The organism is Leptospira congkakensis (assembly GCF_004770265.1).
Taxonomy (GTDB): Bacteria; Spirochaetota; Leptospiria; order Leptospirales; family Leptospiraceae; genus Leptospira_A; species Leptospira_A congkakensis.
On sequence record NZ_RQGQ01000016.1, the window covers coordinates 173,014 to 230,684 of the forward strand.

Below are 57,671 nucleotides of genomic sequence, written 5' to 3' on the forward strand. Positions count from 1 at the left end.
TGATATCTCCACCACTTGTGATAGCGGTTTCGAATTCTTTCAAATTTCCTTTGGTCAAAATTTGAACCATATCGGGAGGAGTCGTTTCTGTGGTTGTTTCCGCTGAGTCGTTTTGAGAAAAAACACTGCTGAAAGATAAGAGAAAAAGGAAGATACTAAAAGTAATCAGTTTATGTTTCATTTGGGTAAATAGGCATCTGGATCCAAAGCTTGTTGGTCTGGGCCTTTCCTAACTTCAAAATGTAAATGTGGGCCGGTTGATTTTCCGGTATTTCCAACCTGACCAATGATATCGCCAGAACGGACACTGTCACCTTCTTTTACTTGGCGTTCATTTTGGTGAGCATAGTAGGTGAAAATATTGTTTTTATGGCTTAAAATTGTTAACATCCCATAACCACCGCTAGTTGTTATGGTTCTCCAAACCTTCCCGTCACTAACGGCTTTGATAGGAGTGCCTATGGATGCGGGCAAATCAATTCCTGAATGGAAAGCTCCCACTTTTCCAGTAACAGGGTCTACCCTGGTTCCAAAGTTGGAAGATACATAACGATCATTATCAACAGGAATTTGAAAGTATTTTGAAATGTCATCGTTATCCACAAGAGGGCCTCGCTCTTTAGATAGAAACCCACCAAATACCCAACCTTCCCATTCATCATTCCAAGATACATATAACCATTTGGATCTAACGCCACCAATGGTTTCTATTTCCTTTTTTGAATCAATGATTTTGATTTTTTCATCCCCAGGGATTGTTGTGACAACCGAACCATAATCGTTTGGTTCGTCTCGCATTCTTAGACTTGTGGAGCGAACATATCGTTTCTCTCCCGTTTTTAAATCATCGGGATTTTCTTGTGGGAAAGAGATTTCTCCTGGTTGGACTTCATAGGATACAACTTCTGATGTACTGAGATAACCTCCGAAGACCCATCCATTTCCATAGGCAGAAGATATTTGGTGCCACTGCGATGTGATTCCATCAATGGTTTCTTCACTGACACTTGAGGTTTCAATTTTGACTTTGAGGCCTTTGGGTAATTTTGCTACAACGTAAGCATTGACATCGGGTTCACCTCTCATATTCAGGGAACTTGCCTCTACCCACATATTTTTTCCTTTTATTGAATCCGAATATTGATTGTTAGGTGTCTCCGAAATCCTTCCTGTCAGAGATGATAAATCTAAAGACAATCCATCTGTGTTTCTTGATTTGACGGCAGGTTTGTTTGAGGAAAGTAAGTCTTGGGTGATGTATCCTTCTTGTTTGGATTTGGTTCGCAAAAGAACCCAATGTGGTTTTTCTGTTTTAGCGGTTACGTCTTGTTTTAAAACCATAACCACTTCAACGGATTCTCCTTTTTTTACCTTCACTTGCGAACGTGAAGTTGGACTTTGGGATGGTTCTAATTGTAGATAAAAACTTTCGGCTGCAGTCGCAGATAATGATTTTGATTTTTTATCTTTGGCACCAGGGGCCGCATTGTGATCGGCAATTCCTTCCGCTAATTTTAAGTCGATGGGAGAAGAGGAGATTTTGAGACCAGGAAATTTGTTTTGCACACGACTGACAAAATCATTGTATTTTTGTAAAATTTCTTCCTGTTTCTTTTGGTTTATCGTAACAAGACCTGACTGTCTTTGTTTGTCTTTTTCCTCGAGAGTGTTTTGGGAAAAAATGGGTAAGGAACCAAAGAGTAGAAAAATAGACGTGATGAGGATTCTCTGATTTTTCATAAAACAATCTAAAAAAAACCAAAGAAATCGCGAATGGTCAAGGTTTTTTGTTTAGTCTTCCTCGGGTAGTAGGGGTGTTAGAAAGTAAGAGATAAATTCCAGTTTCCCTCTCATGGAAGATTTTTCATAGATAGATGCTGTTTGGTTTTCTATAGTGCGGAGGCTTTTTTTTCGAACTGCTGCAATTTGTTTTTGAGAGAATCCACGGAGGAGTAAAATGGCGATTTCAGTTTCCGCCTCGGACAATTTCCATTCTTCCATTTGGGCTTTTGCTTCTGCCCAAAATCCTAGTTCCGGATTTTTTAAGATTCTGTTGGTACGTTTTAAATCATGGATTTGAGATTTCGCATGTATATTTTCCACAGCCTCTGCTTTCAATTCTTTGTAGAGAATGAAAACGACAAGAAAGGATGAGATCGCAATGAAAGATTCAACCGTGGCAATGATGATTCGAAAGCGATCAAAGTATGCTGGGTTTGTTAAGGTGAAAACTTCTTCGGCAATCCAAACAATGAGAGATAAAACATAAAATGCTAAAAAAAGAATTCTTACCTTGCGAGTGTCCATGTTTCTATCTAAACTTTGTTACTAGTCCCTGGATACGCAAGTCAGTTTCTTAGGTAATACCCACATTTGCGGTTTTCCTCCATTGGAGAACCATGAATGTTGTGCGATTCTTTTGGTATGAACCGCTGCATGTTAAAAGTCTGGTTACTTTGTTTCGGATTTGCCTTGGGATTTTATGGATGCACTAATTTAAAAAACTCTGGTACCCGATCTGAGTGTTTGGATCGATGTGGTCGCGAACAGATGGTCTGTGCCTTGGCACTTGCTCCTCAATGGGACAATGCGATAGCCACTACATTTACTTGTGCGGCTATCAATAAAATGTGTTCGGATAAATGTCCTCTCCCTTCCACCACCCGTAACACTTCTACATCCAGGTCGAGTAGTTCTTCTTCTGGTTCAGGTAATAAAGGAAGTGGAAACTCTAGTTCTGGATCCGGATCTGGAAGTGGTTCAGGATCTTCAGGAGGAGGGGATTGAATTAGGAGCCCGTTTGTCTGTAGATGATTTTGGCACCAATCTGCAGATTTTTATAGAGATCCAAAAAGATTTGGTTGGGAACCATACCTTCCGCATCTCTCGAAAATTCAGGACGCAATCGTTTTAAAAAATACATCCCCAGTTCCCCTTTGTTTTTGGCTTTTACTTTGCCTCTGTATTCACATTCAAAGAATCGTTTTACCTTATCGTATGTTGTTTCGGAAAGATTGATTTCTCCGGCATCACCTGAACTTTCCATTCGACTGGCAGTGTTGACAGCGTCCCCCCAAACATCGTAAGCAAATTTTGTTTTTCCCACAACTCCTGCAACCACAGGCCCTGTATGGATTCCAATACGGATTTCCCAGAAATCTTGACCTAACATTTGTTTGAAGGAGCGGATTTGTGTCATAAAGGATTTGATCTCCATGGCAAAAAGGCAAGCATCCACTGGGTGAGTGAAATTTCCTTGAGGAATCCCACCTGCTGCCATATACGAATCACCAATGGTTTTTAATTTTTCGAAATTATGACGAACGGCAATATCATCAAACTGAGAAAAACATCCATCCAGTTGTTCGATAAGATCCTCAGGTGATAAAGATTCTGCAGCTAACGTAAAGTTTTTAAAATCAGTAAAAAGAATACTCACTGACTCGTATTCCATTGGAACTACTTCACCTCGTTCGATGAGTTCATCTGCTAAATCACCTGGTAAAATATTTCGAATGAAGTGAAGGGTTTTTTCCCTTTCTTTTTCTAAATCTCGCCTAAGGTTTGCATTGTGAATGGCACCGGCAACTTGTTCGCAAAAGGATGTGATTTCTGCAAATTCATCCTTTGTCCAGTCTTGTTCTCTTGTGAGTCTAGTGACACAGATGATCCCGATGGTTTGTCCTTGGACGACTAATGGAATTTGTCCAAATAGTTCTAATTTAAAACTATCTACAATGGATGTATCAATGGTAGATAGTTGTTTCCATTTGATAGATTTTTTTAAGTAAACAGGTTTTTGTTTTTGATAAGTTCTGAAAAGAGAACCGATGTTTGGTGATAGAACCGGTCGAAAAGTCCTTAGGAAATTACTGACAAGAAGTCCTTTGTTGAAAACTTCTGCACCCTCCATTAATGGGACTAACGAATTGGTTTTAGGATCCACAAGTAGAATGAATCCTAATTCCACGCGGTGATTGGTTTTCAGGTAAGTAAATACTTCTTTGGTTATATCTTCAATTTGAGAATAGGAATTAATCTTTCGATTGAACCTGTGTAGGTTTTCTAATTTTAACCGATTGGTTTCAATGTTTTCCTTTTCTTTTTGGATGGCGATATTTCCTTGTTTGAGTTCATCCAATAAATATCCGGTTTCGATGGTTCCGGCAATATAATCTGCAATGATTTTGATTTGATTGAGTTGTTGTTCGGAAAGTTCAAATATTCCTGAATAGTCTAATAAGTCTAATGTTCCAATAAACTTATTACGTAAATAAAGTGGAACAATCAAAAGGGATTTTAAATTGGCGGATTGTTTATTGGCAAGTTCCACACCTTCTGTTTTATATGATTCAAAATCTTGAATATAAAAACTTCGTTTGCGTTTTCGAACGTAAGCATGTGCATACATTGTAACATAGGGATCGGAAACGGGAATTTTCCTGCTCATAATTTCTTCTTTTACTTTATCTGTGAGTTCTTCAGGAAAGTTACTATGGAAAAATTCTATGGATTCCAATTCTTCTTTGTAAACATACAAAAGATAATTGGGGACTTTGAATTTTTCTTTTATATAACGGCTTAAAATTTTTAAGATTTCTTTTAAGTCTGAAGCAGAATTGATTTCCCGAAGGAGACCATCCAAATCGGAAAGTTGGCTATAGGAATCTACTAGTTTGTCAGAAAAATCTTCCGAGATCGATTTTATATCGACTAGTTCTTTGTTTTTCTCGGTTAGTTCTTCTTTTAAGAGACTGACTTCTTCTTGTAGTCGGAAGATATTGGTTTCTTTTTCTTCTTTTTGTTTGTATAAGGAATACATTCCATAAAGAACCCCTACAAAAAGAATGGCAATAGCAAAAAGTCCGTAAATCATTTGATTAGAATTTTTGCTCCACGTTTTTGTTGGGTGTACAACCTTCCAAATTTTTCATTCGGCGTCGATCCTGTATCATCTGACAAATCCGGTTTTAAGGACAACAATTCATAAATAGGGAACTGATCTCCTTCATAGGTATTGATATGTCTTTGGTTATCGATGTGGAAAAGTCGTTTCACTTTTTCCATTGTTTCTTGTGAGATATTGATAGGAACTCCCACACCACCTCGTCGTATCGCCTGGGTTTGGGTTACCGTTTTTCCCCATACGTCATAGTTGAACTTTGATTTCCCGATCACACCGGCAACAACTGGTCCTGAATGGATCGCAATTGTGATTCCATTGGGGCGAAAAGGAATGTCTTTGAAATCTTCTATCATTCTGTTGACTTCGTCTTTGATTTGTAAGGCGGCGAGGCAGGCATCTACCGCGTGGGTAAAATTTCCTAGAGGAAGTCCACCGGCTGCCAAATACATATCACCTGTCATACGAAGTTTTTCCATTCCTTGTGCTTTGATGATTTCATCAAAACGAGAGAAATATAAATCCAAACCTTCGATTAGTTCTTCTGGAGTGAGCTGCCCCGTGAGTTGTGAAAACCCTGGAAAACTAGTCATAAGAAGGGTTACATTTTCAAACTCAACAGGGTTCACCCGACCTTTTTTCTGTAATTCTTCAGCTACGTTTTTAGGAAGGATGTTGAGTAAAAGAGAATCCGATCTTTGTTTTTCTTCTTCAATTTTTTTGAGTAAAAAATGATTGTTGATCGCACTGGCAATATGTTCGGAAACACCAACAATAGAATTTACTTCCTCTAAATTCAGTTGGATATTTTTATCATTGATCCCGTAAACTGCCATGGCTACGACTTCGTCATTGTTCACAAGAGGGGAGATTAGAAATCCTTTCATACCGGACTTGTCTGTGATTTGTTTGTCGATAGCATAAGGCATGGATTTAGGAACATGTTTCATATAAAAATGTCGTTTTCTTTGGTAACATTTGTATACAAATCCGCTTTCTTCTCTGAGTGGAAAACGTAGAGATTTAAAATAGTTTATATTATCATCAACTAATAGATCAAATCCGGAGTGGTTTAAATACCTGAATTCATTGTATTCTTTGTCCAGAAAGTAGAGAACACAATGTTCGATTTTATAATTTTTACGAATGAACCCAAAAATTTCTGCGAGGATGTTTTCTAAGTTGTTTTGTGAGTTTACTGTTTTTGCAAACTCATTCATTTTTTGAATTTCTGCTTTTGCTTGTTCTGATTTTTTACGTTCTGCTTCTGTTATTTGTAATAACAGAGAGTTTTGGATGGCACCTGCAATTTGGTCACAAAATCCAGCGATCCTTCTTAGAACTTCACGAGTGACTTCCATTGGTTTTTGGTAAGAAGTAAAATATGCCATACCAATCACTTCATTTTGGACAACAAGAGGAACAGCCACAAAGGAAGTAAGGCTTAGTTTAGTGAAAATCTGTTCGTCTAACTCGGATTCGTATTTTTTGGGTGGTTTGGGAACAAACAAAGCTCTTTTTCTTGCATAAGTTTTGTAAATGATACCTCCCTTTTCATTTAAGGGAACTTTGAAGGATTTTGCAAATAACAGTTGTTCTTCTGTTGCATAAGTAGGAATGGTAGTGTTGTAAGTATATAATTCTTTGTTTTTTGTATCTATCAATTGGAGGAGGGTGGCTTCAATTTCAAATGTTTTTAAAATGTAATTGAACATCTCTTCGATGATTTGGGAAAGACTTGATTCCGAATTAATTTTTTTGGTGAATTCGTTTAGTTTGACTACTTCATTTTTTGCATTCTCCATCTGCATCCTTGCATTTTCCGCTATGAACTTTTCGCGGTTCATTTCTTCGACAAGGATGGAGTTGGTTACGGCAGTGGCTATGTTTTCGGCCGTGTTTTCCACTAACTGGAGTTGCGATCTGGAAAAACTAGTATTCTTTTGAGTGCTAAAAAGAGTTAACATGGCAATGACTTTCCCTTGTGAACTGAGAGGGATGATCATACCTGGATGTTTGCCAATCAGTTGCACAAACTTTTGGTTGGATTCGTTGAGACGTGATTCCCAAACTTTTGCAAATCGGAAAGGTCGGTTCCTTTTGTAGACATGATAAAAAAGTCCGGCACTTGGATCGAGAGGGAAACTCATACCATGTAATTTCGATTCTAATGTAAGTCCAGAGTTAGGTGATACAACTGATTTGTGATAAATGAGTTTTGAATTATCAGAATCGACGAGTAACAAAATCATCGAATCACAATAAACTTCTTCGTTTAAATAATCGAATGCTTTGGTAAGAATGCTGTCTAGTTCGAGTGAAGTGTTGAGAGTTTTTGCAAATTCGTTCAATCGTTCAATATTAGCTTTGGAACTTTCTAATTCTTGTGTTCTTTCGACAACAATGTCTTCCAACCCTTCTTTCAGGATGTTTAATTCTTTGTTGGAAACTTCCAAACGTTCTTTTAATTTTTCAATCGAAAGATAGGCTCTCGTGAATCCATAAGAAAGGATATACCCTTGGAACAAAATAAAACCTAAAAATCCAAATGGAGTTAGGTTTGTAGTGTTGATCACATTGTTTTGGTAGAGTATATCATGAACCACTGTTCCAAAAACAAAACTAAATCCAATCAGTGATAATCCAGCCCCCACGGTATCCGAACGATACGCCATAATGATGGCTATTGTGATGCGAACGCAGACTGAAATTAAAAAGATTTGGAAAAAATGAATTTTAGCACTGAAGACTGCGACTGGTAAAAATAAGGAAATAAGAAAAGGTGTGATGAGGATGTACAATACCCACATAGTTCTTGGCCCGACTGTGTTTGGAAACACCAGCCGGTAAAAGTAAGCAAATACAATTGTAGCAATGTAGATTGTACCAAATTCCAAACGAATGAGAAAATCCATCGGCATATCAGGGAAGATACTGAGTATATTTCTTTCGCCGATCGTAAGAAGACGCATCACAATGAGTAAACTAAACAAAGAGATGAAAAGGCTGGCTTTGTCTTGTCTACGCATGACAAATAGTCCCAAGTGGTAGAGCGCCCACAAAAAGATACTACCTGCGAGAAAGGAAGTTGTTAGATAACTGCGATTGACTTTGTCGTATAACGCACGTCTTTCGCCAATTTCCATACTTTCCCAAAGTCCACCTTTAGAATAATGGAAGTTGGAGATTTCATAAACAATTTCAGTGTCACCAGATACCGGTTCTAAATCCATAAGAACTGATTTGTAGGATGGTTCAAAGTAGTTGGGATTGATCCCAAAACTTCCTTGTTCCACAACTAGTTTGCCATTGATGTACAATCGATAGGCAGAAGACAGGTCAAGATTGTGAAAGGCCAGAGTCGGCGTGTTTGGTGGAAAAAATACTTTTAACTTATATGTCGCATAACCAAACCCATCTAAGGTTTCGCCAAACCAATCGACACCCTTCCAATTCGAAGGAACGGTTTGGTAGATGTATTTTGGTTCTTTTCCAAACTCAGAGTCAATTTGAGTTCCATTATTTGTTTGTTTCCAATAAAATTCCCATTCTCCATCGAGGGTGATGTTTCCATCTTTATTGAAGTCCCATGAGGACAAGTCCATCTTTCCTTCTTTCGCGATTGGTTTGTTGCGATTGACTTCCTTACAATGAGACAATCCAAAGAACAGGCCGAATAGGAATAACAAAAAGACTCTTTTCTTCATAGGTAGGCTACTAAGATTAAGAACTAGTAATAGAAAAGAAAAGGAAAAATTCAGGAATAACTGACTTTTATTTGAGAAGGAGAAAAATGTTTTTCCAATGCTCCTGACATAAGATTTAAAATTTCTTCTGTTTCTAATTTTGAATAAGAAACTATTTTATCTTTTTTTTCAAAATCATGAAATAAAATAGAAGAGTCCTTTCTCACATCAGCCATTCGCTTTAGAAAATCAATATTCATTCGAAATCCACCAATACTAATGTCAAGAATGCCTTCTATATTTAGTTCTTTCCCTAATGTGTCGGCTAACGATTGGTAATGGGTTTTCCATTCGGGCACTCGTAGGATGGGATCGATACAAATCCGAACCTGCCATCCATCTTTTATGGCCTGGCCTATCGCTTTTAATCTTGCTAACAATGATGGGGTACCATGTTCAATCGATTCGATGATGGACTGCGGGCTGATCGTCCAGGCAAGGATGACATTGGGATTGGGTGGGTATTTGGCAATTTGACCGTAGTTAGTTGACTTGGTTCGGATTTCCAAACTCAAATTTGGTTCGTTTGTCGCAAATTCCAACCATGCCTTGGTGGCAGGAAAGAAGGATTCTAGAGCCAAAAGGTCTGTATCGTAGGATAAAGCGAGATATAAGGATTTGTTTTTGTCCAAAAACTCTTTGGTGGCAGAAAAAAAATCTTCCCAATTGACAAATAACACGAGATTGGCGGAAGGAAACATCCCTTGTAAATAACAATATTCGCAATCATAAATACAGTTGAGGGCGAGTGTGTTGTAGTAAAAATGCGGATAAGAGAAGTTAGGTGAAAAATCGCTTCCTTTGTATAAAAATTGGTCTTTTTTTTCGGCCAAAATCAGCTTGGGAGATTCTTTTTGGATTCTAAAGTTTTGGGAATTCCGATTGAAACTATCTTTGTAATGTCGAATTGGGATAGGAACGGCATTGGGAAATCTGTTTAGAATTTCTTTTGTACGAAAATGATCTAAAATACTTTCTTCAATGTAAATATGAGAAAATGCCTTAAACATGGAGAGTTTCTCTCCACTGGTCAAAGTAGTTTTTGAGATCGGTTTTGGATTTTAAATTGATTTTGTCTGATTCCAGTGGAAAAGGAAGTTGGGATTGGGGATGGCGCAATCGGAAAAAACGAATGGATTTTTTTAAGTCATGCTTCATTGTCTCTGTTAGGCGTAGGTTTTGGATGAAAGATTCAACCAAAGGCCAATCCACAGTTTCGATGGAATCGGCATTCACCCATGGAAGAGGTCTTGTCCATTCTTCAAAAAGTCCCCCCATTGTTTTTGTCATCATGGTTTCCACATCTTCTGCTTGGCAAAATTTTCCTTCTAAATGGTCAGACACCAATTTCCCTACAGCAATGTTCTCCAAAGGAAAATAAAGAGAAGTCGCTTCAAAAAATCCTGACCCTTCCATATCCACAAGGTTTAGATTTTCTAACTCTTCCGCGTTTAAAGATATAAAACGATCTCTTTCTTTTTCTTTGGTGACTGGTCTATCAAAAGTTTTGAGACTTGTTTCTTTCTTAAATTGTGAATTTAAAATGCGATCGGGATAAAAATCTTTGAAAGAACTCACATCAGATATTTTATTGATCCAAAAAAAATCACCTAATTTGTGTTCGGATCTTCCTGAACCGGCAATTCCTAAATTCCAAACTTTCATTTGGTTGCGTTCTTCTTTGGATAATAGATGGGCAAATTCGGAAACTGCCAAAGCCATAGAGAGTTTGCCTGTTCCCGAGATAATGATATAATGATTATCTTTTTGGAAAATCCTAAATTTTCCAGAATGGGAAATGGGTTTCGCTTCTAATTTGGTCAGCCAGGGTTTGGCCTCAGAAAGAACAGCGAAAAACAATGCAGACATAGTCTAAACATGAAACAGGGGGGTTCCATGCAAAGAAAAGTTTTGTTTGCTATTTTTCTCTTTATCGGTTCTCATATCTATGCTGGAGGAAAAAAAATGTCATTCCATGATTTTAAATCCGTATCCATCCAAGGGAAGGAAGTTTCTCTTTCCGAATACAAAGGACATCCCGTCCTTGTTGTGAACGTTGCATCTAAATGTGGTTATACGCCGCAATACGATGGTTTAGAAAAAGTCCATCAAACATATAAGGATAAAGGTTTGAAAGTGGTTGGATTTCCTTCCAATGATTTTGGTGGCCAAGAACCAGGAACTGAATCCCAAATTGCTGAGTTTTGCAAACTCAACTTTGGAGTGAGTTTTGATCTCATGAAAAAAACAAAAGTTCTTGGAAACGATAAAGATCCCATCTATCAGTTTTTAACTGAAAATGCAAAAGAAAAAGGCGATGTGAAGTGGAACTTCGAAAAATTCCTCATCGATAAAAATGGGAATGTTGTTGGGAGATTTCCATCAGGAACCAAACCGGAATCTGCGGAGCTTAAACAAGCCATTGAAAATCTTCTTTAATCGATTTGTTTTATCGTTTCTTTTTGTATTTTTAAGTATTGGAATCTCTGCTGAGGAATTTACATCGTCCGTACAAATTGTTCGGACATCCACGGCAGAAACGGTTTCGATTTCTGATATTGTCAAAGAATCTTCTAAATACAATGTCATTGTTCTTGGTGAAGAACATGACAATCAGGATCTCCATCGTTTTTATGAAACTTTATTTAAAAGGATTTCGGATCTAGAGCCGACTTCCTTGTCTTTGGAGATGTTGGAACAAGATGGGCAAAATATAACCAACGAATTCTTAAATGGAAGCATCACCGAGTCTCACTTTCTTTCTTCTACTTCCCATTGGAAATCCTTCAAAACCGATTATTTACCGTTAGTTCTACTTGCGAAAGATAAAAAATTGAATGTGGTTGCTGCCAATCCACCAAGACGGTATGTAAATTTAATTTCTAGAAAGGGTTTGGCCGCCTACCGCGAGTTTTCTGATTCGGCACTTACTTTCCTTCCTCCTGCTTATAGTTTAGAAAAATATCTAACAGAAGATTACAAACAGAGGTTAATTGATTTGTTTGCCGGAGGGCACGGCGCAGGTCACGGTTCTGGAAATCCCCATTTGGTTCTCGGCCAAGCAACTTGGGACCAAGGGATGGCGGAATCAATTTCCCGCGAATTTTACAAAACCGGAAAAAAGGTAATCCATCTCAATGGTCGATTTCATTCCGATCGGAAGGGTGGTGTAGTGCATAGACTACGCGAAATGGGGCTTTCTGTGTTAGTCATCTCCGGGTTTGTCAAAGATCGGGAAGAAAGCCACGATTTTGTGAAAATCGCTGATTTTGTAATTTTAACAAACGTCCGATAAGAATAGGGAGAACCTATGTCGGAACCTTCTCCTAAATATCTCTGTCCCCATTGCCAAAAAGCATCACGTTTACCGGAACCAATTCCGAGAGAAGGTAAATTTCAGCTAACGTGCGCTCACTGCAAAGAGAAGGTAATCCTTAATTTTTCAGACTATCGATTCGAAATTTTACAAGTGGTTCCTAAAGAACCTGTCGTTTCTGACACGGCGCAGTCGTTTCAACCTTTTAAAATCCCAACGGAATCTATTGGAAAATCAAACTCCTTTAAAGAAAAACCTGAATCAAAATCCAAACCGTTTTGGGAGAGAAAGGTAGTCTTTGAAAGAGAACCGGAAGTTCGAACCTTCAAACCAAAACCACTCAAACAACGACTTCGCGATGTTAATAGTGGACGAAGTAAGTCTCCAAAATTTTCTTATGTGAAACTTGCGTTTACCGTCATTTCCATTTGTTTATTTTTATTCATTCTTGGGTTCTCTTACTTTGTTGCGGGAGTGCTGGCAACGAAAAAAGAAGTGCCTCTGTATTTGGAATCTCTATCAAAAAACATTCCAACTAAAATTTTAGATCGAAACGGACAGATGGTAAGTGAAATCTTTCAAAAAAGAACTTCCACCTTACGTTTGCAAGATTATCCAGAAGATATGATTTCCATTCTTTTGAATATTGAAGATCAAAAGTTTTTCTTTCATGGTGGGATTGATTATTCTGCCATCCTTAGAGCCTTTTTTAAAAATATTGTTAATTTAAGTTATAAACAAGGTGCCTCCACCATTACGCAACAGTTAGCAAGAATTATCTTAGATGATCGTCGCAAAAGTTTAAATCGTAAATGGCGAGAAGCACAACTGGCCTTTGCTTTAGAATCTGTTCTCACAAAAGAACAAATTTTAGAAACCTATATGAATCATGTTTATTTAGGTCATGGTGCTTTTGGATTTGGAGAGGGAGTTAAGTTTTATTTCCAGAAGAATCCAATGGAGTTAAACAAAGAAGAAATGGTGCTCCTTGCCTCTCTTCCTTCCGCACCCAACAAATACTCTCCATTAAAAAATCCAGAAGATTCCTACACTCGTGTTCGCGCCATTTTACAGATGTTTCGCAATCGTGGCATTTATCCTAACTTAGACCGAGATAAGTTTATTAGTTTTTATCATAACCTATCCACTCGTTCTCCGAACGAAACTGTTTTTGGATCTAGACAAGACATTGCACCGTATGTAACAGAACATGTTCGTGGAATTCTTTCTTCTTTGGAAGGAGACAAAAATATTTACGAAAGTGGTGGTTATACGGTGGAAACTACTTTGGATCGTGGGGCGCAAGAACTCATTGGTCCAATGGTTCGTGAATACTTGAATCGCAATCGTAAATCTGGAAAAATCCAAAAAAAACGAGTTCGAGTAAAACCGGAATCTCCTATGGATTTAGCATTCCGTCAAAAAATGGAAGAAGTATCTATTCTAAATGAAATGGTTTGGAATCCAGATAGTTTGGAATCGGAAAAAGATACAAGTTCTGTCCAAGCGGCCGTTGTGGGCATCCAACCAAACACGGGACAGGTGTTGTTTTTGCATGGTGGGGAAGAGTTTAATTCGCAAAACCAATTCAACCGCGCCACTCAAATGCGTAGACAAACGGGAAGTTCCATCAAGGCAGTGTTATATGCTTCAGCCATTGACGCCGGTGTCATCCAATCAGGAACAAGAATTTTGGATGCCCCACTTTATTACAGAGGTGGTGGTGGAAAAGAATGGGCACCTGAAAATTTGGGAGGAAGTTTTGATGGAGAAATTTCACTACGCACAGCCCTTGTAAAATCCAAAAACACAGCAGCCGTCCAAGTGGCAGAACGATTGGGTAGTGCAGGCATTGAACGTTATTTTACAAAATACTTTTTTCCAAACGATGCAGAGAAAAAAAATAGATATAGAGGAGATTTGTCTTTGGCTCTGGGAACCCTAGAGATTTCTCCCTTAGAGATGGCATCTGCTTTTACTGGTTTTGTCAACCAAGGAACAGTCAAACGTCCTTACCTCATCCAAAGAATTAAAAATGCAAAAGGTGTTGTTTTGTATGAAGTGGGCGGCACCGATGAGTTTAAATTAAAACTTCCGCCAGAACGTCAAGTGATTCGTCCCGACACAGCAGAAGTGATGGTATCTTTGCTCAGGGACAGTGGCCGTGCGAGTGGAGTTCGGAACGGTGGTTATGCGGGAGATCTAGTCGGAAAAACCGGAACCACAAACGATTATAAAGATGCTTGGTTTGTGGGCGCGAGACCCGATTTATCATTAGCCATCTGGATTGGTTATGACAATCCAAAATTTGGAATGGGCCCCAGTGGACTAGGTGGGGCAGTGGCAGCGCCACTTTGGGGAGAAATTGTATCTTCCATTGATAAAAAAAATATAATTCCTAAAATTCAATTCAGCCAACCAGTCTATGCGAAACCATATAAAATTTGTTCTTTAACAGGGAAACAAGCAGGTGTCAATTGTCCAGTGGCAAATGAATTGTATCTTTCTGATTATCCTCCAGAAGGAATTTGTACAGAAGACCATAAGGCAACACATTCAGAGAACAAAGATTTGATGAAAGGATTGTATTAGATGAAATTGATAAACCAAACTTTCATTTGTTTCATTCTAATATCCTTTTTGTCTGGGTTCTCTTCATCTCTATTTGCCAATTCATTTTATGAAGAAGGGTATGAGATGGAACAGTTGAATACTCTTTTCGCTATCCCTTTGTATGAAAAAGCATTAACACAAAAACCATCCGGAAAATTACAAAAGGCAGTAGTCTCCAGGCTTTTCTTTTTATATAAAAAACATGGAAAGTTACTGGATGCGTTATTTTTAGGAAGTAAACATCCTTCTCTCATCCCTTCCAAGGAAAGGAGTTGGATTTGGACTCATTTAAGCGAAATATATAAACCAATCTCTATCTCTGAACTTTCTGCAACCTATGTACAAGCAGCCAAAGCATCACCCGAAAAATTCTCTGAATTATCCGAGTATCTAAAAAATACCAACTCACAAAAGTTATATGAATTTGCCTCGATCATTCTTTTGAAACGCAAACAATACAAAGTGATTTTGTCGATTTATGCAGAGAACCCTTCTATGGCAAAAACTCCATTGTTTATTGGGATTTCCGAATTTAAAATAGGAGCCGATTCCGGTAAGGAATTTTTAAAAACCATTTTGGGTGAATCAGAATCAGAAAGATCTGACCAAGAAAAATCGGATGTATTGTATCTGATGGGTGTATACTATCGCCAAACAATGGAATATGATCTCTCTGCAAGATACTTTCGAATGAGTGGAAGTTTTGGTTCCAAACCGAGAGCCGATTTAGAAACAACGAAATCCCTTGTTCTAAAAGGAAATACGAAAGAAATGTGTTCCACTTATAAATTTGGTTCTTCCTCTACAGATGAAATCGAAACTCTTTTGCATTTTTATTGTTCTCCAAGTGCCAACAATTCTTGGAAACCTTATGAACCAAGCATTCGTATCTTAGCCGAAAGAGAAGGGAATGAATTTTTAACATTACTCTTTCCGGGGACTAATTAATGAAGTCATTCTCTCTTTCCTTTATCTTTCTTGTTTGTTTGATTTTATCTTCCACCAATCCCGTGTTTTCTAATTTTTTAGTCACGCCAGAACAGAATCTTCGATTGGAACTTGTGGGATCTGCCAGGGATCAAATTCGTTTTTGCAAACAGAAACCGTTACAGGTATTTGGACGTAATCAAATCGCTCCGTCGGTGACCTGTCAATTTTTACCAGAAGTAGAAGTGAGTTTGGATCATTTTTTTACGGAAGAATTGGCTGACACGGAAGAAACACAATGGGCCTTTTATGACGGAACCGGCAAACAGCTGTTTCCTGCCATATCTTGGGAAGGGCAAGAGACATTATTTTTGGTATCCGTCGTTCGTTCCAAACGAGGCCAGTTCGGAGTCCAATTGCAAAGAAAAAAAGATGGGGCTTATTTTTTCTACAGAACGAAGATTCAGAACTGGGTGATATAGATTTTCTGTTATTTAGAATCCATTTCCTTTTGTCTTAGAAACTGTAGGATCCATATGATTACGGGCAAACCCAATTCTAAACCAACATAAACATAGAGTCTGGATTCTGCTGGCATTCCGACAGTCATCATGGAAATCACTCGACCCATTCCAGACAAAAATATAGCTGCACCCATGATATAAACAAGATCGCCTTGTTTGCGGATGGTAATTGCTATCCATAAAGCGATGAAGCCGGCTCCGAGAAGAATCCCTGCTAAATAACGATATACATTATCTGCATAAGGGGTAACGGCTGTTCCATCAGGCAAGATGATGGATACACCTCGTATCAAATTGGTACTTCCACCGGAAAGGCCAATCAGAAACACGAGGACAAATAGGAACTGTAGGATTCTTTCTTTTTTGCTCATTTGAACCTTTTGTGACATTATCTGTTTTAGAGGACAATCGATAATTAGGTGGGAATGAAGTCGCTAAGGGCTTCTATTCGAATTTTTCAGACATTTTATCCATATACTCATTCGAACAAATGATCAGATAAAAAAGTTTTCAAATACAGTTCTTTCTGTTCTAAAAACCTTTGAATTCCGTTCAAAATGGTTTGAAGGGAAGTTTGAATGGTGTTAATTGTAATCCTAACAAACTGTTCCGTTGGTAAAAAGGAAAAGGAATGTGAAAGGGAAGAAAATCAATACCACCTCCCAGGTTTTTATGGAATGAATTTATTTTTTGAAATATCTGAAATTGACATAATCTATGTCAATTGATATGGCAAACTGTTTGATTATACTGAATCAATTAAGATGAAAAGAATCACTGATTCCTACTTGATTTTTTATTAAATCGTTGTATCCTTTGGCTATGGAAGATGAGTTAGAAATTCTAAAAAGCCAAATCATTTCACTCGTAAATCCATTAAAGATTATCCTTTTTGGATCAAGAGCAACTAACACTGCCGGAAAGAATAGTGATTACGATCTTTTAATCATTATGCCTGATGGTACAAATAAAAGAGAAATCGCACAATATATTTATAAGAAGGTAGATCATATCAAAATCTCATTTGATATTGTAGTGGCAACACCAGAAACTCTCAAAAAATTTGCAAATCACCGTCATTTAATATATTTTCATGCTCTTCAAGATGGTTTAGAACTTTATGCAGCATGATGACCCAGGTTCTCCAGAGGCTTGGTTAGTTCATGCAAAAAGCGACTTACTTCTGGCAAAACTTGGCGATAGAAACGATATTTTACTGAACCAACTTTGCTTTCATGCTCAACAAACTGCTGAAAAATCTTTAAAAGCTGTTTTGATAAAAGAGAATGCCGTATTTCTATTTACGCACAATATTAAAACTCTAATACTTTCTTTACCTGATCGAATTGAAAAACCTAGTTTCTTCGATGAGCTTGCCATTTTAACTGACTACGCCGTCTCTACTCGATATCCGGGTGATTATGAAGAAATTCTTGAAGCTGAATATGTAAAGGCAATTGAATTAGCTGAACTTGTTTTTAAATGGGCTAATCATTTAATTAAAAATTGATTTTTATAAATGGACGACCACGCATAACAGGTAATTGTTTGGGCAGGGAACGGACAAGTATGGAAGCGTCCTGATTCGCCCACCACAACGCTATCGCCATCCTGGCTACGCTTGCTCGGGCCCGTCACCACCCGCTTTTCCGCATCGTGCGGAAACTGCTCCTATTGTCGCAGTCGCTCGGGTTCTATTCGAATCCTTCAATTAGTTGTTAGTTGGGGTTTTCTTTGTGGTTAAAGGACTTCTTAGTTTGGGCAGGGAAGGATTCGAACCTTCGAAGGTAAAACCAGCAGATTTACAGTCTGCCCTCGTTGGCCACTTGAGTACCTACCCGAAGAAGTTGCATGGAGCCGCCTGAGGGATTTGAACCTCCGACCGGCTGTTTACAAAACAGCTGCTCTACCACTGAGCTAAGGCGGCATGCATATCCAATTTTTTGGAAAAGCGGTTAAGGTCAAATAAAAATTCTTTGAGCGGAGATGGATTCTTTCAGAATGACAGGAGATGGCATTGTTTTGGGTCAATTCTTTGATGACGATCTCCATAATTGGATTTTATTTGGGGTATTTTTTTCGAAAGAGAGACCTAAAATGGCATAGGTTCTTCAATTCACTTGGAATTTTGGCAAATCTTTCCGCGGCTGTTTATCTTTTGGGCATGAAGTATTTGTTAGGTGGTGTGGCCGAACACCAAATTTTTCCAACTGCCCCGGAAATTGTCATTCACATTCACAGATTTTTTGCAGCCATCGCACTCGTTCTTATGTTGTGTGTGGGTTATTTGGGATGGAAAAGAAAACGTAACCTGCATGTAAAATTGCATTACATCTTTTTGCCATTGTACACGATTGTTTATATCTCCGGTCTGTTATTATTTCAATCAAAACCGCTTTAAGGAATGTTCATGGAAAAAATTGAAGTCGCAAAGAAATTTGCAAAAGATATCCGAATCCAAGTAATCAAAATGGTTACGGCTGCCAACTCTGGTCACCCAGGTGGTCCACTTGGTCTTGCTGATATCTATGCGGCACTCTACACTTCCATTTTGAACCATGATCCCAAAAATCCAGAATGGCCTGAAAGGGATCGCCTCATTCTTTCTAATGGTCACGTTTGTGCCGTTCGTTATGCATCCATGGGACTTTCTGGTTATTTTCCTGTAGAAGATTTGCTTACATTTCGTAACATCAATTCATATCTCCAAGGACATCCATCCACTCGTTATATGAAAGGAATTGAATCTAGTTCGGGATCTCTTGGACAAGGTCTTTCTGTTTCTGTTGGTTTGGCTCTTGGTGCAAAATTAAAAAAAGAGACATATAAAATTTATACATGCATATCTGACGGTGAATGTGGAGAAGGAATGACTTGGGAAGCAGCACAATCTGCTGTTCACTTCAAAACTGACAACCTCATTGCTTTTATGGATCGTAACTACATTCAAATTGATGGTAATACTGAAGAAGTAATGAAGTTAGAACCATTGGATAAGAAGTTCGAGATGTTTGGTTGGAACGTAATCAATGCAGACGGACATAATATGGAAGATATCTTTGCTGCATTTGCAAAAGCAAAACAACATACTGGTGGACCAACACTCATCGTTTTTAGAACTATCTTAGGTAAAGGTGTTTCTTATATGGAAAACAATCCTAAGTGGCATGGAACTCCTCCGAACAAAGAACAAGAAGCACAAGCACTTGCGGAATTAGTATAATCTTTCAGATTCGATTGACAATTTTGTTTTTATATAGATAGTTTTTCTATGGGACAAACTTCCTTTCCTGATTTTTATCCAGACGATATCACTCGTCTATTGTATGATTGGGAAATTGCTCCTCCTGAAAAAAAACGTTTTTTATTAAAACTCATCGCTTCTCGAGTTCCTTGGCAGATCCAATTAGAATCTGCTTTGGAAGAAGTAAAAGATCCTTACTTACGAGTACAAGCTCGTAGTTTAAAATCAGAAATCACTCGTCACAGACTTCGTCATTCCTTCTTCAAGCTCACGTTACGTGGAAATACAAATCACTATAAAGATTTAGAAGAGATGTGTGTCCAACTTTCTAGTATTGGTTTTCCTGATCAAAACTATGCAGAAATCAAACATGAATTGGATCGAATCGCTCTTCGTGTGTCAGAGTTGTATGATGATCATTCTGGTTATCTGACAGATGAATTAAAAGTCCAAATCCTTTGCCAAGTTTTGTTCCAAGAAGAAGGATTTGTTGGAAACATCCAAAACTACAATGATCCAGGTAATTCTTATTTATTTCAGGTAATCAAAAGTAGGTTGGGAATCCCAATTTCCCTCTCCGTAGTGTATTTGTTAGTTGGTCAGAGATTGGGACTTCCTCTTTATGGAACCAATTTACCGCTTCATTTCCTTTTGCAATATGAATCAGAAGGTTATTTTACTTATATAGATCCATTTCATGGTGGTGTTTTGTTAGATAAATTCACTTGTGAAAAGTTTTTAGAAGCAAATGGATATACCAATTCACCTAAATATTTTACAAAAGCATCCACACTTTCTATGATCAAACGTATGTGTCGAAATTTAATTCATATCTATCGGGACAACCAAACCAAAGAAATGGAAAATACCATCAAAGATCATTTGCAGATTTTAGAAAGCCGATCCACCCATGTGGAATAATGAATGAAATCAAATCTTCGTATCCAATCCATATTATCTAAGTTTGATAAAAATTTAGATGGAATCATTAAAGAAGACATTCCTGTTCTTAAAAAAATCAAAAAACATGTCATCACCTCTGGTGGAAAACGGATTCGGCCTTTTTCTCATTATCTATTTTGCCAATTTTTAAATGTAAAACAAGCTAGTTGGCTTGATGTCGGAAGTGTTGCCGAACTCATTCATGCCGCCAGTTTACTTCACGATGATGTAGTAGACAACGCACCTATTCGGCGTGGGAAACCAACCATTGGATCATTGTTTGGAAACAAAACCGCCATCCTTGCCGGCGACTATCTGTTAGCTTGTGGAATCAGTAGACTCAACTCTCTAGGAAATCCGGAACTTATGGAAATTTTTTCCCAAGTTTTGAAAGATCTTTCTGTGAGCGAACTTTTGCAAATGGAATGGGAAAAAAATCCCAAAATTTCTTTGAAAGTTTATGATTCCATTATTTACGGAAAAACTGCTTCGCTTTTTGGGGTTTGTACAGAATCTGCAGCCATCCTCGCAAATAAATCGAAAAAGGAAAGAGCGCTTGTTCGTGATTTTGGTGTTAGGTTGGGAAAACTTTTCCAAAAGAAAGATGATTGTTTGGATTATTTTGTTGATTCGAGCGCGAGTGGTAAGGAATTTTTAAAAGATTTTAAAAATGGACTCTATACCTATCCCGTTCTTGTTCTGAGAGATCATTTGGGTCTTATCGAAAAAAGAAAGTTGGAATCTGTATTTAAAAAAGAAGAAAGAAGTGCAGGCGATGAAACCTACATTCTTGGCCTTATGGAATCTAAAAAGATTTCTGAAAAACTTCATAAAGAATTAAGTGCTGAAAAAAACTATCTACTTGGTTTTCTAAATCAGTTTCCAGGAAGCGCAGAACGTCAGTTATTTGTCGAACAATTGGATCGATTGACTTAGGTTTCTTCTACGAATGGTTCGTCTGGATCGATGAACTCGATGACAGGTAATAAAACCGAAAAACAAGTTCTACCCGGTTCTGATTCTATTTGAATATTTCCTTTGTGTTTTTCTATAATTGATTTTGTAATTCCAAGACCCATTCCTGTTCCTTCTCCATGGTCCTTGGTAGTAAAAAAGGGATCAAAAATTTTATTCTGAATTTCTAGTGGAATTCCTGGGCCATTATCAATCACCTTGATCTCCACTTTATTTCCCTTTTGTTCGGTAGTGATCATCAGATTTCCTTTTTGATCCATTGCCTCTAAACCGTTTAAAATCAAATTGGTCCATACTCGTATTAAATCTTCTGGCCAACCAAGGATGGTTGCATCTGTAATAAAAGTTTTTTTCAGAGAAACTTTTCCGCGCATTCTATATTGGTAAATGGTAAGAACTGTTTCTATATTATCTAGTAATGTGAAAATACGTCTCTCTTCTGCTTTTGTTACGCGAGAAAAGTTTTTTAGAGCCAAAATCGTTTTGGAAGATCGATCTACTGCAATTTGAATGATAGATAAGTGAAGCCTAAAGTTTTTTTCTTCTAAGATTAAGTTAGAGAGTTTTTCCTGTCCTTTTTTTAATAACTTAATTTCTTCATCATATAAATTTGTAATTCCAACATCTAAAAATCTTTCGATTATGGGTTCTTCGTATTCAAGATCATGGTCGTTAAAGATTTTTTTAAGACCTGCTTTTTTGTCTTTCCTTTCTGTATAACTTGCCACAAGTCCAAAATCGGATTGGAAACTGAGAATTTGTTTCATGGTTTTGATTTCAGAAGGTGTGAGAGAAGAATAAATATTTTCTTTGTTTCCTAAGTTCTTTATCTCATTTTCTTTTGATTCAATGAGTGTTTCTATAGAGGCTTTGATCGCACTTAACGGATTATTGATTTCATGGGCAACACCCGCAATTAATTTTCCTAGTTCCGACATCTTTTCTGAAAACACAAGTTTACTTTCTGTATGACTAATTTGTAATAATGCTTTTTCTAATTCTTCTTTTTGTGTTTGGATTTCTTTGGTACGTTCGATCACCATGGTTTCTAATTCAGCATTTTCTTTGGTGACAGTTTCTTCTTTTTTGATACGGGTTTGGATTTGAAATTTTGAAATGGCAATGGTGAAGATTGTCATTTGTAGGGCAGCACCAATTTCATTGGCAGAACTTAAAAAAGGATAGGATGGTAATAATCCAAGGTTTGTCAAAATGAGCAGGCTTGCGCTCACTTGCCTCACGAAGAAGGCATAAAATAATACATTCGCGTTTTCCTTTTTTTTGATTAAACTATAAATGGCATAACTAAAAGTAACAGTAGTAAGAATCAAACTATTAGAATAAATAAACCGAAAGTACATTTGTAAATCGATGAATACAATCAGAATGGAAACCAACATAAATATCGCATAAACAACGAAATATCTATCAGCATTTGGATACTTTTCTTTGGTGTGTAAAAACTCACGTAAAAAAATGACAAGACCAAATGGTGTTAGTGAAATAAGGCCAGGCACATATCGATAAAACCATTCAAAATTACTGGCACCATATTCATACAATAGGCCGGATCTTAAAGTGTTTGTGAATAAAATGGTTAGGGTAGCAAAGGTGAGTAGTAGATAAACTTTTTCTCTTAACAAAACAAACTGCGTTGCTGATAACAAACAAACTAAAATACAAAGTCCTAAATGGAAGCCCTGCCATAACGATATCGATTTGGTATATTGAAGTAAACTGGATTCGTTTCGAATTTGAAAATTAATTCGATGAGCATCATCTGAACGAATTTTAAATAAATAAGTACCTTTTTCTTTTGCTGGTAAAACAAACCCACCTGTAAACAAAACATCAGGATGTTTTTTTCTTAAAAGCCCTGTTTGGATCTCAGAAATTATTTTATCATTTTGGGACAACGTAACATCCAATTCGGAGATCATTCCATTTTCAAAATGAAAATATCTAGAGGCATTATCTTCGAACTGGATTCGGTAGTAGTGGTAGTCCTCGGTAAATCCGAAATAAAAATGATGATTATAATCTTTTGGATGTAATTCCGAAAGTTTTGTGTTGGGGTTTGTTCCTAGATGCCAAAGCCCCAAACTTCCTTCTGCTCCAAGAGCGAAAGGAAGTAGAAGAAGGCAAAAAAGAATTCGATACAATCTCTTTAAGGTTGGTAAATTGATTTATTGTGGAACGATATTCGGTGCGTTACATTTGATAGTGCCGCGAATGATCACAGATTTTGCATCTGTTGTTGTATTTTGCACTAAACAAGTTTTGTTGTCGGATGTGAAACATTGTGTTGTGGAAGTTCCCGATGTACAATTCACACTATCCAATGTATTACAAGAAAGAAGGACATTTGTAGAAGACGATGCGGTATTACTGTATGTTCCATTTAGAGTGATTTCTAAATTAAAAAAGGAAATTTGTTGGGCACTTTGTAGAGCCGTATCAATATTGATCCCTTGGTTAAACCACTCTACGGTTCCTTGAGTCCCTTGGACAGTTTTACCAAATGCACCACCAGCCAAAACAAATCCTTGTTGTGGATCTATCTTTCCTTGGATCTGTGTGCTATCGTAAGTAAAACGAAGGTTGAGTGTTTCTTTCGTTTTGAAGATCAACTGTGAAATGACCGTGAAACGAGTGTTATTGGTTGTACTGGTGGATCCAGTGGTTCCTGTAGTGGTCCCCGTCCCCGTGGTGCTTGTGGTTGCCGGAGTGGCTTGTCCGCAGCTGGTCGTGATATCGCTATCGACCTCTCCTAAGAAGTAGAGCCCCGGTTCTCCATCTGCAAGCATAGATAACTCTGCTTTATTTTCATTTTTGAGACCACAAGCGGCAAAAACGGAAGAAAATACCAAAAGAATAGCTATAGATCGGAACATACCATCCAATCGTCACAGGAATTCGTTCTTGGGTCAAGAGGATTCAGAATTTCCTTGGGAATTTTAAACGAAATTAGAATCTTGTCCAATGGGCTCTATTTTCGGTCTAAGAGGAGTGTTTTCTATCCAGGGACCGAGATCGATTTATGTCTATTCCCTAGTCATTGGACTCCTTTCTGGATTTGGTGCCTATGGATTCAATTGGGTTCTAACTTGGACAGAATCCTTTACCTTTGGTAGCCTTATGGGTTATAATCCCGGTATCCCTTCTGGTGATATGCATTTCCATTCCATTGGAACGGTTGGGCCCATCTCTCCTCTTTGGATTGTTTTTTTGCCAGCGATTGGTGGCCTTCTTGTTGGTATCATCACAAATTTCTTTTGTATGGAAGCACAAGGGGGAGGAACCGATTCTCTTATTTATGCCTTTCACTTTAAAGAAGGAAAAATCCAGGCCAAAGTTCCATTTTTCAAAGCGATTGCCACAATACTCACGTTAGGTTCTGGTGGGTCAGGTGGAAAGGAAGGACCAACGGCACAAATTGGTGCAGGGTTTGGCTCTAGTCTTGCTGGGTATTTAGGGGCTGGGGCTCGTGCCCGCAGAACCTTGATGTTGGCCGGAACCGCAGGAGGACTGGGAGCAATTTTTCGTGCACCACTTGGTGGAGCCATTACTGCCGTAGAGATGGTGTACCAAGAAGATATCGAAAGTGATTCACTGGTACCTTGCATTCTTTCATCTGTCACAGCTTATTTAACTTATACAAGTATCGCGGGAAGTGGATCAATATTTTCTGCACAAGAATATAGCCTTAACGACTACAGGCATATTCCTTTATACATTGTGCTTGGACTCCTTTGTTATGTGGTTGGTTTTTTCTTTGTAAAGGTATATCATTTTGTGCAGGATGTTTTTTCGAAACTTCCTTTGCCAAACTTTTTAAAACCAGCGTTTGGTGGTCTCATTGTTGGTTGTATCGCTTTATTATTTCCGGAAGTATTGGGTTCTGGATTTGGCCTGATCCAAAGAATGATCAACGGTGAAGTATTAGAATCCACCAGTTTTGGATTTTCTGGTCCGTTTTTTCTTTTAGCAGTGGCTCTATTTAAAGTGTTTTCCACTTCTCTCACTGTTGGTTCCGGAAGTTCCGGAGGATTACTTGGCCCTTCTTTTGCCATCGGTGGTATGTTAGGTGCCTTTGTTGGTTCGATGGCTCAAACTTTATTCCCAGAATTGAATATTATTATCTTTCCTTTCCTTCTCGTGGGTATGGGTTCTTTTTTTGCTGGTGTGGCGAGAGCTCCTATTGCTGGAATGATTATGGTTTGTGATATGATTGGAAGTTATGAACTTTTACCTCCACTCATGATTGTGTCTGTGATTGCTGTGGTTTTATCCCATAAGTTCTCTATCTACAGAAACCAAATCAAAAACAGATTTTTGTCACCCTCTCACCATTGGGATATGAACCAAGACATTATGGATCGAATTCGTATCACCGATCATTTTACTGAATTTCGAAAGTATGCAATGGTCTCCGAACATGTATCTTTAACAGAATTACAAACCAATGCACCTGGGATCCAAGCCAGTGATTTCATTCTCATTGGAGTAGGGGAAGAGTATAAAGGAATTGTATCACTTCGAAAAAATAGAATCCTTCCAGAATTTGAAGAGGATTTAAAAAATCTCATCACTTGCGGAGAAATTGTGCAAGATGTTCCTTCTGTTGACAGAAATGACACATTAGGCAAGGCTCTTCAAATTCTTTTAGAATATGATGTCGACAAACTTGCGATTGTTGAAGATGGTAAATGTATGGGTTATTTGCGTTACATTGATTTGTTCAATGCATACCAAAATGAAGTGAAAAATAAACAACGTAAGTCAGTATGAGATTCTCTAGTCATTTTATGAAATTTTTACCCGTTTCACTTAGCAAAATTTTCCCACGATTTTTCTTCTTCATTTTATTTGGGTTTATGGCTCTACTTTTCAATTGTTTTGGAGCAAGGCAAGTGGTGGAGAAAAAACCTGATTCCCATATCAAACCCATTGTCATCCCTCCTCAATATTTAAAACCCATTGTGGGCCGTGTGGAATGGGTCGAATTTCCCAATTGGAAACTCAAACTACGAGCGAGAGTGGATACTGGTGCAAAATCTTGTTCCATTCATGCAGTGAATATAGAAAGGATCACCGAAAATGGTGAGGTTTTTGTTTTTTTTGATACCTTTGTGGATGAAAAACCAGTTCGATTGAAAAGTAAGTTTGTTAAGGAAGCAAAAGTAACGAGCACCAGTGGTGTTTCGGAAACTAGAATCATTATCAGTGAAGTCATGAAGATGGGAAAGTATAAAGAGGAAGTCATTATCAATTTGAATGATAGAACCAATTTAACTTATCCCATTTTGATTGGGCGAAATTTTCTTATGGGAAAATTTCTCGTAGATGTTTCTTTATCCCACGCGTTAGGAGATTAGTTTGGATCGTAAAACATTAATTACAGTATCCATACTGATCATTTTACCTATAGTTTCGATTCTTTATAAGTTAAATGTCGCTGAACTTTCATTACTTCCTGTCGAAGTGGATGATACTGTTAATTTGCAGGTTGTGATCCAACCAAAAGAAAACGTTGCCATTTCCGAAGTCACTTTTCCTATTCCAAAACAATTCATCCAATCCAGAGTTTTAAAATCCAATACCAAAATTGAAGATTTAGATTTTAGGCTTCAAAAAAAACAATACGGACATTTAGGAATCTGGGAAGGAGAGGATTGGAATTCATCCATCGGATATTATGCAAAAATAAAAATCCTTCCTTATTCGCATACCCAACCGGAACCGGAAATTCCACAAACGACTGGAAAACAAAACACAAAAGAACCTTATTATCTTTCTTTGAAAAACTTTTCTCCCGAAGAAATTCGGTTAGCAAAAAAATTGTTTGAACAGATCCATCCTTATGACAAAGACAATGTGGCCGCTGCCAAACAAATTTATTACTTTATTTCTGAAGAAGTTTTAAACACAACTAGAGAGATTACTCTTTCTGATACCGTTCGTTTGAACAACGGTAGTGCCTATACGCAGGCAATTTTGTTTTCGTTACTTTGTAGGATGAAAGGAATTCAAACAAGGACAGTTGCTGGTTTTGATTTATCCAAACAAAACGGAAAAGATAATAAAACAAAACTTAGTTTTTGGAATGAAATTCGAATCCATGGAAAATGGTATTTTGTTTCCACTTACAAAAATATATTTGCCGGCCATGTAAATGGTTATTTACCACTTTGGAAATCTGTAGAAGAAAGAAGGTCTCTCGGCGAAGATCCGGCTACCTTTCGTTATACAGCTTACATTACAAAATCAAATGTAAATCGTTATAATTTTAAAGAGTATAGTGAGGAAGTTGCGTCAAGTAATAGTTTCCTCCGATATTATTCTTTGTATAGTTTACCAACACCGTTACAAAATTTGTTTCGATTGGTAATTTTGATTCCTATTGGGGCTTTGGTTTTGTCTGTTGCTCGGAATATGATTGGGATTCCCACCTTTGGAATTTTTACTCCTATTTTACTTGCGATGTTTTTTTATGAAACAAACCTACTTTTTGGAATTGGTTTTTTTCTTTTGATGATTGGGCTTGGATTTTTTGAAAGATATGCTTTGGATAAATACTATCTACTTGCAGTTCCAAGACTTTCTATCCTTCTCACAATTACCGTGATTACCTTGATTTTATTTTCAGTTCTCAATGAAGAAATTTCGTTTTTCAATCAAATGAGTGTTACTTTATTTCCTATTGTGATCACTACTATTTTTGTAGAACGATTTTCCATTATGATTATTGAAGAAGGTGTATTACATACCTTTGTGACTTTGCTCGGAACTTTGTTTATCGCACTGATCAGTTATATGATTTTCTTTTTTGGTTCCCTACAAATTCTCTTTTTTACACATCCTGAATTGTTATTTGTCGTAATTGCAATCCAGATCCTACTCGGTCAGTACAAAGGGTATCGAATATCAGAGTTATTCCGATTTAAGGAAATTTTTAAGTCGTGATTTCTCTTTTTAAGAAATTTGAGGAAAACGGAATCCTTGGAATCAATCGGAGGGTTGGTGAATACATTCTTCCCTATAATCCAAGGGAATATTATCCCTTAGTGGATGATAAATGGAAAACGGCAGAACTTGCTAGACAGTTCCATGTTCCGATGCCTCATCATTATGGTGTTGTGGATGCATTTGGTGGGATACGGAATACTCGTGAGTTAATTCAAAATCGGCCTGGTTTTGTCGTAAAGCCAGCTAACGGTGGTATGGGGAACGGAATTCTTGTGATTTCTGGTGAATCCCAAACCAAAAATGGAAACATCCAATATCATAAAGTTGATGAAAAAACCATTTCCGAAAAAGAACTAAATCATCATATATCGGGCATTTTATCGGGGCTTTATTCTTTGGATGGAAATTCTGATTCTTGTGTTTTGCAGGAACGATTGGAATGTCATTCTTTCTTCAAAGATATTTCTTTTCGTGGGATCCCTGACATTCGGGTCATTGTTTTTTTAGGATATCCTGTTATGGCAATGTTACGTTTGCCCACAAAAGAATCAGGGGGAAGGGCGAATCTCCACCAAGGTGCTCTGGGTGTAGGTGTTGACCTGAAAACAGGAACTCTTACCCACGCAGTATGTAATGATAAAATCATTCACCTTCATCCAGACACAAAACAAACATTAAGCGGAAGAGTCATTCCTCATTGGGAGACCATTTTGGAAATGTCGTCTAGATGTTACGATATGTCCGGACTTGGATATTTGGGAGTGGATATAGTTTTGGATGAAACGCGAGGGCCATTGTTACTGGAAATGAATGCAAGGCCAGGTCTTGGAATTCAAATAGCGAATCGGATGGGACTTGTTGATCGTTTGCGTTTGGTGGAGGAGATAAAGGATTCGGCAGATGGTCCTAAGACCCGAGTCCACCGAATGTTTCAAGAGTTGTAAAAGAAAACTTTTGTTTTAAGCGTTTTGTTTTGCTGTAACAAATACAGTGCGATTGAGAAAAGCCATAGATCCAAAAAGGATTCCTGAATAAACTAAGTCGCCAGCAATTGAGTTTTGGAAAAAAGGAATGGCAAGTGTAAAACAAGTCACAAGACCTGAAACATCCAAACTGTACATTCCACTAGTTGCCCAAACAGCAAGGTTTGTGAGAATAAAGAACACAACCGATCCAATCACTGTAAAACCAAAAGATTTAGTTAGGGAAGTTCCAATTTGTTTTCCAAAGAGGACTGATAAAATCATAAATCCATAAACAACTGGCATAAGGTCATGAAACCCGATGAAGTAATCGGAAACAAACATCGCTAAGATAGGAACAAAAAGAGCAAGTCGTCTGTCTGTCAAATAAGCACCCGCAAACAAAGAAACGGCCAAAATAGGCGTAAAATTAGGTGGGTGTGGTAGAATACGGCTGATGACAGTAGCGATCACCATTAGGATGGCAACGGAGACACGAGATTGGAACATAGGGATAGACTCAGATAAGGGGGGGGCTTTCGCAAGATAAAATTTCCGTTTGCTTCCCGCAAGGTTCGGGAAAAATACAATCAGTGAACCCTCCTAATTTCGATTCACCCTTGGAAAATCTCCTGGCTCTTACGGCTGATTTGCGTAGCCCCGAAGGTTGTCCCTGGGACAAAGAACAAACCCATCTTTCCGTCATCCCTCATTTGTTAGAAGAAACCTACGAGGTTGTGGATACCATTGAACAGGGCGATGACAACCATTTAAAAGAAGAACTGGGAGACTTACTTTTTCAGATCACTTTTCATAGTCAACTTGCCAAAGAACGTGGTGCCTTTGGGTTTCAAGATGTAGCCGAAGATGTTTTTCAAAAATTAGTATTTCGTCACCCTCATGTTTACGGGAATACGGATGGAATCCATTCGGGAGATCAAGTCCTCACCCAATGGGACAATCTCAAACAAAAAGAAAAAGAGAAAAAAGGAAAAACAGAATCTGATAAAAGTATTCTTTCTGGAATTCCAAAGGCTCTGCCCGCCATCCAACGTTCGGAAAAAATCCAAAGTAAAGTCACTAAACAAGGATTTGATTGGCCTACTGTTTCTGGTGTGTTTGAAAAATTCCAAGAAGAAATAAAGGAACTAGATACAGAACTCCAAACCAAAGGGTCTCTTAGTTCTAAAAAATTACCTTATGATGAACGTATCGAAGATGAGTTAGGTGATCTTTTCTTTTTATTAGTGAATTTATCTAGGAAACTTTCAGTGGATCCTGAAACATGCCTTCGTCGTGCCAATGAAAAATTTGAAACTAGGTTTCGTATTGTAGAAGATTTGGTTTCAAAAACGGGAAAAACTTTGAAGGATCACTCTTTAGAAGAACTTGATTTGTTTTGGGACCAAGCAAAGTTGCAACTAAAAAATAAAGTCTCAAACCATAAGAATCCTGATGGCAATGTTAAAGATCAATCTGACAAAAACTTGGATCGGTAAATAAAGAAATATGAACTCTCTGAATTTGAACGATTTACCATTTTTAAAAGAAGAGTCCCTTCGTGTCTTTCGTTGGTTGGTTCTCGAATATCCAGAGATCGACAACGAGAAGAATCTAATTCAAGGAAAGAAAGACAATCAATCTGAAGAAAAGAAAAATTCTTTTTCTAAGAACCAATTGGAAGGTAATGAGACCAGCGAATTCCCCATTCGTTGGATGATGGAACAAAAAGGTCAGAGATTCGAATGGGTAGTATCGGATATGGGTTCCGTAACACTTAGGTTAGGTGATGTGGAAGGAAAACGAAGAAATCCTGCACCAATTTTTTATTTGAGTTTGCGAAAGCTGGAGGAGGATGTGTTCTATTGGACAGATCCAGAAGGAAATCCAGTTCCTTTTCCTGATCCATCCATTTTGATCGATATCCAAAACCGAATCCAATTGTATATGGATTCGATTTCTTAAATGAGATAGGAAGTTAGATGAATGGAAAATATCGGTATCCACCAAATAAAACAGAACTTAATACTCAAACTTTTGCCGCTTCTTGTTCTATTGATAATACCTGTACACACCATTGCATTAAATAACAATAACAAATGTGATAGATTTCATATCGGTACTTTTATGTATGAAAGCGACGTTGGGAAAATAATCATCGTAAGAAAAGAAAAGGAAGAATTCGATTACAGGGTTTATCCAAATCATTATATTCGGCAATCGGTTAAATGGCTTTCTTCTTGTACGGCTGAAGTGAAGTATCTGGAAATAAATGATCCAATTATACCGGCTGATTTTATCAAAAAAAGCTTAAATAACAAAGGTTATTTGTATATTTTAGAAACATATCCTGACGGTTATTCTTATAAAACAACTGACATTGGTAATGGAATAAATAACTTCGGTAAGGTGAAGATCTATAAAGGTCCTCTGTAAATAGAGGAAAAATCGTCACTAATATGAATTTAAAGTTTATCTTTGTATGAGGACAGACGCGGTAAATATTGTTATTTTAAGGCATAGCCTACTTGAAGTAGGCTATGTTTGAAATCAGAATTCACAATCCAACTTAGGATTCTTTAGTTTCAATTCCTACTTTCTTTTCTACGTTCTCAATTCGTTTGAGCCACTTGTTTAGATTTACAATGTTTTTGATATTCACACGATACTTTTGAAATTCTGGGAAAGTGAGTCCTAAATCCCAACCAATATAAACATCTTTTGTTTTGGGGGAAGTGCGTAGGCTTGATCCACCGGCAATGATGGTTCCTTCCAATAGTGTTAAGTGGTCACTAATCGCACAAGCACCACCAATGATGACATTGTTTCCAAGAGTGACACTTCCTGCAAGACCAGATTGGCCAGCAATGATCACGTGGTCTCCCACCTTACAGTTGTGAGCAATATGAACCATATTATCAAACTTACATCCGTTTCCTATGGTTGTATCCGTAAGGGCACCGCGGTCGATGGTACAGTTACTTCCTACTTCAACATCATCTCCAATCACAACACGTCCCACTTGTGGGATTTTGTTGTGTTTGCCTTCTGCATAAACAAATCCAAATCCATCGCCACCAAAACTAGAATTTCCAAATACGATAAAACGTTTTCCAACGATGGTATCATCAAAGAACACACAGTTTTTTCCAATCCGTGCACCATCACCAATGTGAACACGATCTCCGATTTTCACTCCATCTTCAATGATACAATCATTTCCAATGACAGAATCTTTTCCTACAGTTACAAAGTGTCCGATGTCTGTATTGGAACCAATTTTTGCTGATGGATCTATTACGATATGTGCACTATGTTTTCCTGAAGGTTGTTTTTCTGGAAAAAAGTGGCGGATGATTTTTGCAGTGGCCAGTTCCACTTTAGGAACTACGATCAAAGCTTTATCAGTTAAAGAATCTGCAATATCAGGTGATACTATGATTAAAGGAGCTTTGGATGTTTTTGCTTCGTTAACAAAGGTTTTGGAAGCGACAAAAGAAATTTCGTTTGTATTCGCTAAAGTGAGTGAAGTGAGCCCTGTAAAAGAAACAGACAAGATACTATCTGTATTTTGAAACTTTGCTTCAGGGAGTAATGATTGGAGAGTAGATAGATTGAGTTTTTGCATCTCCGATTCCTTATCAATGGTTTAAGACAAGGAATCAGAGAGGTCAAAGTTTGGCTAACACTATTAGCTAGTCTTAGTCATGATTTTTAAGATTATCCTTCGATTTTATGTGCAATGATGTCATCAAGTGAGAATGAACCAGCACCTTTGATGATCAGAGGAATTGCTAAACCGAAAGTTAAAAGTTGGTATTCGTATCCACCTTTATCAGCAAAAAATCCGTTAGGGAAGTGTACGAGGATCGCTGCAACGAACATAGTTGAGAAGATTCCAAAAGCAGCCACTCTTGTGAAAAGTCCTACGATCAGGCCAATCGCACCGAAAAATTCAGCGATGATAGCAAGGAGTGCAAAGAAGTACGGAATGCCCAGTTGTCCAGTAAAGAAACCCATAGTTCCTTCGAATCCGTATCCACCGAATGCACCTAGAACTTTTTGTGCTCCGTGAGGGAGAATGACCAATCCTAAAGTGACACGAAGGATGGTAAGTGTAATGTCTTTGTTTGTTGCGAGTAATTTGTAAAACATAGAACCTCTTATTGCTAAATAGTTTAATATCAAACTACTTAATAATGGTAAAATTCGTCAATCCTAATTTTAGCAAAAAATTAACCTTTTTCGTAAACGAGGAAAATTTCGTTCCCTTTGGTAAAATGTTCTTTTAGGGTCCAACCATTCTTATCGAAATCTGGAAGTTCTGAATTTCGGTCGGCAATTCCCGCAAGGCCGGTTTTTCCAATGATATAAGGAACAATGGTAAGATAAATTCGATCTACAAGATCTGCTTCCAAAAAGGAAAAATTGAGTTTGGGTCCGCCCTCTAAAAGGACATTTTTGTAACCTTTTCGTTTGAGAATCCCTGTGACTTTTTTTGGATCGATGTCATCGGAATCCAGAGCAAAGATCTCGGCTTTGTTTTCCAGACTTGTTTTGATTTCTTTTAAATTCGATTTTGTACAGATGATTAAGGGAATATGGTCAGATTCTTCAAAGATATGTTTGTCTGGGGGAAGGGTTCCTTTGCGAACTAAAATGACAGGCCTGGGATTTAGGGCATTAGGTACGGCACGGATTTTAACGATGGGATTGTCGTTGATGATAGAGTTTTTCCCTACAAGAACAGCATCAGATTGAGAACGATAGACATCCATTTGGGTTTTATCTTCGCTGGAGGTGAGTCCATACCAACGACCATCGGGTCGAACGACCTTTCCGTCCAAGGTCATGGCCATATTGATCGAAAGTTTCATGAAATTTTCCTCCGTGAGAGATTCTGCAATTCGCGCTGGAGGATGTGGTACACCTGCATGGAGCAGGTGCCGCAGCCGGTAGAGGCCCTTGTGGTTTCTCTGATTTGTTCCATTGTCACGGCGCCAGCATGGATGGCACGGACTAATTCATCTTCAGTCACCATTCGACATAAACAGACCCGTTTGGGTCTCATAAGGGAATTTAAATCGAAAGGATCCATACCTGAACTATTCATTTGACAGATTTACGAAAGGGAGGGAAACTCTTTAATTACTTTCAACCAAGGAAAATTCAATCACCCTCTATGTCCCAAGACAAAAACCCGGAAGCCAAAAAGAAAAAAAACCGTGAAATATTCGGATGGTGTATGTTCGATTTTGCGAATTCTTCGTATACCACCGTCATCATTAGTGTCGTCTATTGTGAAATTTTTACAAGACTTGTGGTTCCTGCTGATATGGCATCGGACAATCCGTATCGAATGGGAAATTCCCTTTGGGCTTGGGCACTGGCTGCTTCCTATTTATTCGTCGTCGCCACAGGACCCATCTTTGGAGCCATTACAGACTTTAGTTCTAAGAAAAAACTATTTCTTTTCCTAAGTTATATCGGTTGTGTCATCGCTACCTTTTTGCTCTACTACGTGGAACCAGGTATGGTATGGCTTGGAATGGTTCTAGTTGCCTTTTCTAATTTTTTCTTTGCTTCTGGGGAAAACTTTGCCTCCAGTTTTTTACCCTTTCTTGGATCCAAAGAGGATTTGGGAAAAATCTCAGGTTATGCCTGGGGGATTGGTTATTTCGGTGGAATTGGTTCCGTGGCTCTTGCAACCACTCTAGGTGATTATACTTTAGACAATTTCCAAAACTTAAAGTTAGTTGGGCCTTACACAGCTATTTTCTTTCTTGTCGCTGCCATTCCTACTTTCCTTTTTCTAAAAGAACCTCATTTGCCTTTGGGTGTTTCTCATAGTGTTAACTATTTTAAAATTGGAAAAGATCGTGTGGTTCAAACCTTAAAGGATGCCAGTAACTTCAAAGATTTAATGATCTATTTGGTATCTTTGTTTTTCACTATGGCTGCCCTTGCCATTGTCATTTCTTTTGCTTTCATTTATGGTTCCCAAGAAATCCATATTGAAGCAGAACACAAACAAGCCATGTTTATCTTTATTCAAATTTTTGCTGCGGTTGGTGCACTTGCATTTGGTGTGATCCAAGATAGTATTGGAGCTAAAAAAACCTTCAACCTTACGCTTGTTCTTTGGCTCGTTACCTGTGGTTTGATTTATTTTGTTTATGATATCACAAACATAGCCAATGCTGTATTGGGTAAAAATTGGACAGTCCAATGGGTTTTTGTTTTTATTTCTTCACTAGCAGGAATGGGACTTGGTTCCACTCAATCAGCTTCGAGAGCACTTGTGGGTATCTTTAGTCCAGAATCCAAATCGGGAGAATTTTTTGGGATGTGGGGGCTTTCTGGAAAAATCGCAGCAGCAGCTGGACTTTTTCTTTTTGGATACATCCAAACACTAGTCACACTTCGAAATGCCTTCCTTGTAGTTGCTTTCTTTTATTTTCTATCACTACTCATTAACTTATTTGTGAACGAAGAAAGGGGAGTGGAAGCGGCCCAGGCGTTTCAAGAAAAACCATGATCATAGAAGACGAGGACGATTTTGAATTACACCAAAGCCAAAGAAATTTGGCTTTGGCAACCATAGATGAACTGATGTTGACGAAGATGGATCTATTGGATGCTGAAAAAAAAGTGCCTCGTTTTATTAACAATGCCCTTTCGTATTTAAAGAGGAAGTATGTGACTGAGGAGCAAACGATTTCGCAACTCCTCATCAGTCGAAGAGAAAAACAACAATCTTAAATTCTTTAAGTTTGTTGTTTAATTTATATTGTAGTCTAGAATTTTTGTAATCATCTGCTTTTGGTCTAACTCAATGTTTCTAAGTTTAAAAGCAGTTTGTTTCGAGATCTTTCTCAACATCTTTTTGTAAGACATCATAATGTGTTTTTGTTTGTCATAAGGCAAAGGATCTTTTTCATCATTGAGAACCATTGCAATGTCTGGTTCTGCTGGTTGCACTGGATCATTTGGCCAAATTGTATCAGAAGTAAGGGATCGGTAATACTCCAAACGGATATCCGAGTTTGTGTCTAACTTAGCTTCTCCTTTTTCATCTTTTTCAGAGCCTTCTGATTTAGGAGTTGGGTTCACGAGCCTTCTCATTTCTTTTACGTGGATGGTTCCATCTGCATTCACTCGGCGAAAAGTCAGAATGATTTTGTCTAAGTCACTAAAATCTTCTTTAGGATAAATATAAGCAATTCCATCATACAAAAAAACTGTCGGATAATCAATGTAAGACTGTCCTTGTGGAAGTTTTACTTCTAAATATGGTTTTCCATCTTTATCTTTTTTATACAGTTCTTTGTGTTCTTCCGGAGTATGGGCAAGATATTGGGCAGCCGTTTTATCCACCCCTAACTCTTGGAGTTTTTTGATCTTTTTTAAGTTCCCGATGATACTTGCATGGAGGGTATCAATTTCGTTATCCCCAAATCCATTTTTTCTTTGAAGATCGATTTGTTTTTGGGTCTCACGTTCTTTTAAGGTAGCAGATGCCGGTTTTTCAGCATAAAGTGCTGAAATCGCAAATAGGAAAGAGAGAGCGATGGAGAATCGTAGAATCATGACGTACCTCAGAGATTTCTGTCTTTTATAGTATCGAATCCTTCCTTGTCGATTCTTGAATGGATCGGATCAGATTTTTCTTGTAGAAAAAAAACGTATCAGGGACTGGAAGAGGTCTTGTTCGGCTTCTTTCGCCTTGGGGATGAGGCCAGTGAGTTGGATGTATCCGTGGACAAGGGATGGAAAATGTCGTTCTTCTACCTTCACTCCGGCTGTTTGGAGGTGTTTGGCATAAGTTTCCCCTTCTTCCCGGAGTGGGTCGTAACCTGCGATTCCGAGGTAAGTGGGAGGTAATCCCTTTAGTTCTTTGGGGTCTGCGAGAACAGGGGAATTTGTATGGAGGAGTCTATCTTTCTGGTTGGGCAAATAGTTTTGGATGAACCAACGCATGAGCGAACGAGTGAGGACAAACTTTTCTCCAAAAAGTTCATAGGTCTCTGATTCTTTGGAAGTATCGAGCATTGGGTAGAGTAAGGCTTGAAAAACAGGAACGGGCACCTTATCTTTTTTAGCCCGAAGGCAAAGAGAAGTGGCAAGGAGAGCTCCTGCACTATCACCACAAACCGCAATGGAATTTGGTGATCCGCCAAACAGGTAGGCCGAATTACGAACATATTGATAGGCGAGCCAAACATCATCGTGCGCGGCTGGATAAGGATGTTCCGGTGCCAATCGATAGTCCACAGCGATCACAATACTTTTTGTGTAATGAGACATTTTGCGGCAAAAATTATCATGTGTTTCTAAATTGCCGATGGTGAGTCCACCACCGTGAAAGAAGAGTATGGTGGGAAGATTTCTTTTTTGAGGATTTGCGTTGTAAACTCGGATAGGAATGAAGGAGGCACTGGGAGTAGGAATCAATTTGTCTTCGATGTGAGGGATAGGAAATTCCGGTTCATCGAAGATCCGCATTTGATCGCGGTAATGCCGACGAGCTTTTTCTGGGCTCATCTGTTCCATTTTAGGAAGGAATCTGGCAATGTTACATGCTAATGCACAATACGGATCCAATTGGTTTGTTTCTGGTTGGCCCGTCTTTCGAACCAAAGAGGAAATCCAATTTTCAGGTAACGAAAAGACAAGTTGTGCGACTGATTTTTTGATACCTAACATTAAATAACCGATAATCTTTCTTGTAACATTCTATAGATTAAAAACAAACCATAACTATCAAGTTTGCAATAAGCTATCAAATCCTCCAGAACACGTTTTTTTTCTTCGGCTGTCACCTGCTTTTTTATTAATCTTAAATATTGGTAATTTGCATCTTGTCCTTCGCGAATGGAAAGTCCTCCGTGGCTTTCAGAACTGAAACAAGGTAAAATTTCTTTCAAAGATGCTTTCCCATTTTGGCCAGGATGGTAGATCCAAAGTTTTTTGAAGGGCATTGCAAGGTCGATGAACATCGATTTGACTCTTTCCCAGAATTCTAAATACTCCGGAAAGGCTTCTGCTGACTCTTGGATGATGAGTTTCTCAAAAAAATCATTAAATGAGAAGATGGTGATTCCTGGTGGTAGGTCTTTTTGTAATTGAGAGAGGACCGAAACACGTGGATCAGTTCCTAAATCTTCGTGTAAATATGTTTTGTGCGTTAAGATATCGTTTTCGCTGTCCCAAATATGTAATGAATATAAATAAGGAACATGTTGGAAGGGCCTTGTTTGTGGATACAGCGGAAGATAAGGATTGATTGATTCAAAATCTAAAAAAGCTACCGTTTTTGTAACATTTGTTAGGTAATTTTCAAAGTTGATTCTATCAAAATAGGTTTTTCCAGTGATATGTGCCTCTTTTTGAATCCTTTGTATGGGACTTAATTCGGAATTAGGGACGGATTCGTACGAATTGTACCCAAGGGCAAACCACCCTTTGGCTAGTTCTGAACTGTCTCTAAAATCAAAGATCTCTTTGGTATTTTCTTTTCCTTTTGCACAATGAGTTGGAGACAAACAAGTTTTGAGTGACCGACAACTTGGTTTGGAATCTAAAAAGGAAAACTGTACAGACTGTTCGATTGTTCTATCGATTTCTTTTTGGAATTGTTCCCATTCTGATTCACGAGTTGTATTTTCCGCATCCATTCGTGGAGTTATGTCTTCTATGAGTAAATAGTCTTCTGGTTTGATGACACCACCAGGATAAATGTATTTGGTTTGGATCCGAATGAGTTTGAAAGCTAAGATGTTTAAAGACATAGCTTCCGCTATTTTTTTGTGAAAGAAAAAGGAACGTAGGATATCTTGTTTTAAGGAACCGATGGGACGAAAATCCCAAAGAATCCAACCTTCACGTTCTGGATCATATTCCAAATACTCAACGGTTGATACATACCTATCAGAACGAAGGTGGGCATGGAAGATTGATTTTTTTTCCGAAATCCATTCTGAGGTTTTTTGAAAACTCTCTTCCTTTTCCATGGTTCTTTCGATTGTCTGAGAGTTTGGAAATTGACTTTTACAAATTTGTAAAAAATCTCCCCATTCCAAATGACCTCCAAAAGAGGAGGTGGAAGGTTTGGAAACAAGTCCTTCTCTCACCAAATGGAAAGCATTTGTACAACGTAAAAATTGTAAAAATTGCGATTTGGTAACGGGTGTTAATGTTTTCTCAGACGAATTGATAGAAATTTTCCCATTGTTTTGTATAGGATAAAAAAGATTCCTTCCAAACCTCAGAACTAGAAATCAAAGCTTCTGGTGATAATACAAAAAATTGGAAAAGAGCATTTTGATTCGTAGTAGTAACTTTGTAATCGTTTTCTATTTTTTGAAACCTAACACCTTCTAAAAACAATTTCCAACGGTCTTCATAATCAGGATGGATCTGAAAGGAAAATTCTAGTTCTGCATGTTTCTTTAGTAACAAAGGATGAAAGTTTAAATCTTCTTTTGTGATTTTGAGATTGGAATGGAATTCTTCTTTGGATTCTTTTTTGACTGTGATTTTCGGTAGGATGAATCTACGGAGAGATTTTTTCCCACGATCATAAGCGAGTAAATAGAAGTCGGTTGTATTTTTTCTGACTAACCTATATGGTTCGATGACCCGTTCGCCAGAATCATATCCGTATTGGATGGTGAGGGCTCGTTTGTCTTTGATGGCTTGGAGAATTTTTTCTGTATGGGATGAGTCGGGTATTTCATCCGATCCGTTTTCTTCTTTTGGATGTTTGGCAAATTTAGGAATAAGATCTAAATTGTGTGAGAATAGTTTTTGTGAAAGGCTAATCCCTTCAGGACTTGGTTCTGCTGCAAACAATACTTGAGACAAATATTCTAACTCTTCTTTGGTGAACTTTAAAGTGCGATCGATAGATTCTTTTTCTAAATAATAAGGAAAGTGATCTTCGGACTGGTATCCAAATTGTGCAACTTTGATATTGAACCCAAGACTTTTGAGTTGGTTTAGGTCACGATAAAGTTTTTTACGATCTGATTCCATATCCTGGTTTTTGTAGAACCGAGGCATGATGTTACGAAATTTTTGGAAGCTGATCCCTTTTGGTTCGCGGAGTAAATTGAAAAGTAAAACAAAGAGACGAACCTCCGTCTCATTCATTTTTTTCACTTCAATCATTGGAAAGTCTTCAAAAGAAGCCATATCTCTCCAAATTGTGTGTTTTTTTGATTCCGAAAAGTAGAAAATGAAAAAAACTGGAAAAGAATGCGAATCATCGGACTCCTTCTTAGCCTCTCATTTTTTCTTCAATGTGCAACTTATTGGAAAAATCGTAAAAATGATTTTCAAGACATTGTTTCCGTCGGGGTCGAAACACCTATGTATGGAGCAGCTGTTAAAGTAGGTCCTGTACCCATTGGATTTCTTTTCCAAGGAGGGGAATCTGAAATGGGAAAAAAGGATTTGGGTCGTGGTGTCGGTCTTCGTGGTGGGCAATTTGGAACTTACCATTCCCAACAACTCGTATTTGGGATATTAGGTGGTGAAAGTTTCCATTCCGGCCTTCCTACAATGGACGCCAAAGGAAATTGGCTTGTGGACAAAAAAGGAATCCCACTCACAAACGATGAAAGAGCCAATATCAAAAGTTATAAAATGCGTTATTATTCTTATTGGTATGATCCCGTCAAAGATCGTAAAAAGAGGAAAAAAGAACATTTCCGCCGTGAGTTAACAAAGGATATGGTGGCCTCAACTGGTAAAACAGAATTTTTAGCTTATCTTCCACCTGAAGAACAAAAACCATTTGGATACCCACCTGGATATTCTTGGAATCTTGAATTCACAGCAGGAATTTACGGTGGTGCCAGGTTTGGATTTAATGTGGCGGAAGCCTTTGATTTTTTAGTGGGACTAACCACCATTGACTTGTTAGATGATGATGTGGAGGGAAAAGTCAAACCAAGTTTCCCAGGTTTTCCTTTCCCCGCTCCTACCGATGCAGAAACAGAGTCTGAATCGGAAGAATGATTTTATAGTTTAAAATCTTTTGCAGTGATTTTGTTTTTCGGATCAAAAGTGAGTTTCAAAAACTTTTCTACTGCATCTGGTTTTTCTTTCAAAGTGTAGTATTGTTCTGGAACATCACGATCTTCTGCAAAATACCATACCATCACTGTTCCACTAGGATCGATTGATTTTTCAGTCGATTTGCCAAGAACAGCTTCTGTTTTTACCAAACCATCCCCCACTTTGATCATATCGATTTCTAATTTGCGAAGTGCTGTGTGTGGATGAACTTTAGTGCTACCCGCTTGTACTTTGTTTCCTGATGTACAAGAAACTAAAAACAAAACGGAAGCGAGTGTGCTGAGTATCAAAAGTTTTTTGATCATAAACCCTTACCTTAGATGGACTAAGGTAAGATTCTACATGATCGGATCAGGGTTGGCAAGTGATATCTTTTCCCTTTCTTCATCGATTCGGTTCATTTTTCCCAAAATCTTTTTGAAAAATGGAATGGTCAAAAACACAAGTCCTATCTCCAAAAATCCAAAAAAGAAAGAAAGTGCAGAAAAACTATATTCTGGTGGTAAAGCAGATTCAAAGACCAATTGCATTTGAACGGAAACAACTGGCCCTAACATAAACCCAAGAGAACCCACTCCCGTAAATGCCGTCATGGTTGTGGCGGTAAGGCCTGGTTTTGACATTTTACTCGCAAGCATCATCGAAGGAACAAACATTACACCAGCACCAATTCCACAGATGAGTAAAAAGGTGAAAAGAAGCCAGTAATCATTAGTAGTTCCAGATAACCCGAGAAACACTCCATAGATTGTGGATCCCACAAGGACAAGGGGTAGAACGCCTGTTTTGCGAGAGAGGAGAGCTGAGGGATAGGAAAGTAAACTCATTGGGAAAAGAACAAGTCCTAAAAATACACCGAGCATTCCTGGATGGAAGGCAAGTGTTTCCCGTAAATGGATATTGAAGGAAGAAATAATAAAACCAACAGTAAAACGGTCAATGAAGTTGAATAAAAACGGAACAAATAAAAATGGATTTTCGAAAATGGCAACTTTCAAGTCACTGAACTTAAAATCTTTTGCTTTATGAATCCCTTTGTCTTTTAACATGAGTAAACTCATTAACCCAACAAAGATTAAAATCCCAGAACCTACATAAAATGGCAAAAGGGGATTTTTCCTTCCTAGAATTCCAAGAGGCATTCCGAAAGCACCACCAAGGGATAAAAACATTCCCGTGATCCCCATGAGGATTCCTTTGCCATAGTAACGTTTGTTTTCTGGATCATTTTCACGATCCGCAGCGGAACTAAGCAAAAGCCCGATGATAAAAATATGAGCCGCGCCTTCTAGGAATCTTAAAAAAAGAAAGAGACCCATATCGGTGACAACTGTGAGTGAATAAAAAAGTCCTGCGTCTACAAAACAGAAAAAACTAATGAAGTACTTTCTGTTTTTAAAACGATCAGAGATAATTCCCGCAACCGGCGCAAATAGAAAGGAACCGAGCATGGGAATACTTGTGAAGTAGGCAACTTCCCAATTAGATCCGAGCAATCGATCCTTTACAACATCCTTCACTACCGGCACAATCATTGTTACCGGCAGCATGGATAAAAAAACTAAAGTTACTAAAGTATACGGGAATCCCAAAAAATTAACCTGCTGGTAGAAGAGTTTGGTAACGATCCATTCCTATATTTTCTTTTAGGTCGGAATCGAGTTCAATAAACAAAAACTTATTCAAATCAAAAGTGGCATTTGCTTCTGCCAATAGTTCTGCTTTTTGTGTATCGTTCAAAGGAAGAGTGTCCAAATTTTGACGATAGATTCCTTTGAAAGCCATAAGGTCTTCGATTTCAGGAAATTCATAAAAAGCAGTTCCTTCATTTCCTTCCAATTCAAAAGTTTTTGCTACTACTTTTTTGATGGATTGGCCACCAGAAAGATCCCCCAAGTAACGGACGTAAGCCTGTGCTACTAGAAGTTCTGGTTTGGTTTTCGCAGTATTTTTGATATGGTCAATGTAGTTTTGTGTCGCTTTGGAAATAGAACCACGAAGTTTGGTTCCAAATTTCTTTTGGAAACTCGCGATATCTTCTCCCAAAGATTTCTCACGAAAGAGAGCTGGGAAATATAGTTTAGCAAGGATAGGATTATCTTTGTTTTGGCGGTAGAGTTCTTCCATCACTGCGTAAACAGCTTGTAGGCTTTCCAATTGGTAGGTATAAGTTTGGGCGTCGAGTCCGCCTCTAAAAATGGCCCGAATGTAAGGAACCTTTTCGGTTTCTTGGTGTTTATCGGCAGTACCTTCTCGTAACATCATTGCTATGGACATAATGGCTCCTGTTGTCTATGTGAGAATGAATCTCATATATGACACTACCCTGACAATTGCTCGGACTGTCAAAGAAAATTATAGGGAATCTTCTTGGACTGGCGTTTTCCAAAATTCGAGAGGGGTGTTTGCCCTTTGCTCTGGGTAGAGGAAATAGGAAAGGAAAAATACCAAAATGGAGACAAGGATTCCAATGGTGGCGAGAACCACATCCTTTCCCACTTTCCGGAAGGTATCCAGGTAAGGCAGGTCTTGGTAGGTGATGACATTTAGAATGATTTCACGACCAGCAAGTAGACCGAGGAAGGCCCAGGTGGTGGACATGGGGACATTGCTTACGTATTGGAAAAAGAATAACAAACTTCCATACACCAAATCGACAATGGTGGCAGCTTTTGCCCATTGGATGTCTGATTTTTCAGAAACCACTCTTTGGATGGTTCCACCATTGGTACGAATGATGATGAGTAAGGCAACGATGAGAATGAGTACTGCCGTTAAGAATTCGATGATTCCCAATTGGCGTGGTAAAAATACGGCAATATTCGCTGTGTCTTGTAATAACCAAGCCACCCAAAGATACATAGTGGATAGCCATTGCAATCTAGACCACCTGCGTTCGGAAACAGGATCTGGTGTGTGGACATCATGGTATTCGTGTGGGTCTACTTTGACAAGGATGGCCCAAACAACAATGGCCACAAGGAAAGCGAGGCCATACCCGAAAAAGGATTTGGTTAACATTTGGTCGATACTCTTCCCACCAAACAAACCTAAGACGAGAAATGTTGTAGATACAGGAGCTCGGAGTCTAGTAATGACAACGAGTAAAACAGGTGCTAGAAGCTGGAGAAGGTTGAAATCTTTGGTTTCGGGGATAGAATCCAATCTATGAAAATGGATTTCGCCACCGTGCAAAAACCAAGCAACCAAATGAACGAAAAATAAAAGACCACCAAAAACGAGAATCTTTTGTAGCCAGTGAACCGATTTTTTACTCTCGATAAAGGTTCCGATGGTTTGGACTGCATCGTTTCCGGCCACAGAAAACGACGCAATCGCAAAAGAAAACCATCCGAGATAATACCGAGGAAGGCCCAGGAAATAACCGGCACAGATCGTAAGAACCAAAAAAAGGGTAAAACCGAAAAATCGAATTTGATCCTTTTTTGTGGGGTGCTGGTAATCTATTTCCTGGTTAAGGCTCATGCATTCATATAGTGTTTCGCATATCTCTCCGTGATTTCCTTGCGGTCGAAAAGAATAAACACATCTGTAGTACCAAAAACAGAATCCAGTGCAGGAATTCCACAGATTTTAGCACCCACTCGGAGGTATCCTTTCAAAAGTGGAGGGATATTTTTGGAGATCGATTTCGGATCTTCTACATGAAAATCAGCATCAAATCCTGGAAGGACAAAGTCAGGGTTTGGATACACTCGAAATTCTTCAGGAGCAAGAGCATCTTTTGCTTTCAAAAATCCATAGGATTGAGAAGCAACATCTGCATCAGTGGAGTGAATGGATCCACAACCCATCAAATAACGAACATTATGTTTATTCATAAACTCAGCAAGACCTTGCCAAAGTAAAGAAATCACGGAACCATCACGGTAGTCAGGGTGAACACAAGAACGTCCTACTTCAGCAATTTCATCCGGAAGGTTGTAAATAGAAGTGATATCAAATTCGTTTTCACTGTAGAAACCAATTCCGTTTTTTGCATTTTGACGAGTTAAAATGCGATAGGTTCCTACGGTTTTTGTGTCTTCAGTCGATTTATCGATAACGATGAGGTGGTGGCAGTACAAATCGTACTCGTCACGATCTTTACGTGTAGCAGAAGATTGTGGCAGACCTTCTCCCATTTCTAAGTTGAACACTTCATAACGTAGTGCAAGTGCTCTTTCAATTTCTAGTTGGTTTTCAGCCAAACGAACTTCTAGGATTCGTTCTGTTTTGTTTATTGTATTTGGTTTCATCGGATTCTATCCTCTTGTTTATCTGAGGATAAGGTAAAATGAATCGGTTACGACAATGTGACAAAAGGGTGAAAATCAGTTGCTAGAATGGTTTGTTCGTTTGTTACAAATTGGTGACAGTCAAAATGTGTTGAAGATTAGAAAATATATGAGTTTTATATTTCGTCGAATAGGGTTTGTTCCTTGTTCAGATCGACTTCCGTTGTATCATCTGGAGTGAACCTATACAACAGGTCTGTAATGTCGTTTTGCTTTATGACAGAATGATTCAACCAATGATTTTGATTTTGCGTTGGCATAACAATGGGTTGGCGATGTTTGTTTTCTCCATCGTTATGGATGGTTTTCATTTTTTCGTTTGCTTCACCAGTAAGAATGGTAATCCAGCGAAACCCGTTTTCTTCCCCCCATAATCCAGCAAAATAGGAATTAGGGTTTTTGAATGTAATTTCATACTTATGTTTTTTGCCGGTTCGTTGGGTTTGCCATTCAAAAAAAGAATGAACAGGAACTAGAATTCGGTTTTGCATGTACTGACTCCAAAAAGGAGAAGAAACTAATTTTTCCGATTTAGTATTGGTAAGAAAGTCAGGACACCAGGATGGTTTTGTTCCCCATACATTGGTTGAAGAAATGATTTTTTCGCCATCCATTTGAAAAGATTGTATCTGACTTTTTGGGTGTTTGATTTCAAAAAGGGCGGAGTTTGCTTTGATGTGTCTATTGATTGTATCTTGGGATAGTCGATGAAACCAATCAGCTTGTTTTTCACCTTCTAATACGAGCCTCCAAGATAACAAGTTACACATAGTGGTAAAATTTGTGTCTGAAATCAAATTGTGTCAAATAGATTAAGTCAGGTTGGAAATGAGAAAGTCTGAAAGAAATTGTATCGGAATATTTTTGTCAACAATTTGTTTTCCTTCTTAGTGACAGATAAAATATTTAGGCGGTTGGTTTTTAAAATTTTTTTTTACTTCAGAATGTTTTACAGTTTGTCCAAGGTTTTCGGAAATACCAAACACTCCGACCAAAAGAATAAAAAATAGTAACATTTGGAATATCCTTTGTTGGTTGTATCGCAAGGTATCCATTATAGGAACAAGACTCTAAATCTGGAATAGAAGAAACAAACCCAGGATGATACTTCTGATTGAAAATCAAAGTTTCTCCTTTTGGTAATTTATCAAACTCATATCGATCCGGTTTCCATGATTTAGGTTTGAATTCTTTTTTTGTAGAAAGAAGATATACTTCTCCTCTGTAATCCTTGTCGTCTATGGTTTTGTTTGTGAAATAGAAGGTTAAGTTTTCATAGATATCGTTGGTGGAAAGGTTTGACTGGATGGCGGGTAACATCCTCGAATCAGAACCGTAATCAGGAACTGTAGGCACAGTGATTGGATAGATATTTGGGTTTTTGATGTCTATCTTTGGTAAAGGTAGAATGAAAATCTCAGATAAGTATTTTGTATTCATTTGTTTTGTGTCTTGGGTATGGAAGAATAAACAAAGAATAGTTAGAATACCGAAAACTTTATGATACCTAGAGGGAATTTTGTTCCATAGGTTTTGAAATCCCACCGCCAAACACCAAACATATAAAAAAACAACACTTAGGCTCCATCTGGGATACACTCTTTCCCAAGAATAAATGGGTAAATGTTCTAAAAAGCTTGCTGGTGAATACGGAGAAAGATTCCCCATCATCGTCCACACAACAAGTCCGAGAAGAATCAAAACAGATAGCATTCTTTTCTTTGTGAAAACTAGAAGAGGAGATAGATATAGAGGAACTTGTCCCAGATAGTTTCCGTATTCCCAATACCTATATTGCATTTGTGAAATTGAGTTTGCAAGCAGTGGGTGTTGGGAAGATCCAAAAAAAATAAGATATAAATCCTTCCAATCCAAAGGATACTTGTCGGCCACGAAATGCCTTCCCACTGAATGAATGAATTGATACATGGGAAACCATTTGAAGGCGAGAAGAATCAAAACAAAAACTGAAAGTTTGATGGAGCGAAGGAAACTTTGTTTTGGTGATTTGGAGATATAAATTTCGCGGGGAACTAAAAAGAAAAGAAGAAATAAACTTTGTGTGAGTGGGTAGATGCTTCCTTCAGATAATAAAATATAGGTGATGGAAACAATCAGAAAACCGATCCCCCAATTTTGTTTTTGAACAAAGTATAAAACATAAAAGACAAGCGAAGGTAAAAATAAAGCAGGGATTTGGTTTAAGTGGCCTGCATATAATTTTTGAAATACAAATCCTGAAAATTGAAATAGAAATACAAAGAGAAATGAAGTTAAGTAGGAAGATTTTGTATAGAGACGAAAAGAGTAAAAGTTAAGGATTCCAGAAAGGATAAAGTAAATTAGGAAACTAATCTTTAATGCAGTGAGTGTCGGAACTAGGATCGAAAGTAGATGAGTGATACTTCCAACTTTACTTGTTGGATTTTCCCAAACAGGAAAACCGGCACCGTAATAAGGATTCCATAAAGGGAAGGTTCCAAATTCTAAAAAAGATTTTCTTAAAAACTCAACATGGAAACTATACATGTCCCAATCGAAACGACCATAGAGATTGTCTGTTTCGAATAGGACTTTTGTGCTCCAAAGATAGAATGTAAAAAAAAGAAATACTAAGGCAAATGGCCTAATGTGCTTCATCCCAGTTACCGCCAAACTTACCTTGTGCGACAATGGGAACTTTTAACTTCATTGCAGATTCCATTTCTTCTTTTGCCATTTGGTAGAATTCCTTTTTTTCCTTTGGATCCACTTCAAATACAAGTTCATCATGGACTTGAAGGAGGAGTTTGGAACGGAAAGATTCTTTTTTGATTTTTTTATCAATCTGAATCATTGCCAGTTTGATCATATCCGCAGAAGTTCCTTGGATAGGTGAGTTTATGGCCACACGTTTGGCACCTTCACTTGCCATTTTGTGTTTCGAGTGGATGTCGGGTAGGTAACGTCTGCGGCCCAGCAGTGTTTCCACATACCCATGTTCTTTGCAGAATTCCACAATTTCTTCCATATAAGTTTGAACACCTTTGTAGGTGGCAAAATACTTTTCGATAAATTCTTTTGCTTCTTTGCGGCTGATCCTTAAGTTATTAGAAAGACCAAAGGAAGTGACCCCATAAATGACAGAAAAGTTTACGACTTTTGCTTTGTTTCGCATATCAGGCGTTACTTTGTCTTCCGGAATTCCAAAGATCCCAGCGGCCGTTCGTTTGTGAATATCGGCTCCCGATTTGTAAGCATCCATCATTTGTGGATCATTGGCAAAGTGAGCCATAATTCTTAGCTCAATTTGGCTATAGTCTAAAGAAAGAATTTCGTAACCTTTTTTGGCGATAAAACCCTTTCTGAGCAATCTTCCTTCTTCATCTTTTATCGGAATGTTTTGTAAGTTTGGATTTGTGGAGGATAACCTTCCCGTAGCCGCAATGGTTTGGTTGTAACTCGTATGGATACGTCCCGTTTTGGGATTGATGAGTGTCGGAAGAGTATCTGTGTAAGTGGATTTTAGTTTGGAAAATTTCCGGAGACCAAGTAAATCATCAATGATAGGATGAGTTCCTTGTAAAGATTCTAAAACCGAATGGTCTGTGGAATATCCTGTTTGTGTTTTTTTCTCTGCAGGTAATCTTAAATCTTCGAATAAAACAGTTTGGAGTTCTTTCGTTGAGTTAACGTTAAATGGTCTTCCTGCGTAAAAGTGAATGTTTTTTTCGTGTTCTTTGATTTTTGCGTCAAAGGTTTTGGAAAGAGATTCGAAATATCCTTTTTCTACAGCTATTCCTTCAAATTCCATATCAGCCAAAGTATGTAACACCGGCATTTCGATTTCATAAAAAAGTTTTTTGTGAATTCCTTCTTCCATTTTTGGCGCCAGGATATTGTGAAGTTGTAGGGTGATGTCTGCATCTTCGCAGGCATATTCAGAAACTTTTTCTGGATCAATATCGTAAAGATTTTGTTTTTTCTTTCCTGTTCCAACTAACTCGTCGTAAGTGATGGTTTTGTAATCCAAATAATCAACGGCCATATCATCCATATTATGGCGTCGTTCCCCTGGATTCAATAGATAGGAAGCAAGCATGGTATCAAAATGAATTCCCGCTAATTCCACTCCGTAATTTCTTAACACTAAAAAATCGTATTTAATGTTTTGCCCAATTTTTTTCCACTTAGGATCGGTCAACATTGGTTTTAAAACGGCGAGCCCTTCTTCGGGAGAAGGGAGGAGGTGGCTATAGATGGACTCTGGATGAGAGAAAGCAACATAGTAGGCAACCCCAGGTTCTTGGGAGAAAGAAACTCCGAGTAATTCTGCAAGCATTGGATCTTGAGAAGTGGTTTCTGTATCCACGGAAATTGGTTTTTTAGAATCCAGTTTCCCAACAATTTTTTTCAAATCATCTAAAGTTTGGATTCGTTTGTAATTCTTTTTAGCAATCGCAGAACCTTTGTTTGGTTTTTTATCGGTTTCTTCGTTTGCTTCATCTTCTTTAGATTTTTTTTCTTTTTTGCCAGTGGATGGTTCGGCATTTTTATCTTTAGAATCTCCATCACTTGCGATCGGAATCCCTGCTTGTTTGGCAAGATCACGATGAAGGACATTGTATCCTTCGTCTTTGAAATATTGTACCTTGGCCGGATCATAATAATTTGGAATTTTTAAATCTGTTTTTTTAATATCGAGTTTGAGGTTGGTGACAATGGTCGCTAGTTTTCTAGATAAAAATGCATTTTCTTTGTCGGCGGCAAGTTTATCGATCAGAGATTTGTTTTTTACCTGGTCTAGTTTTTTGTAAATGGTTTCTAAATTTCCAAACTCTTGGATGAGTTTAGCGGCGCCTTTTTCTCCAATCCCTTTGACTCCAGGAATGTTGTCTGAAGCATCACCTAACAGTGCCATGTAATCCGTGACCTGTTCTTTGGTAATTCCAATATTGGTTTCTACCCATTTGGGATCAATTTTTTCGAATTCGGAAACTCCTCGTTTCCCACGTAACATATGTATGTTTTTGTCTAAGACTTGGTATAAGTCTTTATCACTGGAAAGAATTACAATTTCTTCAAAATCTTTTGCAAATTTTTTACATAAGGATCCAATGATATCATCAGCTTCGATTCCGTCGATTTTATACATAGGGAATTCTAAAGCTTTTAACATTTCATAGATTTTGTGGATCTGAGGTTTTAAATCCTCGGGCATTGGTTTTCTATGTGCTTTGTAGTCCTCATACAAATCGTTTCTTTCGAGTCTTGTGCCTGGATCAAAAGTAAAAGCAATATGAGATACTTTTTCATCTTGGAGGAGTTTGAATAACATCCTCCAAAATCCAAAAACAGCACCACTTGGTAGTCCCGTTTTGGAATTGGTTAGGTTAGAAGCTGCAAATGCAAAATAAGCTCGGAAAGCTAAAGCATGGCCATCAATGATAAGAAGTCTTCCGCTCATGTTCCTTCTCCGTACAAAGCATCTCCTAAAAAGGAATAATAGATTAGTTTTGTTTTTTCAACCGTTTTGGTAACAGAAAATCGTTTTACCGAAGTTTTGTTAAAGGTTCCGAACTTGGTTCTTAATTCTTCGGATCCAACCAGTTTGTCTAAACCTTGAGCGATACTTTCAGAATCTCCCACCGAACAGACGTAAGCCCCTTCGTTATGGTCTAACATCTCACCTATCCCGCCACCATTGGTGGCAACAATAGGAAGGCCTGAAGCCATTGCATCTAAAACAGAAGTTCCGAGCCCTTCTTCTTTGGATGTAAGTGTAAAAATGTTGAATAAGGAGAGTAGGGCCGGTATGTCCTTACGGTAACCGGTGAAAATGACTTTGTCTTTGATTCCTAATTGTTCGGCTTGGTTTTTGAGTTTGTTTTCTAATTTCCCATCACCAACAATCATGAGTCGAAAATCAATGTTTGTTTTCATCTTTGAAATTGCATTCAATAAGGTTTCTTGGTCTTTATGATCGACTAGTGCTGCCACATTTCCGATCACGATACATTTTTTGGGAATGTGGAATTCTTCTCTTAGGTATTCGTGAGGTGCCGATTTCGAAAAACGTTTCAAATCAATTCCAGAATAAACAGTGATGATTTTTTCTGGAGCAATTTTACTCTCGATCATAACTTCTTTGATTTTTTGGGAAACGGGAAGATAATAATCGTTAGCTGAATGTTGGTATTTCCATCTAGAGAAAAAACTTGATTTTGGTTTGAAGTCCACTCTGCGAGAAACAATTAATGGAATGTTTAGATGATTTCGTTTTGCAAGTAAAGCAAGTGTATGTGCGTGAGCCGTATGAGTTTGGATGAGTTTTACATTTCTGGAAATACAAAGAGAACGAATGTTTTTATAAGCTTTTCTGTCCCATTCCCCACGCATTTCAATCGGAACAAATTCGTATCCATTCTCTTTACATTTTGTTTCTAAAGGGGAACCTGGTTGGCCTACAACCATCTGTGGAATTTTGAAAGTCGCAAGTCCTTGGACTAAATAATAAAGCTGTTGTTCTCCACCACGCCATTCGCGGGAAGTGTTGATATGAAGGATCAAATTATAAGTGTTTGGAACGGTCGTATTCGAGAGCGATGATGGAACCCATAACTTTGAACCCCGCCGGTGCTTCGTCTACCATTCCTTCTCCGTGAAACATTACTTTAACGGAGTCCATCATGGCATTGATAATTTTCAATCCTTTTCCCATGTTCTTATGTTTTTGGCCTGAGCCATTATAAGGAAGGGTATCCGGTTTTTTACTTTGGTGATTTTTGATATGATCGAGGAAGGTGCTAAAACATTGGGATTGATTGGATCTGAGAAGTTCTTTGTCCGTATCTGGTAGAGAACTTTCTTCGGATAAACCTGATCCATAATCCAAAATATAAAGTGTGAATTTTGAGGAATCAATCCTCCACCGACAGATAATGGTCTCATCACAGTGACAGGAAACGTTTGCAGAGACGGCATTTGTCAATGCTTCATCAGCAGCCAGTTCAATATGCATGATATTGTCAGAACTAAATCCGTTGTCTTCCAGAGTCCGTTTGAGTTCTTTTCTGAAATGTTTGACAGACGACATATCGGGAGGCAGGAACATCGCATACGACCCTGCAGAGGGACATAATAGATACGGTAAAACTTCAGATGATGCTGTCAACGGTCGCCTTGTCCCCCTCTATACTCATATTACACGAAGCAGAGGGAGAAAAAAAGTCAAAAATCCCAGAATCGGCAAGGCCTAGGGAAAAAATTTCCTAAACTGCGATATTTAGAGCCTTTGCGAGCTGTTCCATCCGTTTGACAAGCTTCTCTTGGCCGAGAAGGCTAAAGAGGATGGGTAACTCAAGACCATGGGATTTTCCCGTAGTGATGGCTCGAATCGGCATAAAAAGTGTTCTTCCTTTTTCACCAGTGGATTCGCCAGCCTTCGCCATTGCTTCTTTGTAAGCATCGGGAGTTTCCAATTTCTCTGATTTCACATTTTGGTAAAAAGCCGATACGACCGCTTTTCCGTTCCCTTCCAAAACAAGTTGTTTGGCTTCGTCATTTTCAAACTGGAGATTTTCTAAAAAGAATTCTTCTATATACGGTGGGGCTTGGATGAGTCTGTCCAAATACACACGTACGGAATCTAAAATCGAGAGGAGTTGTGGGTTCGTCCCTTTTTTATATTCTTCTGGAATTTGACAGTCTTTTAGAAATGGTTCGAGTTCCTTTCCTAAGGTTTCAATTTTTACATCGCGAATGTATTTATTCGACATCCAGTTGAGTTTTGATTTTGGATTTAAATATTCTGCAAGTCCAAGTAAAGATAACTTATTAAAATCAACAGTTTCCTTTTCTTCTTCTTTCAGCTTTTTGAATACATCAAAGGTAGCAGGAGATTTAGAGCAGCGTTCCACATCAAAGACGGAACAAAGTTCTTCGTCACTCATGTATTCTTTACCATCAGGAGAAGTCCATCCAAGTAATGCCATATAATTACGCATGGTATCACTGGAGTAACCTAAATCACGGAATGCAAGAACCGATGTTGCACCAGCACGTTTGGAAAGTTTTTTCCCATCCGTTCCCACAATTTCACTGGCATGAGCAAATCTTGGGAGTGGAAATCCAAAAGCTTCAAAAATTAAAATTTGGCGAGGGGTGTTAGAAAGATGACCCACTCCCCGAATCACATGTGTGATTTTCATCAGAGCATCATCGATCACCACAGCATAGTTATACGAAGGAAATCCATCGGACTTCACAATGATAAAGTCACCAATGAGTTTGGATTCGAACTTTACCTTTCCTTGGATCATATCATCCACGATCACAATTTTATTTGGAGTTTTGAATCTTACAGTAAAGGGAATTTTTTTCTCAATTTGGGATTGGATTTCTCCATCAGTTAGATCCGAACATTTTCCATCATAGATGTAAGGAATTCCCATGGCGTCGGCTTGTTTTTTTTTGCCTTCGAGTTCTTCTGCGGAACAAAAACAACGATACGCTTTTTTTTCAGAAATGAGTTTGTCAGTGTATTCTTTGTAAATATGAATTCTTTCGGACTGAGTGTACGGGCCGTTCGGGCCACCCACTCCTGGACCTTCGTCCCATTCCATTCCCAGCCACTTTAGAGATTCTAAAATGATTTTGAAAGATGCTTCTGTGGAACGGTCTTGGTCTGTGTCTTCGATACGAAGTAAAAATTTTCCCTTTTTGGCCTTAGCATATAGATAATTAAATAATGCGGTTCTTGCTCCTCCTACATGGAGAAATCCAGATGGGGATGGTGCAAAACGAGTGCGAACTTCTGTCATTTCATTTCCTCTTTGAGTAAAAAGTCTCCGATCCGCTTATAACCAAATGGTTCCTTTGTTTTAGAAGTAAGTCCATTTGTGTATGGCGGAACAAAGAAAATTTGTGTATTATTTTCTTTATAGATAAGTTTGAAGAATAGTTTGTCGGTTTCTGTTTGATTCCATTCATAACGAAGTTGTAAGTAATCGTAATGATTTGAAACATGTTCCGACCGGATTGTATTATTTTCTTGTTTTGTAAAAACAGTGGAAGAGGAAAAAAATTCCATACTTCCCAAACTATGTGACCAACGACTATCACCACCAAGTTTGGAACGAATCCCTTCTTCGATGAGAAGTCCTGTATCACCACCTAATTCAAATATATCAAACTCTTCGATTTCTGTTTTGTTCTCTGTGTTGTTTGATTTGTTTTCAAGTAGGTTTGAAAGTGAGGAACCTTTTGTTTCTGAAAAAAATGATTCCGTATAAACAAAGAAAATTCTTTTTTCGGACTCTTCTTTTTTAAACTTTCCTATCTTTCTGTTCCAAATGATTTTATAAGATTCAAATGGTTCGTTTCCAAACTCTTGTTTTGCTTTTGATAAAAAATTACCATCATAAGCAAGGAAACTAAACTCGATTTTCTCTGCATATCCGGTCGATTTCCCTGGTTCCCATTCGATGAATCGGAAGTGGGAAGAACCTTCTCTGAAGAATGTTTGATTCATTTTTCTTGGAGATTTTAGGTAGAGAACGGATGCGGGAATTTCTGAAATTGGCTCTCTGATGATGAGTGATTTCAGGTTCTGGCAGTTGGATCCAGAAAAAAAAATCAAGGTACATAAAAGCCAATAGAATCGGGAGTATACTTGAGTTTCTGGGGACATAGACCGGTGCGTATCGCCAGTCTAAAAAGGGAAAACCGCTTGACAAGTCAATTCACCCCATCCCTGTGTCATTGGAACCCATGAAGAACGAAGAACAGTATCCAAAACGCCCCTTTGAAGACCAAGTGAATGATGACCAAAGGAAATACTCTCGCTACGTATGCGATTCGAGAGCCATTCCGCAAGAAATTGATGGTCTAAAGCCTGTTCAACGAAGGATTTTATGGGCGATGTGGAACTCTGATGCCCGTAACCGCCACACAAAAACAGTAAAAGTTGCCGGTCTTGCTATGGGATACCATCCGCACGGGGATCGTTCCATCCAAGATGCCCTTTCGCAAATGGCACAAGACTTTGCATTTGCAAATAACTATCCTTTGGTACATGGGGAAGGAACCTTCGGAGACGTTTTGGACCCGAATGCGATTGCTTCTCCCCGTTATACGGAAGTCAAACTCTCCGACTTTGCTAAGGATTTAGGATTCTTCGAAAGCCTACCGGACATCGATTATGTCAAAAACTATGATGAAACCGAAGATGAACCCATTCATTTTGTAGGAAAAGTTCCAGTTGTACTCTTAAATAACATCCAAGGAATTGCAACGGGATTTCGTTGTTTCATTCCAGCCCACAAACTCAGTGATGTGATCGAGTCCCAAGTTACTTATCTAAAAACAGGAAAACCGAAAAAAATCACTCCATGGTACAAAGGGTACGGTGGGGAAGTGAAGTTGTCCAAAAATGACAACGGCAATACTGTGATGTCGACTACTTTTGGATTCAAAAAAGAAGATGGAAAGTTGTTCCTTGTTGACTCTCCAATGAACTGGAACCGCGAAAAGGTAGTAAACTATCTAGATGATTTGATTGAGAAAAAAGACAATTGGTTGAAAGACTACATAGATCATTCCAGCCAAACTTTCAAAATCGAACTTGTTGCTAAAAAAGGGGAAGAACCTTCTGAAAAAGAAGTCAAAGAATTGTTTTCCAAAGAGAACAATGAAGTTCTAACCATCAACGTCATCACTCACGAAGGAAAACTTCGTAACTTCACTCCTGAAGAAATCATCAAACGATTCTGTGATTTTAGAAAAACACATCTCATCCGTCGTTTCAAACGATTGGCGGGACTCGAAAAAGAAAAGATCGATCGTAACTCAGAACTCATTCGATTCATTAAAGAAAAATGGAACGAAAAAGTAACAGGGATTAAATCCAAAAAAGAATTTGAAGACAAATTGAAAGCAGCCAAGTTCGTTTATTTCGAATGGTTGAGTTCTATTCCCGTCTATAGAATGACTTTAGAAGAAGTTCGTAAATGTGAAGATGCGATTGTAGAAGCAAAAACTAAATACACCGAATACACATCATTACAAAAAGACGATAAAAAACTCACCGGTTTTATGACCGATGAACTTGATGAACTAAAGAAAAAATGGGATCCGAAATAGTTTAATATGGCTCAAAAAACTGAAAAAACCTCAGGAAATTCGCGAAATTTTAAGAAATTATCTCACGTAGAACACGTGCGGATGCGGACAGGGATGTGGCTTGGCCAAAACTCATTGTCTACATTTGAACAACATTTTTTTACAAAAAATAACGCGGGAACGTACGAAGTGTCCCACGAAGAACTCTCTGACATTCCGGCTAAAATCAAATGTTTAGATGAAGCTTGTATGAACTGTGTGGATGAGTATCGTAAAAACTTAAACGACAAATCCATCCCAGAAAAAGACAAGATGAACAAACTCATCATCCAATTGTCAACCGATCGCAAACGAGTTACCATCCAAGACAATGGTCGTGGAATTCCTGCAGACAATGCGGAAGGTGTTTACCTGCATTTGATGTATGGGGAAAACTTTGATGATATTGCGAAGGAAGATCATGTCGCCGGACAAAACGGTGTGGGGATCTCTCTTGTAAGAATGGTTTCTTCTTTTTTCAGAGTGAAAACCATCAATGGTGGAAAAGCTTATAAGAAGATGTTTAGCATTCATGATGATGCTAAAAAAGTCATTCGTAGTTTCAAACTTCCTAAAGAAGATATGGAAAGAGTGTTTTTGTATTTTGATGAACACGGAACTTTTGCAGATTGTCCTCTTCTTTCCGCAGACCAAATCAAACAACTAAAAGCACCTTGTGACAAAACAGGGATGACCGCTGTTGTTGAAACTGCTAAAAAAGAAGACCATGGAACTACTGTAGAGTTTGAATTAAATCCTGCTTATTTTAATAACCTAGATACTACTTTTAACATTAATTTGGTGAAGCAGTATCTCCAAGACATCGCCATGTCGAATCCAGGTCTCGAAGTTGTATTCATTCACAAAACGGGAAAGGAAAAGTACAAATTCAAAAAGGGATTTGATGAAATTTTTAGTAACTCTGAGATGGTTTACTATAAATTAGATTATGCAGATAAAACTTCTGCTTCTCAAATCCATATGGAAACTTATGTGGTTTTGGGCCAAAACAAAAACCTAACATGGGTA

At 38.1% G+C, this 57,671-nt stretch carries 55 protein-coding genes and 2 tRNA genes (2 of these 57 only partly in view); 24 read left to right on the forward strand and 33 right to left on the reverse strand.

Features of this window, described 5'->3' with window-relative positions; translation table 11 throughout:
* The 3 genes in view from EHQ70_RS11190 to EHQ70_RS11200 are tightly spaced (at most 51 nt apart) and all read right to left on the reverse strand, a layout consistent with a single transcriptional unit that may run on beyond the window.
* A protein-coding gene (locus tag EHQ70_RS11190) for an ankyrin repeat domain-containing protein (protein WP_135586417.1) crosses the window boundary here: on the reverse strand, positions 1 to 181 show its start. The gene continues 1,754 nt to the left of window position 1, outside the view; only the first 181 of its 1,935 coding nucleotides appear in the window; it begins with the start codon at positions 179 to 181; the stop codon falls past the left edge of the window.
* Positions 178 to 1,740, reverse strand: coding sequence for a peptidoglycan DD-metalloendopeptidase family protein (locus tag EHQ70_RS11195; RefSeq protein ID WP_135586419.1), 1,563 nt, complete (start codon positions 1,738 to 1,740; stop codon positions 178 to 180). The genes EHQ70_RS11190 and EHQ70_RS11195 overlap by 4 nt, the downstream gene beginning before the upstream one ends.
* Before the next feature lie 51 nt (positions 1,741 to 1,791).
* Positions 1,792 to 2,307, reverse strand: coding sequence for a helix-turn-helix transcriptional regulator (locus EHQ70_RS11200; RefSeq protein WP_135586421.1), 516 nt, complete (start codon positions 2,305 to 2,307; stop codon positions 1,792 to 1,794).
* A gap of 129 nt (positions 2,308 to 2,436) precedes the next feature.
* On the opposite strand from EHQ70_RS11200, the gene EHQ70_RS11205 reads away from it, so the two are divergent.
* On the forward strand, positions 2,437 to 2,787 hold the full coding sequence (locus EHQ70_RS11205) for a hypothetical protein (RefSeq protein ID WP_244288309.1): 351 nt from the start codon (positions 2,437 to 2,439) through the stop codon (positions 2,785 to 2,787).
* Position 2,788: 1 nt separating this feature from the next.
* Here EHQ70_RS11205 and EHQ70_RS11210 read toward each other — a convergent pair whose 3' ends face one another.
* Genes EHQ70_RS11210 through EHQ70_RS11225 form a run of 4 tightly spaced genes read right to left on the reverse strand, consistent with a single transcriptional unit; the run spans position 2,789 to position 10,518 of the window.
* Positions 2,789 to 4,876 carry an adenylate/guanylate cyclase domain-containing protein gene (locus EHQ70_RS11210; protein WP_135586423.1) on the reverse strand — a complete coding sequence of 696 codons (2,088 nt, stop codon included), beginning with the start codon at positions 4,874 to 4,876 and terminating at the stop codon, positions 2,789 to 2,791.
* A complete protein-coding gene (locus EHQ70_RS11215) occupies positions 4,873 to 8,610 on the reverse strand; it encodes an adenylate/guanylate cyclase domain-containing protein (RefSeq protein ID WP_135586425.1) in 3,738 nt (1,245 codons plus the stop codon). The genes EHQ70_RS11210 and EHQ70_RS11215 overlap by 4 nt, the downstream gene beginning before the upstream one ends.
* A gap of 50 nt (positions 8,611 to 8,660) precedes the next feature.
* The gene (locus tag EHQ70_RS11220; RefSeq protein ID WP_135586427.1) at positions 8,661 to 9,659 is read right to left on the reverse strand and encodes an SPL family radical SAM protein; all 999 of its coding nucleotides are present in this window, start codon (positions 9,657 to 9,659) and stop codon (positions 8,661 to 8,663) included.
* Positions 9,652 to 10,518, reverse strand: a complete 867-nt coding sequence (locus EHQ70_RS11225) for a phosphorylase (RefSeq protein ID WP_135586429.1) — start codon at positions 10,516 to 10,518, stop codon at positions 9,652 to 9,654. The genes EHQ70_RS11220 and EHQ70_RS11225 overlap by 8 nt, the downstream gene beginning before the upstream one ends.
* A 9-nt stretch (positions 10,519 to 10,527) precedes the next feature.
* On the opposite strand from EHQ70_RS11225, the gene EHQ70_RS11230 reads away from it, so the two are divergent.
* Genes EHQ70_RS11230 through EHQ70_RS11250 form a run of 5 tightly spaced genes read left to right on the forward strand, consistent with a single transcriptional unit; the run spans position 10,528 to position 15,987 of the window.
* Positions 10,528 to 11,088, forward strand: coding sequence for a glutathione peroxidase (locus EHQ70_RS11230; RefSeq protein ID WP_135586431.1), 561 nt, complete (start codon positions 10,528 to 10,530; stop codon positions 11,086 to 11,088).
* A complete protein-coding gene (locus EHQ70_RS11235) occupies positions 11,072 to 11,944 on the forward strand; it encodes a ChaN family lipoprotein (RefSeq protein ID WP_135586433.1) in 873 nt (290 codons plus the stop codon). Before EHQ70_RS11230 ends, EHQ70_RS11235 begins: the two co-directional genes overlap by 17 nt.
* Positions 11,945 to 11,959: 15 nt before the next feature.
* Entirely contained in the window at positions 11,960 to 14,557 is a 2,598-nt protein-coding gene (locus EHQ70_RS11240; protein ID WP_135586435.1) for a transglycosylase domain-containing protein, read from the forward strand.
* Positions 14,558 to 15,526, forward strand: a complete 969-nt coding sequence (locus EHQ70_RS11245) for a hypothetical protein (RefSeq protein ID WP_135586437.1) — start codon at positions 14,558 to 14,560, stop codon at positions 15,524 to 15,526.
* On the forward strand, positions 15,526 to 15,987 hold the full coding sequence (locus tag EHQ70_RS11250; RefSeq protein ID WP_135586439.1) for a hypothetical protein: 462 nt from the start codon (positions 15,526 to 15,528) through the stop codon (positions 15,985 to 15,987). The genes EHQ70_RS11245 and EHQ70_RS11250 overlap by 1 nt, the downstream gene beginning before the upstream one ends.
* Positions 15,988 to 15,995: 8 nt before the next feature.
* On the opposite strand, the gene EHQ70_RS11255 is transcribed toward EHQ70_RS11250, so the two are convergent.
* Positions 15,996 to 16,400 carry a DUF4345 domain-containing protein gene (locus tag EHQ70_RS11255; RefSeq protein ID WP_167481708.1) on the reverse strand — a complete coding sequence of 135 codons (405 nt, stop codon included), beginning with the start codon at positions 16,398 to 16,400 and terminating at the stop codon, positions 15,996 to 15,998.
* A gap of 451 nt (positions 16,401 to 16,851) precedes the next feature.
* Here EHQ70_RS11255 and EHQ70_RS11260 point away from each other — a divergent pair, with 451 nt between their 5' ends.
* Positions 16,852 to 17,160, forward strand: a complete 309-nt coding sequence (locus EHQ70_RS11260) for a nucleotidyltransferase domain-containing protein (protein WP_208729540.1) — start codon at positions 16,852 to 16,854, stop codon at positions 17,158 to 17,160.
* A complete protein-coding gene (locus EHQ70_RS11265) occupies positions 17,150 to 17,539 on the forward strand; it encodes a HEPN domain-containing protein (RefSeq protein ID WP_135586445.1) in 390 nt (129 codons plus the stop codon). Before EHQ70_RS11260 ends, EHQ70_RS11265 begins: the two co-directional genes overlap by 11 nt.
* A 248-nt stretch (positions 17,540 to 17,787) precedes the next feature.
* Here the strand turns inward: EHQ70_RS11265 and EHQ70_RS11270 are convergent.
* Together EHQ70_RS11270 and EHQ70_RS11275 are read right to left on the reverse strand one after the other, a co-directional pair.
* Positions 17,788 to 17,869: transfer RNA gene (locus EHQ70_RS11270), tRNA-Tyr, on the reverse strand.
* 12 nt (positions 17,870 to 17,881) lie between these two features.
* Positions 17,882 to 17,956, reverse strand: a tRNA-Thr gene (locus tag EHQ70_RS11275).
* A gap of 84 nt (positions 17,957 to 18,040) precedes the next feature.
* On the opposite strand from EHQ70_RS11275, the gene EHQ70_RS11280 reads away from it, so the two are divergent.
* From EHQ70_RS11280 to EHQ70_RS11295, 4 genes are read left to right on the forward strand one after another with little or no spacing between them, the layout of a single operon-like run.
* On the forward strand, positions 18,041 to 18,430 hold the full coding sequence (locus EHQ70_RS11280; protein ID WP_135586447.1) for a hypothetical protein: 390 nt from the start codon (positions 18,041 to 18,043) through the stop codon (positions 18,428 to 18,430).
* A gap of 9 nt (positions 18,431 to 18,439) precedes the next feature.
* Positions 18,440 to 19,252, forward strand: coding sequence for a transketolase (locus EHQ70_RS11285; RefSeq protein WP_135586449.1), 813 nt, complete (start codon positions 18,440 to 18,442; stop codon positions 19,250 to 19,252).
* Between the two features lie 48 nt (positions 19,253 to 19,300).
* Positions 19,301 to 20,194, forward strand: a complete 894-nt coding sequence (locus EHQ70_RS11290; RefSeq protein WP_135586450.1) for a transglutaminase-like domain-containing protein — start codon at positions 19,301 to 19,303, stop codon at positions 20,192 to 20,194.
* Between the two features lie 3 nt (positions 20,195 to 20,197).
* A complete protein-coding gene (locus tag EHQ70_RS11295; protein ID WP_135586452.1) occupies positions 20,198 to 21,151 on the forward strand; it encodes a polyprenyl synthetase family protein in 954 nt (317 codons plus the stop codon).
* Here the strand turns inward: EHQ70_RS11295 and EHQ70_RS11300 are convergent.
* Positions 21,148 to 23,352 carry a sensor histidine kinase gene (locus tag EHQ70_RS11300; RefSeq protein WP_135586454.1) on the reverse strand — a complete coding sequence of 735 codons (2,205 nt, stop codon included), beginning with the start codon at positions 23,350 to 23,352 and terminating at the stop codon, positions 21,148 to 21,150. The two genes, EHQ70_RS11295 and EHQ70_RS11300, sit on opposite strands and share 4 nt — an antisense overlap.
* Before the next feature lie 24 nt (positions 23,353 to 23,376).
* On the reverse strand, positions 23,377 to 24,084 hold the full coding sequence (locus tag EHQ70_RS11305) for an LIC10920 family plasminogen-binding lipoprotein (protein ID WP_135586456.1): 708 nt from the start codon (positions 24,082 to 24,084) through the stop codon (positions 23,377 to 23,379).
* A gap of 88 nt (positions 24,085 to 24,172) precedes the next feature.
* On the opposite strand from EHQ70_RS11305, the gene EHQ70_RS11310 reads away from it, so the two are divergent.
* From EHQ70_RS11310 to EHQ70_RS11325, 4 genes are read left to right on the forward strand one after another with little or no spacing between them, the layout of a single operon-like run.
* Positions 24,173 to 25,981 carry a chloride channel protein gene (locus tag EHQ70_RS11310; protein ID WP_135586458.1) on the forward strand — a complete coding sequence of 603 codons (1,809 nt, stop codon included), beginning with the start codon at positions 24,173 to 24,175 and terminating at the stop codon, positions 25,979 to 25,981.
* Positions 25,978 to 26,568: an ATP-dependent zinc protease family protein gene (locus tag EHQ70_RS11315; RefSeq protein WP_135586460.1), complete on the forward strand. Its 591-nt coding sequence runs from the start codon at positions 25,978 to 25,980 to the stop codon at positions 26,566 to 26,568. Before EHQ70_RS11310 ends, EHQ70_RS11315 begins: the two co-directional genes overlap by 4 nt.
* A gap of 1 nt (position 26,569) precedes the next feature.
* Positions 26,570 to 28,156 carry a 7TM domain-containing protein gene (locus EHQ70_RS11320; RefSeq protein ID WP_135586462.1) on the forward strand — a complete coding sequence of 529 codons (1,587 nt, stop codon included), beginning with the start codon at positions 26,570 to 26,572 and terminating at the stop codon, positions 28,154 to 28,156.
* Positions 28,153 to 29,103: an alpha-L-glutamate ligase-like protein gene (locus EHQ70_RS11325; protein WP_135586464.1), complete on the forward strand. Its 951-nt coding sequence runs from the start codon at positions 28,153 to 28,155 to the stop codon at positions 29,101 to 29,103. Before EHQ70_RS11320 ends, EHQ70_RS11325 begins: the two co-directional genes overlap by 4 nt.
* 15 nt (positions 29,104 to 29,118) lie before the next feature.
* Here EHQ70_RS11325 and EHQ70_RS11330 read toward each other — a convergent pair whose 3' ends face one another.
* Positions 29,119 to 29,631: a DUF6580 family putative transport protein gene (locus EHQ70_RS11330; protein WP_135586466.1), complete on the reverse strand. Its 513-nt coding sequence runs from the start codon at positions 29,629 to 29,631 to the stop codon at positions 29,119 to 29,121.
* An 83-nt stretch (positions 29,632 to 29,714) separates the two neighbouring features.
* On the opposite strand from EHQ70_RS11330, the gene mazG reads away from it, so the two are divergent.
* From mazG to EHQ70_RS11345, 3 genes are read left to right on the forward strand one after another with little or no spacing between them, the layout of a single operon-like run.
* Positions 29,715 to 30,620, forward strand: a complete 906-nt coding sequence (gene mazG / locus EHQ70_RS11335) for a nucleoside triphosphate pyrophosphohydrolase (protein WP_135586468.1) — start codon at positions 29,715 to 29,717, stop codon at positions 30,618 to 30,620.
* A 10-nt stretch (positions 30,621 to 30,630) separates the two neighbouring features.
* A complete protein-coding gene (locus tag EHQ70_RS11340; protein WP_135586470.1) occupies positions 30,631 to 31,086 on the forward strand; it encodes an LIC_13241 domain-containing protein in 456 nt (151 codons plus the stop codon).
* 21 nt (positions 31,087 to 31,107) lie between these two features.
* Positions 31,108 to 31,557, forward strand: coding sequence for a hypothetical protein (locus tag EHQ70_RS11345; protein ID WP_244288312.1), 450 nt, complete (start codon positions 31,108 to 31,110; stop codon positions 31,555 to 31,557).
* 133 nt (positions 31,558 to 31,690) lie between these two features.
* Here EHQ70_RS11345 and lpxD read toward each other — a convergent pair whose 3' ends face one another.
* From lpxD to EHQ70_RS11365, 4 genes are all read right to left on the reverse strand, one after another.
* Positions 31,691 to 32,749 carry a UDP-3-O-(3-hydroxymyristoyl)glucosamine N-acyltransferase gene (gene lpxD, locus EHQ70_RS11350; protein ID WP_135586472.1) on the reverse strand — a complete coding sequence of 353 codons (1,059 nt, stop codon included), beginning with the start codon at positions 32,747 to 32,749 and terminating at the stop codon, positions 31,691 to 31,693.
* Between the two features lie 92 nt (positions 32,750 to 32,841).
* Positions 32,842 to 33,276: a DoxX family protein gene (locus tag EHQ70_RS11355; RefSeq protein WP_135586474.1), complete on the reverse strand. Its 435-nt coding sequence runs from the start codon at positions 33,274 to 33,276 to the stop codon at positions 32,842 to 32,844.
* 80 nt (positions 33,277 to 33,356) lie between these two features.
* Entirely contained in the window at positions 33,357 to 33,998 is a 642-nt protein-coding gene (locus EHQ70_RS11360; protein ID WP_135586476.1) for a RibD family protein, read from the reverse strand.
* Positions 33,995 to 34,234, reverse strand: a complete 240-nt coding sequence (locus tag EHQ70_RS11365; protein WP_322113120.1) for a (2Fe-2S)-binding protein — start codon at positions 34,232 to 34,234, stop codon at positions 33,995 to 33,997. Before EHQ70_RS11365 ends, EHQ70_RS11360 begins: the two co-directional genes overlap by 4 nt.
* A 69-nt stretch (positions 34,235 to 34,303) precedes the next feature.
* Between EHQ70_RS11365 and EHQ70_RS11370 the strand changes: the two genes are divergently transcribed.
* Together EHQ70_RS11370 and EHQ70_RS11375 are read left to right on the forward strand one after the other, a co-directional pair.
* Complete coding sequence (locus EHQ70_RS11370; RefSeq protein WP_167481709.1) at positions 34,304 to 35,659, forward strand: MFS transporter; 1,356 nt, start codon at positions 34,304 to 34,306, stop codon at positions 35,657 to 35,659.
* Complete coding sequence (locus EHQ70_RS11375) at positions 35,656 to 35,883, forward strand: hypothetical protein (RefSeq protein WP_135576922.1); 228 nt, start codon at positions 35,656 to 35,658, stop codon at positions 35,881 to 35,883. The genes EHQ70_RS11370 and EHQ70_RS11375 overlap by 4 nt, the downstream gene beginning before the upstream one ends.
* Positions 35,884 to 35,901: 18 nt before the next feature.
* Here the strand turns inward: EHQ70_RS11375 and EHQ70_RS11380 are convergent, their stop codons facing one another.
* From EHQ70_RS11380 to EHQ70_RS11395, 4 genes are all read right to left on the reverse strand, one after another.
* Positions 35,902 to 36,711, reverse strand: a complete 810-nt coding sequence (locus EHQ70_RS11380) for an LIC13212 family protein (protein ID WP_135586480.1) — start codon at positions 36,709 to 36,711, stop codon at positions 35,902 to 35,904.
* A 69-nt stretch (positions 36,712 to 36,780) separates the two neighbouring features.
* The gene (locus tag EHQ70_RS11385) at positions 36,781 to 37,827 is read right to left on the reverse strand and encodes an alpha/beta hydrolase (protein WP_135586483.1); all 1,047 of its coding nucleotides are present in this window, start codon (positions 37,825 to 37,827) and stop codon (positions 36,781 to 36,783) included.
* Entirely contained in the window at positions 37,827 to 39,134 is a 1,308-nt protein-coding gene (locus EHQ70_RS11390) for a DUF2779 domain-containing protein (RefSeq protein ID WP_244288313.1), read from the reverse strand. The genes EHQ70_RS11385 and EHQ70_RS11390 overlap by 1 nt, the downstream gene beginning before the upstream one ends.
* 190 nt (positions 39,135 to 39,324) lie before the next feature.
* Positions 39,325 to 40,317 (reverse strand): helix-turn-helix transcriptional regulator, encoded by a 993-nt coding sequence (locus tag EHQ70_RS11395; protein ID WP_135586487.1) that lies wholly within the window; start codon positions 40,315 to 40,317, stop codon positions 39,325 to 39,327.
* 63 nt (positions 40,318 to 40,380) lie between these two features.
* Between EHQ70_RS11395 and EHQ70_RS11400 the strand changes: the two genes are divergently transcribed.
* On the forward strand, positions 40,381 to 41,145 hold the full coding sequence (locus EHQ70_RS11400; RefSeq protein WP_135586489.1) for an LIC13411 family adhesin: 765 nt from the start codon (positions 40,381 to 40,383) through the stop codon (positions 41,143 to 41,145).
* Positions 41,146 to 41,147: 2 nt separating this feature from the next.
* Here EHQ70_RS11400 and EHQ70_RS11405 read toward each other — a convergent pair whose 3' ends face one another.
* The 12 genes from EHQ70_RS11405 to EHQ70_RS18585 form a co-directional block, all read right to left on the reverse strand.
* Positions 41,148 to 41,510 (reverse strand): LIC13410 family lipoprotein, encoded by a 363-nt coding sequence (locus EHQ70_RS11405; protein ID WP_135586491.1) that lies wholly within the window; start codon positions 41,508 to 41,510, stop codon positions 41,148 to 41,150.
* Between the two features lie 33 nt (positions 41,511 to 41,543).
* Entirely contained in the window at positions 41,544 to 42,797 is a 1,254-nt protein-coding gene (locus tag EHQ70_RS11410; protein WP_135586493.1) for an MFS transporter, read from the reverse strand.
* A gap of 4 nt (positions 42,798 to 42,801) precedes the next feature.
* The gene (locus EHQ70_RS11415; protein WP_135586495.1) at positions 42,802 to 43,482 is read right to left on the reverse strand and encodes a biliverdin-producing heme oxygenase; all 681 of its coding nucleotides are present in this window, start codon (positions 43,480 to 43,482) and stop codon (positions 42,802 to 42,804) included.
* A gap of 78 nt (positions 43,483 to 43,560) precedes the next feature.
* The gene (locus EHQ70_RS11420; RefSeq protein ID WP_135586497.1) at positions 43,561 to 44,691 is read right to left on the reverse strand and encodes a hypothetical protein; all 1,131 of its coding nucleotides are present in this window, start codon (positions 44,689 to 44,691) and stop codon (positions 43,561 to 43,563) included.
* Positions 44,688 to 45,464 (reverse strand): GNAT family N-acetyltransferase, encoded by a 777-nt coding sequence (locus tag EHQ70_RS11425; RefSeq protein ID WP_135586498.1) that lies wholly within the window; start codon positions 45,462 to 45,464, stop codon positions 44,688 to 44,690. Before EHQ70_RS11425 ends, EHQ70_RS11420 begins: the two co-directional genes overlap by 4 nt.
* Before the next feature lie 155 nt (positions 45,465 to 45,619).
* On the reverse strand, positions 45,620 to 46,273 hold the full coding sequence (locus tag EHQ70_RS11430) for an SOS response-associated peptidase family protein (protein ID WP_135586500.1): 654 nt from the start codon (positions 46,271 to 46,273) through the stop codon (positions 45,620 to 45,622).
* Positions 46,274 to 46,442: 169 nt separating this feature from the next.
* Entirely contained in the window at positions 46,443 to 48,143 is a 1,701-nt protein-coding gene (locus tag EHQ70_RS11435; protein ID WP_135586503.1) for a hypothetical protein, read from the reverse strand.
* The gene (polA, locus tag EHQ70_RS11440) at positions 48,130 to 50,949 is read right to left on the reverse strand and encodes a DNA polymerase I (protein ID WP_135586505.1); all 2,820 of its coding nucleotides are present in this window, start codon (positions 50,947 to 50,949) and stop codon (positions 48,130 to 48,132) included. Before polA ends, EHQ70_RS11435 begins: the two co-directional genes overlap by 14 nt.
* Positions 50,946 to 52,052 carry a glycosyltransferase gene (locus EHQ70_RS11445; protein ID WP_135586507.1) on the reverse strand — a complete coding sequence of 369 codons (1,107 nt, stop codon included), beginning with the start codon at positions 52,050 to 52,052 and terminating at the stop codon, positions 50,946 to 50,948. The genes polA and EHQ70_RS11445 overlap by 4 nt, the downstream gene beginning before the upstream one ends.
* 1 nt (position 52,053) lies before the next feature.
* Positions 52,054 to 52,596 carry an ATP-binding protein gene (locus tag EHQ70_RS11450; protein WP_135587193.1) on the reverse strand — a complete coding sequence of 181 codons (543 nt, stop codon included), beginning with the start codon at positions 52,594 to 52,596 and terminating at the stop codon, positions 52,054 to 52,056.
* 157 nt (positions 52,597 to 52,753) lie between these two features.
* The gene (gltX, locus tag EHQ70_RS11455; RefSeq protein ID WP_135586509.1) at positions 52,754 to 54,304 is read right to left on the reverse strand and encodes a glutamate--tRNA ligase; all 1,551 of its coding nucleotides are present in this window, start codon (positions 54,302 to 54,304) and stop codon (positions 52,754 to 52,756) included.
* The gene (locus EHQ70_RS18585; RefSeq protein ID WP_167481704.1) at positions 54,301 to 55,014 is read right to left on the reverse strand and encodes a hypothetical protein; all 714 of its coding nucleotides are present in this window, start codon (positions 55,012 to 55,014) and stop codon (positions 54,301 to 54,303) included. The genes gltX and EHQ70_RS18585 overlap by 4 nt, the downstream gene beginning before the upstream one ends.
* A gap of 239 nt (positions 55,015 to 55,253) precedes the next feature.
* Here EHQ70_RS18585 and EHQ70_RS11460 point away from each other — a divergent pair, with 239 nt between their 5' ends.
* Together EHQ70_RS11460 and EHQ70_RS11465 are read left to right on the forward strand one after the other, a co-directional pair.
* The gene (locus EHQ70_RS11460) at positions 55,254 to 56,624 is read left to right on the forward strand and encodes a DNA gyrase subunit A (protein ID WP_135586511.1); all 1,371 of its coding nucleotides are present in this window, start codon (positions 55,254 to 55,256) and stop codon (positions 56,622 to 56,624) included.
* Between the two features lie 6 nt (positions 56,625 to 56,630).
* Positions 56,631 to 57,671: the 5' portion of a toprim domain-containing protein gene (locus tag EHQ70_RS11465; RefSeq protein ID WP_135586513.1), read on the forward strand. Its footprint extends 1,086 nt past the window's final position; only the first 1,041 of its 2,127 coding nucleotides appear in the window; its start codon is at positions 56,631 to 56,633; the stop codon falls past the right edge of the window.

Bases quoted from the DNA above. Each gene is read 5' to 3' on its own strand.
- EHQ70_RS11195 (WP_135586419.1), bottom strand. From the start codon at position 1,740: ATGAAAAATCAGAGAATCCTCATCACGTCTATTTTTCTACTCTTTGGT.
- EHQ70_RS11200 (WP_135586421.1), bottom strand. From the start codon at position 2,307: ATGGACACTCGCAAGGTAAGAATTCTTTTTTTAGCATTTTATGTTTTA.
- EHQ70_RS11205 (WP_244288309.1), top strand. From the start codon at position 2,437: ATGTTAAAAGTCTGGTTACTTTGTTTCGGATTTGCCTTGGGATTTTAT.
- EHQ70_RS11210 (WP_135586423.1), bottom strand. From the start codon at position 4,876: ATGATTTACGGACTTTTTGCTATTGCCATTCTTTTTGTAGGGGTTCTT.
- EHQ70_RS11215 (WP_135586425.1), bottom strand. From the start codon at position 8,610: ATGAAGAAAAGAGTCTTTTTGTTATTCCTATTCGGCCTGTTCTTTGGA.
- EHQ70_RS11220 (WP_135586427.1), bottom strand. From the start codon at position 9,659: ATGTTTAAGGCATTTTCTCATATTTACATTGAAGAAAGTATTTTAGAT.
- EHQ70_RS11225 (WP_135586429.1), bottom strand. From the start codon at position 10,518: ATGTCTGCATTGTTTTTCGCTGTTCTTTCTGAGGCCAAACCCTGGCTG.
- EHQ70_RS11230 (WP_135586431.1), top strand. From the start codon at position 10,528: ATGAAACAGGGGGGTTCCATGCAAAGAAAAGTTTTGTTTGCTATTTTT.
- EHQ70_RS11240 (WP_135586435.1), top strand. From the start codon at position 11,960: ATGTCGGAACCTTCTCCTAAATATCTCTGTCCCCATTGCCAAAAAGCA.
- EHQ70_RS11245 (WP_135586437.1), top strand. From the start codon at position 14,558: ATGAAATTGATAAACCAAACTTTCATTTGTTTCATTCTAATATCCTTT.
- EHQ70_RS11250 (WP_135586439.1), top strand. From the start codon at position 15,526: ATGAAGTCATTCTCTCTTTCCTTTATCTTTCTTGTTTGTTTGATTTTA.
- EHQ70_RS11255 (WP_167481708.1), bottom strand. From the start codon at position 16,400: ATGAGCAAAAAAGAAAGAATCCTACAGTTCCTATTTGTCCTCGTGTTT.
- EHQ70_RS11260 (WP_208729540.1), top strand. From the start codon at position 16,852: ATGGAAGATGAGTTAGAAATTCTAAAAAGCCAAATCATTTCACTCGTA.
- EHQ70_RS11265 (WP_135586445.1), top strand. From the start codon at position 17,150: ATGCAGCATGATGACCCAGGTTCTCCAGAGGCTTGGTTAGTTCATGCA.
- EHQ70_RS11280 (WP_135586447.1), top strand. From the start codon at position 18,041: ATGGCATTGTTTTGGGTCAATTCTTTGATGACGATCTCCATAATTGGA.
- EHQ70_RS11285 (WP_135586449.1), top strand. From the start codon at position 18,440: ATGGAAAAAATTGAAGTCGCAAAGAAATTTGCAAAAGATATCCGAATC.
- EHQ70_RS11290 (WP_135586450.1), top strand. From the start codon at position 19,301: ATGGGACAAACTTCCTTTCCTGATTTTTATCCAGACGATATCACTCGT.
- EHQ70_RS11295 (WP_135586452.1), top strand. From the start codon at position 20,198: ATGAAATCAAATCTTCGTATCCAATCCATATTATCTAAGTTTGATAAA.
- EHQ70_RS11305 (WP_135586456.1), bottom strand. From the start codon at position 24,084: ATGTTCCGATCTATAGCTATTCTTTTGGTATTTTCTTCCGTTTTTGCC.
- EHQ70_RS11310 (WP_135586458.1), top strand. From the start codon at position 24,173: ATGGGCTCTATTTTCGGTCTAAGAGGAGTGTTTTCTATCCAGGGACCG.
- EHQ70_RS11315 (WP_135586460.1), top strand. From the start codon at position 25,978: ATGAGATTCTCTAGTCATTTTATGAAATTTTTACCCGTTTCACTTAGC.
- EHQ70_RS11330 (WP_135586466.1), bottom strand. From the start codon at position 29,631: ATGTTCCAATCTCGTGTCTCCGTTGCCATCCTAATGGTGATCGCTACT.
- EHQ70_RS11340 (WP_135586470.1), top strand. From the start codon at position 30,631: ATGAACTCTCTGAATTTGAACGATTTACCATTTTTAAAAGAAGAGTCC.
- EHQ70_RS11345 (WP_244288312.1), top strand. From the start codon at position 31,108: ATGGAAAATATCGGTATCCACCAAATAAAACAGAACTTAATACTCAAA.
- lpxD (WP_135586472.1), bottom strand. From the start codon at position 32,749: ATGCAAAAACTCAATCTATCTACTCTCCAATCATTACTCCCTGAAGCA.
- EHQ70_RS11355 (WP_135586474.1), bottom strand. From the start codon at position 33,276: ATGTTTTACAAATTACTCGCAACAAACAAAGACATTACACTTACCATC.
- EHQ70_RS11360 (WP_135586476.1), bottom strand. From the start codon at position 33,998: ATGAAACTTTCGATCAATATGGCCATGACCTTGGACGGAAAGGTCGTT.
- EHQ70_RS11365 (WP_322113120.1), bottom strand. From the start codon at position 34,234: ATGAATAGTTCAGGTATGGATCCTTTCGATTTAAATTCCCTTATGAGA.
- EHQ70_RS11370 (WP_167481709.1), top strand. From the start codon at position 34,304: ATGTCCCAAGACAAAAACCCGGAAGCCAAAAAGAAAAAAAACCGTGAA.
- EHQ70_RS11375 (WP_135576922.1), top strand. From the start codon at position 35,656: ATGATCATAGAAGACGAGGACGATTTTGAATTACACCAAAGCCAAAGA.
- EHQ70_RS11380 (WP_135586480.1), bottom strand. From the start codon at position 36,711: ATGATTCTACGATTCTCCATCGCTCTCTCTTTCCTATTTGCGATTTCA.
- EHQ70_RS11385 (WP_135586483.1), bottom strand. From the start codon at position 37,827: ATGTTAGGTATCAAAAAATCAGTCGCACAACTTGTCTTTTCGTTACCT.
- EHQ70_RS11390 (WP_244288313.1), bottom strand. From the start codon at position 39,134: ATGGAAAAGGAAGAGAGTTTTCAAAAAACCTCAGAATGGATTTCGGAA.
- EHQ70_RS11395 (WP_135586487.1), bottom strand. From the start codon at position 40,317: ATGGCTTCTTTTGAAGACTTTCCAATGATTGAAGTGAAAAAAATGAAT.
- EHQ70_RS11400 (WP_135586489.1), top strand. From the start codon at position 40,381: ATGCGAATCATCGGACTCCTTCTTAGCCTCTCATTTTTTCTTCAATGT.
- EHQ70_RS11405 (WP_135586491.1), bottom strand. From the start codon at position 41,510: ATGATCAAAAAACTTTTGATACTCAGCACACTCGCTTCCGTTTTGTTT.
- EHQ70_RS11415 (WP_135586495.1), bottom strand. From the start codon at position 43,482: ATGTCCATAGCAATGATGTTACGAGAAGGTACTGCCGATAAACACCAA.
- EHQ70_RS11420 (WP_135586497.1), bottom strand. From the start codon at position 44,691: ATGAGCCTTAACCAGGAAATAGATTACCAGCACCCCACAAAAAAGGAT.
- EHQ70_RS11425 (WP_135586498.1), bottom strand. From the start codon at position 45,464: ATGAAACCAAATACAATAAACAAAACAGAACGAATCCTAGAAGTTCGT.
- EHQ70_RS11430 (WP_135586500.1), bottom strand. From the start codon at position 46,273: ATGTGTAACTTGTTATCTTGGAGGCTCGTATTAGAAGGTGAAAAACAA.
- EHQ70_RS11435 (WP_135586503.1), bottom strand. From the start codon at position 48,143: ATGAAGCACATTAGGCCATTTGCCTTAGTATTTCTTTTTTTTACATTC.
- polA (WP_135586505.1), bottom strand. From the start codon at position 50,949: ATGAGCGGAAGACTTCTTATCATTGATGGCCATGCTTTAGCTTTCCGA.
- EHQ70_RS11450 (WP_135587193.1), bottom strand. From the start codon at position 52,596: ATGTTCCTGCCTCCCGATATGTCGTCTGTCAAACATTTCAGAAAAGAA.
- gltX (WP_135586509.1), bottom strand. From the start codon at position 54,304: ATGACAGAAGTTCGCACTCGTTTTGCACCATCCCCATCTGGATTTCTC.
- EHQ70_RS18585 (WP_167481704.1), bottom strand. From the start codon at position 55,014: ATGAATCAAACATTCTTCAGAGAAGGTTCTTCCCACTTCCGATTCATC.
- EHQ70_RS11460 (WP_135586511.1), top strand. From the start codon at position 55,254: ATGAAGAACGAAGAACAGTATCCAAAACGCCCCTTTGAAGACCAAGTG.